Here is a 41,222-nt window from a genome sequence, read left to right as displayed (position 1 = left end):
GATTGCTCCCATCTTTAAAGACCCATAATGGAAAATTACTCAATAATCCCCCATCAACGATCAGACTTTTTCTGTTCGTTTTGCCGGGTATTTTTTTGGGCATAAAAAAATATGGAAAACCCGCACTCATCCTTATCGCTTTTGCAACTGGAAAGTAATTAGGGTTTAAACCATATATCCTGTTCAGATCGTCTGGAATGACGACGAGCTTGCCAAGTGTTATGTCACTGACAACCACTTTCAGATAACCTGGTTTCAGATCATAAAAGGTATATATCATTTTCCGTGCCAATTGTTTGTGGATCCAATTTTCAAGTTGATGGCCTTTATACAGACCGAGCTGAAAATAAAGATTCAGCCATTTGGAAAATGGAATGCGTGTCGTCCACTTGGGAGGGTCCATAAGTTTTTTTGTATCCAGATCCTCCACTAATTCATCTATTTCACCAGTTTGATAGCCGGCTGCCAAAAAAGATGCAATAATAGCTCCTGCAGAGGATCCGGCCACTCGCTCAAACGTATGATTGTGCTTCGAAATCTGCTGTAACGCCCCAAGGAATGCATATGCTTTCACACCGCCGCCTGAAAATACACCATCAATTTTCATCTGTTCTCTCCCCGCTGTGTCTTTTATCCCGCCAGTCAGCCTGATCCTCGGTTAAATATTTGATACCGTCATCTAACAATCCGAGGAACGTTTGCCCCGACGGATTTAGGCCGCTTTATATATATTTAAGACCATACCAGGGAAAATAGAACTTAAAGTATCGGATCACTTTTCATTTGTTTGGATTAAACTTTGCAGATCATCGATGCGTTTATTGTCAGCTTTAAAATATTGTACCAGATCGCCAATTCTGTCGATGGAATTCCAGCTGAGATGGTGCTCGATTCCTTCTACGTCTTCATATATCTTATCATTGTCAACACCAATGACCTCAAGAAACTCTTCCAGCAATTCATGGCGATAGACAAGCCGTTCACCAAGCTTTTCGCCTTTGGACGTCAAAATGAATCCACGATACTTCTCATAATTTAGATAACCGTCTTTGTCCAGTTTCTGAACCATTTTCGTAACAGATGATGGATGCACCAGCAAAGCTTCGGCGATATCGGAAACACGAGCATAGCCCTTTGATTCCATCAGATTATGAATTTGTTCAATATAATCCTCCATACTTGGTGTTGGCATCGTATCACTCATTTCATCGAATAATTTTTTAGTCAGTGCAAAATTGTTTCTTTTTAAATGATACAGGAAATATCATGTCAGGACAAGTTTTACGGCATTTAAAAGAGGAACCGGCCTTGCCATGGTTCCTCTCGAAATGCCACTCTTACTGCCCATAACTGTCCGATTCATTCGGGCCTGCACGATGCAGGTCACAAAGGCGTTGCAACACAATGTTGTTGCTTAGTCTTTATTCCTTTTCATCAATGGGCGTAATAGAATCCCCACTAAGATTTATAATCCGCACTTGAGCTGGGCACCGCAGCTTGTACACGTATTGCAGCCACCGATATCTTCAATGCTGCCTTTCCGGCATACCGGACAGGTGTCGCCTACTTCCGAGCCAATCGTAACATTCGTTTTGTCCAATTCCTGTATCGTATCCATCAGGACGACTTTCGGCTTTTCATCTTCAAAAAGCTCTGTCTGTTCACCAAAGGCGTTTTCTTCTGCTTTCAGGGTTAATACCTGGGTGTCGCGGCTTCCATCAACATAAACCGTTCCACCTTTAGCACCGCCGTTATATAATCTGCGGTAGACACTTTCCACCTGATCAACTGTATAGCCTTTTGGTGCGTTCACCGTTTTTGAGATGGAACTGTCCACCCATCGCTGAATGACACATTGTGTATCTGCGTGTTCTTCCGGTGTTAAATCCATAGCTGATACGAACCACTCCGGAAGATGTTCCGAATCCTTTTCGGGATGGCTATCCAAATATTCTTGTACAATATCGGCATTGACTTCAATAAATTTGCCTAACCGGCCACTTCTGAAATAGGAAAAGGAAAAATATGGTTCCAATCCTGTGCTGACACCAGCCATGGTACCGGTGGATCCAGTCGGCGCTACCGTCAGCAGATGCGAGTTACGGATACCGTATTTACGAATGTTCGCTTTGATATCTTCCGGCATTTTCTTCATATAGCCGGTATTAACGAAAGCTTCACGCAAGCTTCTTGTTTCCTCATCGGTTTCTCCGACAAGAAACGGAAAGCTTCCTTTCTCTTTTGCCAATTCAATTGATTCACGATAGGCAGTCGTTGCAATTGTTTCAAATATCTCACCAACCAGTTTATTGCCTTCAACTGAACCGTATTTTGTTTCGCAATAAATCAGTAAATCATGCAGTCCCATGACCCCAAGGCCGATACGGCGTTCACCAAGTGCCTGTTTCTTGTTTTCTTCCAGGAAATACGGCGTTGCATCAATCACATTATCCTGCATGCGCACCCCTGTTCTGACCGTTTGTTTAAGTTTCTCATAATCAACAGTCTTTGTCTGCTTGTCAGCCATCTGCGCTAAGTTGACAGCTGCAAGGTTGCAGACGGAATAAGGTGCAAGTGGTTGTTCTCCACAAGGATTGGTTGCAACGACTTGGTCGCCATAGGCCTGGGCATTTGTCATTTCATTGGCATTGTCAATAAAGAAAATACCTGGTTCCGCCGAATAAGTCGCGCAGATGTTAATCAAGTTCCATAATTCTTTTGCCTTGATCCGGCGATAAACCCGGACACCATAGCCCATCTCTTCCCATTTCCGGACATCACCGACTTCATGCCACTGCTCATTGTATGCCTTCATTTCTTCTTCCGTATAATTCTCAACGTCAGGAAAGCGCAGTTCGTACATATCGTCATTTTCGACGGCTTCCATGAAGTCCTTTGTGATACAGACCGAAATGTTGGCACCGGTTAAAAATTCCGGATTATGAACATCATATGTTCCGCCGGCAGCCAGTTTTTGTTCTGCTTCTCGAATCGCGGCCTGGGTAAATCCGCCTTGTCCCGGCATTGACCGGTAATTGAGTATGCCCTGATAAAGGTCAACCTCGGTTTCCGTAAGTGGTGTGAATTTTAGCTTTTCTTGTGCCAACTGCTTAATCTGTTCATCTTCTGTGTTTTCAATCAGATATCGCAAAATCCGCGGATTCTGCATTTTTGAGATAATGAACTCAATAATGTCAGGGTGCGAATCGACTAACATAATCATTTGAGCCAATTTGTTACGTTGATTCGTTACATCAACTCTCCAGGTCACCCTGGAGTTCAGACCATATCTTACACATTATAAAATGTGCCCTCGCGCTTCGAAATCACTTGATTTCTACTCTACTCACTTACGTTTTCACGTGCTTTCGATGGTCGTTGAACCTTCTTCTATACGAAGCTTGGCTGCTGGTTGTCTTTCTCCACTTGTTGTTTTTTTGCTTTCACGCTTACCGTTTCCAGTTACGTTGTAGCCAACAAGTCATAAAAGAGTTCCCAGCAATTCACGAGGTTTATTTATAGACGAGGCACTTCTGTTTACCACGTCTTGATCCGCCTTGTTCTACAAGATGGGTCAGTTTGGCGATATCATCGAGCCATGAGACGGATCCGGATGATTTGCCGTTCACACCTCTTGCCAGTGTATTGCGCGGTCTTAGTGTCGAACCGTTTGTCCCGACACCCCCGCCGCGTGACATGATCTCCATCACTTGCTTGCGGTGATCGGATATGCCTTCCCTTGAATCCTTAATATAAGGCATGACGTAGCAGTTAAAATACGTGACATCCGTATCAGCTCCTGCCCCATAAAGAACACGGCCTGCCGGAATGAAGTTCATGCTGCTCAATTCCTGGTTGAATGTCTCATACCATTCATCCCGTTTTTCTTTCGTTGTCTCAACATTTGCCAGACCTGTCGCATTCCGCTTGGCAATTTGCTCATAATAAATTTCCAGCGGCTTATCAATCACATCAAGCGATCGTCTGACAACCCCTGTGGATTCCTCTTCATCATCAAGGACAGTTACAAACTCTGAATCTACCTCTACCACCGCTTCCTTATTATCCCAGTCAATAGATTTGACAAACCCGAGACCACGAGCCGGAAATTTGGGGTCGGCCTTGACGGTTAATACGACAAAATCCCCTGCTTTAAGCGTCACTTTACTGGTATCCTTAAAGGCATACCGGTCAAGCATAACCAGCCGCGACACACCTTTATGGGTTATTTGCATATCATTCGTAATCGGGTGTACTTGCGGGAAGCGTTTAATGTCTTCATTTAATGCCTCCACATTAATGCCAAGCCGGTTTTTAACAGCCGTCGACATATTGGATTCACTCCTTTAGCCATTTATGTATGAAGTTTTTTAATGAATATGCTATTATTAACATACCACATTTCAAACAAATAAAACAATATATAGTATATAAATTTTAAAAACAATACAATATATGGATTTCAGAACAAATAAAATACTGTTTGTCAATCACAGGAAAGCACTAATATATCAAGAAAGAAAAAGCAAATTCAAGCTAACTACTAAAAAGATAGCTTTTTTAACCTTTTTTCAAATTTTGTATTCAGCAGGAAATACCAAAAGTTCGACAAAATACCGGCTGATCAGTGCTGACCCCCTCTTAGACGGTAGTAATTCAATCAAAAATCACTCGCTTTTCCTGCCGGTAAGAAAAATACTTTGAAAAATAATCAAAACCCCCATATAATAGACATTGGAAAGAATCAGATTTGCGGGGGATTCGTAATGGAAATTTTAATCATAGTGGCAGTAGCTCTTTTAACAGTAGGTGTTTTCCGGTATTTCAGACAAAAAAGCTTCCTGAAGACATTAACTGAGGACCAGTTCCGGGAAGGCTACCGAAAAGCACAGCTGATTGACGTACGTGAACCGAATGAATTTGACAAAGGGCATATTCTTGGTGCAAGAAATATTCCGTTGACCCAAATGAAACAACGGCTTGTGGAACTTAGAAAAGATAAACCAGTCTACCTGTACTGCCAGGGTAGTTCAAGATCAGCAAGAGCTGCTCAGCTTCTCCATAAAAAAGGCTATGAAGATATCAGCCAGCTCAAAGGCGGATTTAAAAAATGGACAGGAAAAATTAAATCTAAATAACTTATGTCAGCTGAAACAAAAATATGGACGGGATTCTTACCCGTCCATATTTTTATTTAACAGTTTTATTTAACAGCTCCATCAAGCAAATAGCGTGTCTATTTTTGATAACGTAGGATTGGTTTTCTTGCAGCCGTTGTTTCGTCCATACGTTTGACAACCGTATTATGCGGCGCCTCCTGAACCAATTCGGGCTCATTTTTTACTTCTTCGGAAATTTGCAGCATAGCATCGATGAAACCATCCAATGTTTCTTTTGACTCGGTTTCAGTTGGCTCCGTCATCATCGCTTCTTCCACATTCAGCGGGAAGTAAATGGTCGGTGGATGGTAACCGTAATCCAGCAGCCGCTTGGCAATATCCAGTGTACGGACACCCAACTGTTTTTGTTTTTTCCCTGACAGGACAAATTCATGCTTGCAATGCTGCTGATATGGTAATACATACTCTGTTTCCAGCCTGCGCATCAAATAATTTGCATTCAACACCGCATATTCACTTACCTTCTTAAGTCCTTCAGCCCCCATTGTACGGATGTACGTGTATGCTCGCAGATTAATGCCAAAATTGCCGTAGTAAGGTTTTACACGGCCGATGGATGAAGGACGATCATAATCAAACGTATATTCATCACCTTTTTTAACAAGCAGTGGTTTTGGCAGATAAGGGGCGATTTCACGCGTGACACCGACTGGTCCCGAACCCGGTCCACCACCGCCATGCGGGCCTGTAAACGTTTTGTGCAAATTCAAATGAACAACATCAAAACCCATGTCACCCGGTCTGGCAAAGCCCATGATAGCATTCAGGTTTGCCCCGTCATAGTAAAGCCTGCCGCCCGCATTATGAACAATCTCAGCCATTTCCATAATATCGGTTTCGAACAGTCCTAATGTATTTGGATTTGTGAGCATAAGTGCTGCCGTCTCATTATCCACAACACGTTTTAAATCTTCGAGATCGACCAGCCCGTTTTCATTTGTTTTAACGGTAACCGGGTCAAACCCTGCAACCGTCACAGAGGCCGGATTCGTACCATGGGCAGAATCAGGCACGATCACTTTTGTGCGGCTGTAATCACCGTTTGCCTCATGAAATGCCCGGATCATCATCAGACCGGTCCATTCACCCTGTGCACCGGCAGCCGGCTGCAGCGAAACTTCATGCATACCGGTTAATTCAGCCAGTGATGATTGCAGATCATACATCATTTCCATGGCGCCTTGCACAGTTTTCGGATCCTGATGGGGATGAATATGACTGAATCCATCAAGTCTCGCTGCATCTTCATTGATTTTCGGGTTATATTTCATGGTACAGGAACCGAGCGGATAGAAGCCCGAATCCACGCCATAATTACGCCTCGACAACGCCGTGTAATGACGCATAATATCCAACTCACTGACTTCAGGTAAATCAGGCGCCTCGGTACGAACATAGGAATCGTCAAATTCATTGTCCAAATCGGCTTCCGGAACATCCATTTCCGGCAAACTGTAACTAGTTCTTCCCTCTTTACCACGTTCGAAAATTAACGGAAAGTCTGTCTTAGCCATGAATATCCCCCAATTCTTTTACAAACGTATCAATTTCTTCTTTTGTACGGTTTTCAGTGACAGCCACCAGCATATGTCCTTCCAATTCCGGATATGCCAATCCGAGATCATAGCCGCCAATAATGCCGGCTTCCAAAAGCTTATCATTGATACTTGCAATATCTTCCGACAGTTTAATCACCAGTTCATTGAAAAATGGACCCGTGAAAACGGCCGGCATGCCCGCGGCTTCTAATTGCTGTTTGGCATAACGTGCTTTTTGCATATTCAGGACAGCCATTTTCCGCAGGCCATACTTTCCGATCGAACTCATGGCCACCGAACTGGCCAGCGCGTTCAAAGCCTGGTTGGAACAGATATTGGATGTGGCTTTGTCACGTCTTATATGCTGTTCTCTTGCCTGCAGTGTCAGCACAAACCCACGCTCGCCATTCTCATCTGTTGTTTGTCCGACCAGACGTCCGGGAACTTTGCGTTTTAGCTTATCGGTTGTCGCAAAATAACCGCAATGCGGCCCGCCGAATTGAGCCGGTATACCAAACACTTGGGTGTCGCCGGTAACAATATCGGCACCAAAATCGCCTGGCGGGGTTAAATATCCTAATGCCAAAGGGTTGCTGGAAACAATAAACATTGTTTTTTTCTGCTTCCGGATGATCGCATTTACTTTATCTAACGGTTCAATCTGACCGAAAAAGTTCGGATACTGGACAACAACACTTGCTGTATTTTCATCCATTGCACTTTCCAGCTGGTCCAGATTGGTTATGCCATTGTCAGATTCAATTTCAACGACCTCGAGGTTTTGTGCCCTGGCATACGTTTGAATGACTGCTCTGGATTCCGGATGGACCGTTTTGGATACGATAATTTTATTGCGTTTCGTCTGTCCGGCACTTAATGTGACACCCTCAGCCAATGCCGTTCCGCCGTCATACATCGAAGAATTGGCAACTTCCATTCCCGTCAATTCACAAATCATTGTCTGAAACTCAAATATCGCCTGCAATTCCCCCTGAGAAATTTCCGGCTGATATGGTGTATAAGCCGTGTAAAATTCAGATCGTGAAATGACATGATCGACGACGGATGGAATATAGTGATCATAGACACCTGCACCAAGGAATGAGCTGTATTCCTTCAAATTGGCATTTTTTCCCGCCATCCTTGCCAGTTCTTTCATCAATGCCGCTTCATTCGCCGGCTTTTTCAGGTTTAATTCCCCTTTGAATCTGACATCCTCCGGGATATCCGCAAAAAGAGCTTCCGTCGACTCCACACCAATCGTATCAAGCATTTCCTGTTTATCCGATTCAGTCATCGGCAAATAACGAAATTCCATATGAACCTCCCCCTCATTGTTCACGTTTATAAAATGGTGTTTTAACAACGAGCGCCTTTAGTTTCCGTTTACGCACCTGCACATATAATTCTGTGCCAAGATCAGCATATGCACTGTTCACAAGTGCCAGGCCGACATTTTTTTGCAGTGATGGTGATTGTGTTCCGCTTGTTACAAAGCCAATTTCCTCATCACCGCTCAAAACGGTGTAGCCTGTACGTGGAATCCCCTTATCAATCATTTCAATTCCAATAAGCTTTCGGGATGGTCCATTGTCTATTTGCTGTTTCAACGCTTCTTTTCCGATAAAATCAGCATCTTTATTAACTTTCACGGCAAATTTCATACCTGCTTCAACCGGTGAAATTGATTTCGAAAGCTCCTGACCGTATAAAGCCAGGTTTGCTTCAAACCGCAATGTATCGCGAGCTCCAAGCCCTATTGGTTCAAGTCCGTCCGCTTCCCCTGTTTCCAGGATACGGTTCCAGAGATCCCTTCCTTTCGCTGCATCAATGTATATCTCAAAACCATCTTCACCTGTATAGCCTGTACGGGATACAATTGCCCCTGCGTCAATACCGGAAAAATACACGGGATTTTCAAACCGGAAAAATCCAATTTGGCTTAAATCTATGTCCGTCATCCGCTGCAGAATTTTTTCTGCTTCGGGGCCCTGCAGTGCAAGCTGAACATAGTCCGGGGTCACATTTTCAATGGACACATCCCCGTCTTTATGCTCTATCAGCCATTCAAGATCTTTTTCGGTGTTGGCGGCATTGACAACGAGTAAATACTTTTCAGTCTCCAGCATATAGACGATGAAGTCATCGACAGTACCACCGTCCTCATAACACATGAACGTGTATTGGGCGCGCTTGGGCGTTAGTTTGGAAATGTCATTTGTGACAACCTTCTGTAAAAAATCCTGACTGTCTGGACCTTTAACCATTATTTCGCCCATGTGGGAAACATCAAATAGCCCCGCTTTCGTTCTGGTTGTTTCATGTTCGTGCTTAATGCCGCTGAATTGAACAGGCAGTTCCCAGCCGCCAAAATCAACCGTCTTGCCACCCAACTTTTCATATTCAGGAAATAGCGGGGTTCGTTTCAACTCACTCATCCCATCAACTCCTTCTGATATCATTTTTCCATGAAACTTCTGCAGGTGCATACAAAAATAGAGATTCCCCTGCCTTCAGAGAAATCTCTGTCCTTCAACCAGAAAGTTGCACACCTTTGGAAGGGCATCCCTCATCAAAAGTGCTTGCTTCGTGGGTGGTTTACCATCGTAAACACTCTCCAGAGCTGCGTCCTACAAGAGTCTTTTTGCCTGAGAGATTCACAAAAATGTTTGCTCCTTCGGCGTTACTGCGCATGCTTGCAGTAAGCTCTCCCCTTGTATTCATTCGCATTATGATATTCACTGTTTTGGTTATACTATGTATGAATCTGATTGAGTTATCAATGCTACTTGCATTATAGCACATGAACCGTACAAAAAGTAGAGATAATCATAACTTTGTGAAAAGGGGGATAAGATGAATCAGATTGATATTCAGCAAGATTCCAATTTTATCGACGGATTTCAGGAAAGACTGAAAACAGAAGGTCCCTTTTCTTCATGGGAGCTTTTTCAAATGAATTACCAGGCAGCTCTGACAACGATGGTACCATCCTTTGAAGGGTTAAAAGCACTTGATTATCTGCCGCAAATGGATTTTCTGGACCATCAATCATCATGTGCCCGACAAGTCATTGAGGAAATGAATGGTCGTGCTATTTTAGCCGATGAAGTGGGGCTCGGAAAAACAATCGAAGCCGGTCTGATTTTAAAGGAATATATGCTTCGGGGGTTGGTCAAAAAAGCGCTGATCATCGTCCCGGCATCATTGGTCAACCAGTGGGCAAAGGAACTAAACGAAAAATTTTATATACCTGCTGTCACATTCCAAAAAAGTTATCCATGGGACCAATATGACGTGATTATCACATCGATTGATACTGCAAAACGCTCCCCGCATCGTGAACAAATTCTCAAACAGGATTATGATTTCCTCCTGGTTGATGAGGCGCATAAATTAAAAAATCACAAAACGAAAAATTATGCGTTTGTGAAATCTATCAAGAAAACGTATTGTCTCTTGCTGACAGCAACACCGGTACAAAATCGTCTGGTTGAAATCTTTAACCTTGTGTCTATCCTGAAGCCGGGACATTTGGGTGATTATGATACGTTCCTGGAACAATACGGCAAAGATCGTAAAAAACTGAAACAGGATGGCTATTTGAAACAATTAATCCAAAAAGTGATGATCCGCAATACGCGGCAAAACACGAGATTTGATGCAATAAAACGGAACATTGAGACTGTCTGGATTGACTTCACCAATGAAGAACAGGCCGTATATTCACAGCTGGAAAATACCGTTGACGTGTTTCCTGCTTTTTCGAAAATTACGCTGCTTCGGGAACTCTGTTCATCACGGGAGGCATGTTATCTCTCATTGCAAAAAATGATGACGGATGAACCCAGGGAGACGTTAATCAAGCCGATAACCGAAGAAATCGAACAGCTTCCCCAGCATGCCAAAGCCGCCAAGACAGTGGATCTGATTAAGCAGGCCGGAGACGAAAAAGTGATTATCTTTACTGAATACCGGGCAACACAATTCTATCTGCAGTGGTATTTAAAAGAAAACGGCATTACATCGGTTCCGTATCGGGGCGGCTTTAAAAAAGGTAAAAAGGATTGGATGAAACAACTGTTTGAGCACCATGCCCAGGTCCTCATTGCAACTGAAGCCGGCGGGGAAGGTATTAACCTGCAATTTTGCAACCATTTAATCAATTATGACCTCCCCTGGAATCCTATGCGGCTTGAACAGCGTATCGGCAGAATTCACAGGTATGGCCAGGAAAATGATGTCCATATTTACAACATAGCCATTCGCGGAACAATCGAAGAGCACATCATGACGCTGTTGTATGAAAAAATCAACTTATTCGAACAGGTTATTGGCCATTTGGACAGTATTCTCGCCGAACTGAACATAAACGATATAGAGTCCGAGATCCAGACCATTTTTTCGGAATCTGCATCAACCGGTGAAGCCAAAATTAAATTGGATAACCTGTCCTCAGTTATCCAAATGACACATGAAGAAGAAATACAGGAGGAAGAACGGTATGGCAATTAGCAATTTGCATGACTTTTTACAATCCTATTTTGCGGCACATCATTGTGAGCTGCTACACAATGAGAACGGGTTTTTGACTGTACAGTTAACGGAAAAGATGGATCGTGCATTGATGAACCGACCCTTTTACTGGCATTACATCAAGAAGATGGGACATCCTGGTGAACCTAAACAGCTTACATTGATTACAGTTCCAGAAAAAAAGGACGGCAAACACGAATGGATTCATTATGGCAGTCCGCGCATGCACCAGATCATCAATCATCTGCATGAGCATGAAAAATACACAAAACTGTTTGAACAAATCAATACGAATGAGAAGACTGCTTTATATCCCTGGCTTATCACAAATATAAAAATCAGCTATCGGGGGAAACAAAAAAAGGATGAAATGATTTCAATCGGGCTTCATTTGGTGAACGGTGTCATGAAACTGGAAATGATGGATGAACTGCAGCGTAAAAATTTGCAGAATACGATTCCCGACTATTGTTACACGATTTCACCAATGATCAAATTGCAGAGCGGTTTTAAACGAATTGAAAAAGTACTTGAAAGCTATGTTCAGGATCAGGACCACCATTGGGCAGAAGCGTCACGGAAAAAGATGGCGGAAGAAATCGATCTGCTTCGTCATTTCTATAAAGACGAGTCAGAAGAAAGTGACATAAAAAAGGAAATTGATGAAATTAAAGCACGCTACTCCCCTTACATCACGTTTGAAGTTATTAATGGAGGGTTGTTTTATTTGAAGAACTAACCAAACAAAAACAGGCTCAACCTTCAGCGAGCCTGTCAGTTGGTTTTCTTTCTGGCCACTTTAAAAGCAAAAGGTAAAACCCCCAGCCACCGGTTCGAATAGACTGATGGTTTCTCTTTATTTTTCACCTTCTGCTCTTTTTTATCTTCTGCCGGCGTGTCAATATAGGACGTGATCTGCTGGGTCAAATATTTAACATAATCATTAAAAGGCATGAAATCCACCTCACTTATCCAAGTTTGTTGATAGTATTTACCAGTTCAATGAAAATTAATACGCATTCATTTCATGAGGTCAAGTATTTCAGTGACAATGTGTTTTGGTGATTTTTGATCTGTCATAATCGTAACATCAGCTAACGCTGTATAGAGGTTTTTCCGGAACTTATATAATTGACGTTTGCTTGATTTATCTTGGTCCCACAACGGTCTTGACGGATCATTGCCTAATCGCCGCTCAATTTCCGCCAGCGATGTATCCAGGTAGACAACCAGCCCATTATGTTTCATAAACACGCTGTTTTCCTGCCGTTCCACAATCCCGCCACCAGTCGACACTACATAATTTTCCCCGGGTGTCTGCTTCAGCATCTCGCTTTCATAAAGACGAAATTGTTTTTCACCTTCCTGTTGAAAGATGGATGCTATGTCACCATACTTATCAACAATCATTTGATCTGTATCAAGGTATGGAACCTCTAAGGCTTCATGCAGCAGTTTTCCTGCCGTACTTTTTCCGCTTCCCATGAACCCGATTAAATAAATTGTTTTCATGCTTTTCAACCTGCCTTAAAAAATTTTAAAATAATTTCCGAAAAAAAGAAGGAGTTTTATGAAACATGTCGAATATAGTCACATAAAGGAGGTGGGAAATGATTGGACACAGCTTCCAGACTCTCAGAAAAACTACTGCAATCAGCTGTTGACGCAAATGCCTCGGATATCCACTTCTATCCTTTATCTGATCAGGTCAGCATTTACTTCCGCGTATTTGGTAAACGAATGCTTCATAAAACAATTCCTGCCAACCAATACCAGTTACTGCTCACTTACTACAAGTTTACATCAGGAATGGATATTGGGGAAGTCCGTAAACCGCAAGATGGCACCATTATCCATGAACAGCTGAACCAGCGTTATGCACTGCGATTATCCACGCTTCCGGTCAACCATGAAGAAAGCCTGGCCATCCGCATTCTCCCGCAGGAAACCAATCTTACCCTTGATAAGCTTTTTCTTTTTCCGAATCAATTGAAAAAACTGAAGGCATGGATTACCAGCCGCAGTGGCATCATCCTGCTCACAGGACCGACCGGCAGCGGCAAGACGACAACTTTGTACGCATTACTGCAAACCATTCTAACAGAAAAATCCTACCAGACGATCACACTTGAAGACCCGATTGAAAAAGAAATGAGCAATATATTACAGGTACAGGTAAATGAAAAAGCGGGGATTACGTATCAGACCGGCCTGAAAGCTGCCCTAAGGCATGACCCTGATATCATTATGATCGGTGAAATAAGGGACCGGTTTACCGCACAGTTTGCATTTGATGCTTCATTGACCGGCCATCTGGTTTTAAGTACCCTGCATGCCAAAAACGCCGCGGGCACGGTCCATCGATTGGTTGAAATGGGCATAAAATATCAGACCTGAAACAGTCATTGATCGCAGTCGCTGCTTTGGAATTGGTACCGATTGAGATCAATCGTTATATTAAAAGACGTGCTGCCATTATGGAGCTCTTGGATGGCAAACTACTCGAAAATACAATCAATGGCGGGAATTTATTATCCATGGATCAATTCCACACATTTCATCATTTACGAAAGAAGGCATATGCATATGGATTTATCGGAGAAGATTCGATTTTGGAAGCCGGTAAATAATCCTCCTAAAAAAGAGCTGCAATTACGGTTTTTACACCGTCTCTCTCGATTATTGAACAAAGGATACCCCATTATTGAGGCACTTGATATCATACAATGGGACAGGCAGTTGAAACCGATTGCCTCCTCCGTTATCACTTTACTCAAATCCGGCCATCACCTTGACGAGGCACTGGAACACAAGCATTTCAATCAGGTCATTACCACTTATTTGTATTTTGTACGCAACAATGGTGATATCCGGACCAGTCTGGAGAAATGTATTACGATGTTCGAACAGCGTTTGGTTTACATGAAAAAATTTCAGGAAACAGCACGGTATCCAGCTATATTGCTTGTTGTCTTCGCAGTTCTTTTATACTTTGTCAAACAAACGGTCCTCCCCTCGTTTATTGATTTGTTCCAAAACAGTCCTGAGTCAGCTCCAACCCTTATGCTGACAATGGGTTTCATCGATTTCATGATACAATTCGTCATGATTCTGGCACTCATTCTTGGTATCGGGTTTTTGGTATGGCGATTGAATGAGAAAAAATTAAGCATTGACAGGCGGATCAGGTTTTATAATCTGCTTCCGGTTTACCGGCAGTATAAAAAGATGGAAGTCTCATTTTTATTTGCTGCACACATGAGTTCACTATTAACAACAGGGCTGTCCATAAAAAAAATATTGGTGAATATGTCCCAACAGAAAAAACAGCCGATTCTTGCCTACTATGCTTCTTTGCTCACCGCCGAATTATCCAGAGGAATTTATATTACAAATTTACTGGCCAATCTGCCGCTTATCGATAAACAAATTTCTGCCATTTTTCAAAAGAACGCTGATACCGATGCATTGGAAAAAGACTTATCAATTTACGCAGAAATTCAGACCGAGGAAATACACCGGAAAATCATGAAAGCCATCACATATATTCAGCCGATTTTCTTTTCGATATTGGCAAGTCTGATTGTATTTATCTATGTGGCTTTAATGTGGCCGATGTTCCAGTTAATCGAAACAATCTGAAAGGGAGATGAGTCTCATGTTCAAAAACCAGCGGGGCTTCACATTAATCGAAATGCTGATTGTCCTGATGATCATTTCCGTATTGATCATTTTAATCGTTCCCAACCTGAGTGATAAAAGTGAGAATGTATATGACAAAGGGTGCAGTGCTTTAGTGAGTGTTGTACAGGCACAAGTTGATGCCTACCATATTGAAGAACAGGATTACCCTGCCGGACTGGGTGAACTGGAACGTGAGGGTTATATAACGGAGGAGCAAAGAACATGTCCTGATGGCACCGATCTCGATTATGACCCTAGCACTGGCGAGGTTTCATAGCCAAATGACTCATACTAACGGTTTCACCCTGATTGAGGTGCTTTTCGTTCTGGGTGTTTTGTCCGTTCTGGTTTTCCTTAGTGCACCGCTTCAAGTTTCAGTACTGGATAAAAAGACTGAAGAAAGCTTTCTCGAAACACTGGAGATGGATCTATTGTATATGCAAAGCCTATCATATAATTCCAGAACGCACTACCGGCTGACATTCCCTGATCAAGGGCGTTATGTTATTAAAAAAAATCAGGCCACCATCCTGGAACGGAAAGTGCCTGAAGGGTGGAAGATTGATGCCCGAACATTACCGACCGTTTCATTCAATAAAAATGGCACGATCCGGGCACCGGGCACATTAGCCATTAAAACATTATCCGAGCAATATAATCTAATCTGTCCACTAGGGAAAGGACGGTGCTACTTTGAGCAATAGTAAAGGTTTCTCGATGATTGAAGCGCTTGTAGCGGCCAGCCTCCTCATGATGATTATCACAACCTTGATTCCACTCACAAACCTTTTACTTAAAGAGCGGGAAGCACTGCAGCAAAAACGCGCCATCATCAATGAATTGCACCATGACATGCAGCCTTTTTTATGGGATAAACAATTGGATCTCCCCCATCGTCTGCTTAAAACAGTCTATGGATCTGAAGCAAAATTCCGGTTTACCGCTGAAGGCAATTTACTGAAAGGATGTGCAACCTGGGACAATGCCAATGATCGACCGAATCGATTCTGTTTATACGGCTATACGGAAAAATGAAAAAGGGTTTACATTCATTTCAATTTTTTTGACAGTCAGTATTATATTTATGACAATCCCCTTCACCACATATTTAACGAAAACAGTGGATGTCTCCTCCAACTATGATCAGCTGTCGGTGCAGCAATTTTTCTATTTTTTGCGGGATGAAGTGATCAAGGCTTCCGAAATAACGGTTGAGCCATCTAAAATAACGCTTTTACAACCAGATGAGTCACGCGTTTCACTGGAACAATATGAAGATCTGATCGTAAGACAGCTTGATGGTGAAGGTTTTGAAGTATACTTGCGGAATGTCCAGGACGTTCATTTTACACCTTCTGAATTTGGTCTTCTCGCTTCCATAACAACTATAAACGGTGATCAATTTGAAAAACACATTGTCTTTTACAACTGACCAGCAAGGGTTCGTACTTCCATATGTCCTGTTTTTCATTGCTTTGGCGCTCATCATCATGACAGCCAATATCGGTTTATATCAGAACGAAATCCGCATTACAGAAAACCAGACGGAACAATTAAAGATCGAGACATTATTGCAAATGGCCCGGACACAATTTAAGGAAGATGTAGTCGATCAGCCCAATTCAAATCATGCACTGACATATGCGTTCCCTTACGGAGATGTAATTGTTGAGTATACACAACTCAGCGAAAAGAAGTATCATCTGTATTTCACAATCCGGACGGACACTGGCGCTACGCACAATATCATGGACAGGATCACACCTGATTATGAATAAAAATAGCCAATCTGTCTCACCCTATACTTAAACAACAAATTATGTACATTTTTCAACAAATCCATCATTTGAACCATTTTACGGCCATTTTCGATTATAATGACAGTAAATGGCCGTGAGGTGATTCCATTGGAACAAACATTAAGAATAACCAGTGTGCTGAGTGACCCAACCCGATTCAATATTTATCAATACTTGATTAAAGAGCATAAAGAAGTCAACGTTAATACAATAGCAAATGAATTTGATATTCATCCAAATGTGGCACGACTGCATCTGTCAAAGCTGGAAGATATTCATTTGGTGGAGTCCTACTCAGAGAAAACAGGCAGAGGCGGTCGTCCCAGCAGGCTCTATCGGCTGTCAGATGAAGTGGTTGACATGCATTTTCCGCATCGGGACTACAAGTTGTTTTCCTCGATAGCTTTAGAATCGTTTGTTGAATTGGGTGAACCGGGTAGACAGGCATTGTACCAGACAGGGTATAAATATGGTGTTGAAATAGTGGAGCATTATAAGCATATCCCAGCATCCGCGGAACTCAGCATCGAACAAAAGCTTACGATACTCCAAGATGCAAGTACAATGCTTGGTATGTATCCTGAATTTCACTACAATGAAAAAGCAGGCAGTGTTTCTTTCGAGATCAATAACTGCCCTTTCAAGGAGATTGTCAATAAAAATCAAACGATGGTATGCCGCATGCACCATGCATTTTTAAAAGGGATGTTTGAGGCGTTGTTCGATGAGATTGAGTTAATCGAAACGGAAAATATGTTCAGCGGCTGTGAAAATTGCACTTACCTGGCAAAACTTTCAATCGTTTAAGTGCGTGTTCAATATGGATAGTAAAAAAGACCGTCATCGGCTAAGTTCGCGACGTCCTGTCGTAACGCCGATATTAGCTCGTCAATCGCGTCAACGTTCAAGGCGGCGCAGTTTCGAGCACAAGAAAAGCTTCATCGAATTCACTTCGCACGCAGGAAAAGCGTTCTTCTTTTCCAAGGAGCGGGCTTCTCCTGTTTGTGGTGACTTCTGCGCCCGCCACAGGACTTGGGTGGTTTTAGCAGAAGATCCTCTGTTCGATGTGGCAACCCCGTTAGCATGATTCATTTACATTATGCATCGGGTCGTTTATAATAACATTGTAAAGGATACTTAAAGGAGGGGAAAACATGGATCGTATGTTTCGGGTCCTTGCCTTTTGGACAGGTATTTTCACCGTAATGTTTTACGTGGGCGACATGATCAACGTTGCTTTGCTGTTTCTTGTTCAAACGGCTTTTTTCCTGGCAGTAGGCTATCTGAAATTATCTGAACGTATGTATATGTATTTATTCGGGGCTTATTGCACTATATTTTTTATCGGATTCACCTGGTATTCCGAATTTATTTTAGTACCGGGATTTGGGCATTAATCAACAACATAATATTTGATGAAAAACCCTGCCTACATAAAAATTTGCGGGGTTTTTTCATTTATTTGGTTTTTACTATTGACATGTTGTTAACCTGAGGTATATACTAAATTCAGTAGCTTAACTTTTATCCCTAACCAACAAAAGAGCAGAGCACATCCCCCCTAAATGTCAGCCATGATTCATGGCTGACATTTTTATTTATTCTACTGTACATAACACTCTTAAACCGGAAAGAAAGGATTATGCTGCTTTTCATCACCAATGGTTGTCTCCGGTCCATGACCCGGATAAACCGTGTAAGAATCAGGCAACTTATAGAGGGATTGACGTATACTCCGCTCAAGCAGATTGATATCACCGCCTGGCAGATCTGTACGTCCGACACCTTGATAAAACAAGACATCACCACTGATAACAAACTTATCGTCATGGAATATAAAACTGACGCTTCCGGGTGAATGTCCTGGCGTATGAATCACTTCAAAAGATAGTGTGCCAATTTGCATGCTTCCTTGATTCAGTTGGTGTTCTGCAGGTTTTGTAACAATTTCGCTCCCCAAAAGCAATGATGAGCCATTATCTTTCGGATTTTCCAGCCATGATGCCTCATTTTCATGCAGGTAAACACTTACATCATAATACGATCTTAATCGATCAACACCGCCGATGTGATCAAAATGGGCATGTGTTAGCAAGATAGCTCTCGGATTCAGCTTTTCTTCCGTCAAATACTTAATCATAACGTCAGAATCCCCGCCTGGATCAACTATCAGGGCATCCGTTCCGTTATGTACAATATAGCAATTCGTCCCCAGCGGACCTGCAGCCATACCGTTTATCTTCATAAAATCGCCTCCATTTATAAATTGTTGCTGCATTTATATGGATATACCTCGACAAAAATCATTTTATACTATAAAATAAGTATAGAAAACAGTTGATTACATAATAATACAGATAAGTTTCATGGTTATATTCACAAGGAGGATGTGTTTCGAATGGTTTTAGCAATTATATTTTTGTTAGTCGCCTTATTAGCAGTCGTATCAGTTGTACGGCAAATTAAATTTAAAAACTTATTTGCACTTGGCTTTTCAGCAATAGCCGTATTGGTTTTCGGATTCTTTTCGATTGCTACAATCGTTACAGAAATAGGCAATATGTAACCCATGATGCTTTTTTAAATTTACATTTTAGCGTTATCTTTAAAAGTGCAAAAAGCTGATCCGGTCATGACCGGGTCAGCTTTTTTTATTTAATTTACTCATTAGTTGTCGTATCAGTTGTTTCGGAAAAATCCACAAACCGGAACAAATCACCGTAAATAATATTATCAGACAGCTGCAGTTCTTTCTCCACCTTTTGCTTTATTGGCGCGCATGGATCACTTGCCTGGTTTTCAGCCGCGTTATCCGTGTTTTCCTGCCCGGTTTCTTCAGTTTCGACAGGTTCACCGGTCTCCCGGTTATAACAAACACCACTAGTGGAAATATAGTCATTACTGATAAAATCGCCGTTTCTTAATGCGATATAGCCTTTACGGTCTTCACTAAACATGTCATTACCGAAATGGATATCATCTTCATACGATATGCCAAGCAAATTCAGTAATGTCGGCTTCACATCAATCTGACCGGTTACTTCTGACATCACTTTGCCGTCTTCGTGTCCCGGGATATGAATGAACATTGGCACGCGCTGCAATTGAACATGATCATATGGCGTAATTTCGTCTTTATCTAAATACTGACTCATGGCTTTATCATGGTTCTCACTGATGCCATAGTGATCACCCATCATAACAATGATGGAATCTTCATAAAGACCGGATTCTTTTAACTGGTTAAAGAATTGTTCGACTGCCTCATCCATATATCGGACGGTCGGGAAAAAGTTATTCAGGGTAGCTGAATTTGAGTCATATTTATCGATTGAACTGTCTTCTTCACTCAATTCAAACGGAAAATGGTTTGTCAGTGTTATGAACTTAGAATAAAATGGCGCTTCCATTGATTGCAGATACTTAATGGACTGCTCAAAGAATGGTTTATCCTTCAATCCCCATCCGACAGAGTTTTCGTTATTGACTTCATAAGCTTCTTCCCCATAGAAATGATCAACACCTAAACTTTCATACATCTGATCACGGTTCCAGAAGCTCTTATTGTTGGCATGAAAGACAGCTGAATAATAGCCCTCTTCATCCAGAATTTCCGGCATCCCATGATATTCATTGCCGCCATGTGTAAAGAACACGGCTCCCCTCGAAAGTGGATAAAGGGAATTTTCAACAAGGAATTCAGAATCCGAAGTTTTCCCCTGTTGTGTCTGGTGATAGAAATTTTCAAAGTAGTACGTGCTTTCATCATCGACCAGACTGTTCAAAAATGGCGTTATCTCCTCACCGTTAACCTCATTATTAATCACAAAGCTTTGGATGGATTCCAATGAAATGAAGATAACATTTTTGTCCTCGGCTATTCCATACAATGGTGATTGTTCATCACTTTTGACTTCCTCATCAACATATTCAGTTATCTCCGGCAGTTCATTGCCATCAGCAAACACGCGCTGCGTTTTCACCTTGGAGTGAACCGCGGCATCATAAATATGGTAATTGAACAAACCGATGTTTTTAACCAGGTATTCCCGGTCAAATGCACGGGTGAATAACTGCGGACGTTCCATTTCGGCAAGGAAAAAGTTGCCCGCCAGAAGCAGGAATGACATAGCCAGTGCAAATACTTTCCCGCTCTTTTGGTAGCTGACCGACATGACGTCGGATTTCTTTCTGCTCAAGTACCAGATAATGGCAACATCCAGAAAAAGCAGCACGTCGTAAACCTCAATCAGTGTCAGAATACTTGATCCCAAGTCACCCATATTGCTTGCCTGGAACAACTGTGGCACTGTTATAAAATCGTCAAATGAGCGGTAAAAAACAAGGTTAAAATACAGTATCAGTGTTCCGATCAATGCCGTATAACGCAGAAATTTCATCTGCCGTGACTGATTTTTAAACCAGACACTTATGGCGAAAAACAAAAAAGCAGATACAAACGGGTTGATCAACAGGATAAACTCCTGCATATTGTTTTCCAATTCCAGGTTGAACGCAAAGCGGTACAGTATATACGTTTTCATACCGAATAGCAATGATGCAATAATATATAACGGCATTTTGAACTGTTTAAAGTCCATCTTTCGTTCCTCCCAATTTTTTACATTTTTGGGTATGATTATGAATTTATATTATTTCCTTAAATTCCCTGCTTGCTATTTAAAGCATAACTACTCTATATATGACGTTTTTATTCGATAAAAAGTTTCATAGAACTTTAAATAAGATTAGCGAAATGTTATTTTAATAGATTCAGCTCAAAAAGTAAAGCCTAGAATGTCAGGTTTTCCATCTTCTGCTTGACAAGGAATGCTGCACCGATGATGCCTGCATCATTACCTAATTTAGCACTTTTCAATTCACAAACGTTACTGACCCTTGGTAATGCGTACCGATGAAATGCATCTTCAATAAGCTCAATGAATTGTACACCAGCTCTGGACACCCCGCCGCCAATAAGAACTTTGGAGGGGTTAATGATTGTCGCGGCATTTGCTACTGCCAAACCGAGAACATCAGCAGTATATGCAATGATCTCCTTACACGACACGTCACCTTCATCACCAAGCTCGAAAATATCCTTTGCGGTGATACGTCCGGATGCGTTATATCGTGATACAAGCCGGCTTTCAGGATTCTGTTCCATCTTCGCCTTGGCTTGACGGACCATTCCGGTTGCTGAGGCAATGGTTTCAAGGCATCCTCTCCGGCCGCAATTGCACAAAATACCATCCGGATCAACTGTGGTATGGCCTATCTCGCCGGCCATGCCGCTTTCCCCGTTCATGATATCGCCATTGACAATGATACCGCCACCAACCCCTGTGCCAAGCGTAAGGGCAACAAGGTTTTTCGCATTCCCGCCGGCGCCTTTCCAGTTTTCACCTAATACTGCAGCATTCGCGTCATTAGTCACAAATACCGGCAGTTCTGAAACAGTCCGGAGCTCTTCAGACAACGGCGTATTTTTCCAGCCAATATTAACTGCTTCAAAAACATGGCCAGAATCCATGTCAATAAAGCCAGGTGCACCGATGCCAATACCCTCGATGGCCTCTTTGGTCATGTTATTTTGATCAAGACTTGCACTCACGGATTTCCAAATGTCTGAGATGATGGATGTACCGGCATTGGTGCTATTGGTGGGTACTTCCCATTTATCCAGTATATTTCCAATGTTGTCAATTATGCCGATTTTAATCGTTGTACCACCAATGTCAACACCAATAATCATTTTTCCCATCAGGAATTCGCTCCTTTTTCATCACGCAGACGGGCAGCCTCGTCCCTCAACAGCAGCAAAGCCTTCTGATAGTCTTTTGTGTCAATGAATTTGAATTCATACAATTCCTTCACTTCAGTCTCCATTAATTCGAGGTCAGCCACTCTGTCACCGACATATATAATCGTTCCAAATCGTTTCAATAGTTGCCGTATATCATATATCGATTCCATTTTAACCACCATATTTAATTATATCAAAACGGCTCATAATAGTGAATAAGAAAACACGATGTCCGAAGCCAGTCAGAGAATTTTGCTTGGAAAAACACGGATTCGCTTCCTGTGATCAAAGGCCGTAGATAAGACTATCGACGAACCAGCCGATTTCAATCTTGAAATGATACACTGATCACTATACTTTTCCGAACTTATTAATTAAGATCCGGACGCTCAGCGTTTAGCGGTCCGGATCTTTCGGATTTAAAAATACCGGTCTGCGATTTTTCAGTGGAATCGGTGACCTGATGAACACATCCCTGAACGCTCTGTAGGAAAATGGCAGCATCGGCCAAAAATAGGCAATCCGGAAAGACGACATCCGGGTTAAATAAAGGAGCCAGAGCGTAATACCAACCAAATAGCCGATTGCACCAAACATCCCAGTGACGATGAGCAGGAACATCCTGACGAGTCTATTTGCCAGGCTTAGTTCATAACTTGGTGTAGCATATGTTCCAATTGCGGCAATCGAAAGGTAAAGAACGACCTCATACGAAAATAAACCGACTTCCACTGCCACCTGACCAATTAAAATAGCCGCTACCAGGCCGAGTGCTGTGGCCAGGGCAGACGGAATATGAACAGCAGCCAGCCTGAGTATGTCAATACCCAATTCAGCCAGCAGAAATTGCAAAATAAGCGGAACCGTTCCTTCCTCACTCAGACCGATGAACGAAAGATTTGCCGGCAAAAACTCCGGATTGATGGCCAACAAATAGTACAGTGGCAATATAAAAATCGATGCAAATACTGCTACATAACGTACAAACCGCAAATATGCACCGACAAGCGGTTTTTGCCGGTATTCCTCGGCGTGCTGCAAATGGTGCCAAAACGTTGCCGGCGTTATCATCACGCTTGGTGATCCATCGATAATGATCAACACGTGCCCCTCAAATAAATGCGCTGCAGCCGTATCAGGCCTCTCTGTATAGCGGACAGTTGGATATGGATTCCAATGCCGCCCCCCGATATATTCCTCGATTGTTTTTTCCGCCATCGCCAGACCATCCGTATCAATCTTCTGTAATACGGCTTTGGTGTCATCCACACGTTCCTGGTCTGCTATATCCTCCAGATAACAAACCGTGATATCAGTCATGGACCGTCTGCCTATTTGCATATACTCCATCCGCAATGAACGATCCCTGACTCTTCTTCGTATGAGGGCCGTATTAAATACAATCGTTTCCACAAAACCATCCCTGGATCCTCGGACAACTCGCTCAAGATCCGGTTCGTTAGGGGATCTAACCGGATATGTCCGGGCATCGATCATGATCACTTCATCAACGCCCTCAACAACAAGTGCAGCCGGCCCGCCGAGTACAAGGTCTGATGCCTTATTTAAATCCTTTACGTGATCAATTTCAATATAAGGAATATACGTTTTAAAAAGTTTTTCCAGCGGGTCAGGTTCGAGCTGTTCCGGTTCCAGTTTTGCCAGAATCCGCATGATATAATGCATAATCTCGTCTTTGGCAAAACCGTCCACCAGAAATAATGCCATATTCCGGCCTGCATATTCCAGATCAAGATGGATGAGATCAAAACTTTTATCAACTGCCAGCCGTTCCTTAATGTATGACACATTTTTGGAATAGGCGGAAAATAAGGGTTGTTTTTCTTTTTCCATACGCTCACCTTTTTATGGATGTTCACTGATAAGTTCCATCATAGTTTGTGTGAAACAACCCCAACTATACACAAACAGACATAAAGGATTATGACGAATCATACATTCTTTTTGAAAAGACTATTTTTTTCTTATAACACCGCCAATATGAATAACCCCCTAACTAAAGGATGGTCGGGATGAACAAAAGATTGTTACTGCTGATCACTATTCCAATAATCAGTACAGGCCTCTTAATATTCCTGTGGCAAATGGAATCCGCCCCGGTCATCACCTATTTTCCGGAAGATGATCAAACCGGATTTACTGAAACAAGCACCACGCTGGAAATGGTTTCGCAAAAATCAAGGGATTCTTATGAAATGATCTGGACAAGCAAATCTGTCAGTGAACATGAACTGTATTTGCGCCAGGATGCCTCTCTCTTATTTAAAAATGGACAGCTGCTCGGGATCCGGAGTAAATGGAAAGAAAATACAGATACCATTCTAATGAAAGATACATTCAATGGAGAAGACAGCAAATATTTCCAGGTTCTATCATTTCATCATGGGGAGGTTCACTATCCGGATGATGAGATTAAAAGTGTCCATCACATGACATATGATCAGCTGTATGTCATTGATTCTCCTAACACGCCACTCGAATCATTCAAAACACCTGAAACAGATTATGAACATGAATGGTTCGACCTGCTGGATCACACGACACAGCAGCAGCTTGTCTATAACTGGAAACGTTTGTTGGCATATTTCGATATTGACAAAGATGCTTATGATAAAGTACCGTTCACGGATTTGAACAAATTCAACACCGAACCACTGCCCTCTTTTACCCAGAAACAGACAAATCAGATTATGGGCCAACTATGGGAAGGGATTTATAAAAATTACATATTGAGAGCCAAAAATGTCACAGGCAAATCAGTGAGTAGCTATATACCGCTTATATTATTTGATAAGCAACATGACCATTTGATCGTTTTATTTGAATGGAACGGTCAAAAAGAAAAACTCATCCAGCAATACCCGGACGACTTTTAGACAACCTCGAAATTCGCATCGTCTGTTTTTTGCTGACGATATCGTTAAAGCCCCGTCCTGTCATTCAAAACAGAACGGGGCTTATAGCATCTTTTCAGTTTCAGTCTGACCGGCTCCCGGTTATTTGCTCATACAATTGCTTGATATCCTCATCGTCGGAATCCAGCTTATAAGCTTTTTCAATATGCTCGACAGCTTTATCTGCTTCACCATTATTACCATATAAAACGGCTAAATTATAATGTGCTCTTGGAAATGCATTATTCAATTCAACTGCTTTTTCCAAATCCGATATTGCTTTTCCGATACTGTTCAGCTGGATATTAGCGTATGACCGCTGAAACAATAAGTGACTTTCCAATTCATCTTCAATTTGGTCCGCAGTCTCCAGTCCTTTGGTTGCCGTGTCTACAGCTTGTTCGTATTGTTCCTCTGTTATGAGTTGCTCAGCCTTCATTAACTGATAGGAAGGGCTGTTTTTGTTAAAATCCACACCATAGACAACAAGTCCGAAAACAATCAGCAAATATAACACAGAGGCAGAAAATTGGATAATCCATTTCTTTTTCTTCGGCAAATACATGATGGCTGATGCAATAAATCCAGTCATCAAACCGCCCATATGTGCCCCGTTATCAACCTGGGGAACACTCAGTCCAAACACAATATTGATTCCAATGATGATCAGTAAATTCATGCCCATCGTCTGGAAAAAAATTCGTTTATGAATACATCCGAAAAACAACAGGGCACCAAATAAACCGAACAAGGCACCTGAAGCGCCTGCTGACACGTTGGTCGTAAAAGCGAAACTTGCCAACCCTCCTCCAATGCCAGCCAAAAAGTAAATGATCAGAAACCTGAATGAAGCATAGATCCGTTCTACGATCGTACCCAGGTAGTAAATGGCCAGCATATTCATGAATAGATGAACGACGCCAATATGCAGAAACATGGAAGTGATAATCCGCCACCATTCACCATTTTCGATAATAGCCGGGTTATATTTTGCACCAAATTCGATTAATGTTGCCGTCGAGGTGCTGTTGCCGTTCATTTCCAGCAGGAAAAATATCAGGATATTGATAGCCAGCAAAATGTACGTCAGAAAAGGCTTACCATATGAGAAAATCTCATGGAATTCTTTCTCCTTCCGTTTCAACTGTCCGGCTAATTTTCTTCGACAGTTATGTACCGCCGCTTCTTTATCAGCTTCAGAAAGATTTTCATCCGACAGCTGAAATGTGCTTCCAACACCATTCTGTAATCTTGCCAGTTCTTCTTCTTTTTCGTTTTCAGATAAATAATACACCTTCATGTTGATTGGATTTTTTTCCTTTAATTGCATCGGCTTTTTCAGGATGTCCCAATCGTCAACAGGGGCATATTCAGCAAAGTAGACATTATGTATTTCGATATGCTTTCCCCGTAAATGCCGCTTGATGGCTTTTACTTTCTGAAAAACCTGTCCGATATCCTGTTTTAAATGATTTTTCCAGTCAAAACCGCCATGAAACAAACGGACAACGCTTGATGTTTTGCCTTGCTTTTTTTCCAGCCAAATTTCTTCATCTTTATTGATATGTATTAGTTCGAACCCATCTGTTTCGGTCAAATGACAGGCTAATGTATACATCGTGTAGCTTTCATCCAGGTACATTCATTTTCCCCCTTAGAGCCATGGTACCAAAATTTCTTACATTATCCTATTTTTCTTTTAGTGTGTATCCAAAAAAATACGGTCGGCTAACTTTCTTCCTGTGCGTTAAAATTTGAGCCACTGCTGTTTCAAATAAAAGGAAAGCTCCCGTGAATCAACCTCGCTTATCCAGGAAGCGGGCTTCTCGTGTTTTGTGGTGTCTTTCTGCATTGGCGATTGTCATGGGCGGTTTTAGAAGAAGAACCTCTGTACAACAGGTCATTTATACAGTACCTTTAGAACAACCTCTTTCAATTTAGCAACACGATCCTATTTTATTTTGCGGAAAAGGAGCTTTAAAAATGTTGAAATCCTGATGAACCGAAGCGTATTCCGTTTCGTTTAGCCCAATCAGCTGTATTATAATATTATGAGAAGTATAAATTTGAACAACCTCATTTATGCAAAGAAAAGAAGCTGTTGGTTTAACAGCTTCCTGGAATGATTATTTGACTGTCTGACGTTGAAATAAAGTCGGCATGATTTTCTCGCGGATGGCCGGCATATTCATTGAAATCATGACTGCTGCGCGCCGTAGAAAACTGATTGCCAATAAGGTATTCATAATCCGGTACCGCCACCTGAAAATCACGGCAGCAATTGTCATTATCACTGTAAGAACAGTAAAGACTCTCATTCCTGACACCCTTTTCTCATAATGTGGTATTCATAGTTATCTTCCATTCATAAGAGATTATGCATCAGGAACCGATATATCGATCATACAAGGTTCGTGCCTCAACAGGATCTTCAGTTCCCTGGACGAGAACACGCCCATCCTTAAACATCACAAAATGCGTCCCCTCCCGAATCGACGCTTTTAATAAAAAAGGTGTTCGTTTGATGTTGGCAATTTTTGCTAATTTATTTTCCCATTCCTCAAGGTTAATGTCCGATTTGCGGTGAATCTGGACTGTATCCCGTCCACATAGTACGGTTTCTTCATTTTCCGCTGATTTTTGCAAGGCAGGGAATGAATTTTGCCGGCATACTGGACAGTTTGGATCAGACTCGGCCAGTTTCATATCATAATGACGGTTATGCCATACATCAAATGTTTTTAATGTATGACGCAATGCATGTTGATTCCCGGTCAAATATTTTAATGTTTCCGTCACCTGAAAGGAAGAAACCATATCGACTGCAGGTGAAATAACACCCACCGTATCACACGTCTGGCCACTGCCTTCTCCTTCTTTTGTTATACACCGCAAACAGGGCGTTTTTCCCGGGATAAAAAAAGCAGTCATGCCGCGGGAGCTGACAACGCCGCCATACGAATACGGAATCTGATATTTAAAGCAGGCATCGTTTAAGAGATATCGTGTCGAAAAATTATCAGTGCCATCAAGAACAACGTCTGTATCTTTTATCAGATGATCGATATTTTCAACGGAAACGTTTCCAACAATCGCCTCGATTGTGACCTGACTGTTCATTTTTTCCAATTTGTTTTTCGCCGCAATCGCTTTTGGTAAAAAATGTTTGACGTCTTCTTCATCAAACAGCATCTGTCGCTGTAAATTGCTCATTTCCACATAGTCACGATCAATCAGCCGCAGTTTACCGATTCCTGCACGCACCAGCTGATTGCAGATAACTGTACCCAATGCACCTGCCCCCACCACAAGCGCAGTAGTGTGTGATAATTGTCGCTGTCCGTCATCTCCGATCGGTTCAAATAACATCTGTCTTGAATAACGGGACAGATCCATTTAGAATGCCACCTGCCTTAGAAAGCCTTTTTCTGTTATGATATCATCTACCGGAATGTCATATGGGTCAGCCGGTATTTCCTCAATGATTTGCATAGTCGCCGCCAATGACAGTTTTGTATTCCGGAAATCAGTTAAAAAGCGATCATAATAGCCACCGCCAAAACCGATCCGATAACCTTTCCTGTCAAACAGCAAACCAGGAACAATGAGCAAATCAATTTTATGTTTGGTTAATTTTTCGGTTTTGTGTGGTATTGGTTCTTGCAGATTATAATAGACGACTTCCAACTGGTCATAACTGGTGATGATATAAAAATCAAGTTGGCGTTCTTTTGGGCGGCATTTGGGGACACACACTTTTTTGCCGTACCGCCAAGCTGTTTCAATAATTGGATTTGTATTCCATTCAAACCCATGTGAAATGGTTATGCCAATTATATCAGCCTGTCGCCAGACGTTAGATGTCGTTAGATGCTCTGTGAGTTTCGTTTCAATCTTTTTCTTTTCCGAAGCCGATAAAGCTTTTAATTTCTGAATGATGTCAGTCCGCAGTTTCGTTTTCCCCATTTCATCACCCCAGCCCCATTATAAACATTTACGACAATAATAGAAAGCTCCTGCCACAGAAATGGCAGGAGCGGCGTTATTCGTTCATTACTTCGTCTCACGATGCAATGTGTGTTTTTTCAGTCGTGGACAATATTTCATAAGCTCCAAACGTTCCGGGTTTGTGCGCTTATTTTTTGTCGTAATATAATTGCGGTCACCTGTTTCTGTACAGGCCAATGTAATATTTACGCGCATACCTTTCCCTCCAAACAATAAATAGCAGTTTCACAAAACCTTTTTCATCACTTTTCAGACCCTAATTATAATAGCAGAAGTTCGAAAAATATTCAAGCTGGTGATTTGTTAAATTTTGATTATTTCTCTTTTCGACAATGTATGTTATAACTGTATTGATACACATGAATGGAGGGAAGGAATATGTTTTATACGATAATCGCCGTTATCGTCCTTGCAGTTGTGCTGCTGATTCTGTCGTTTTTTATGAACGATAAATTTGACGATCTGGAAAGTGAATTAGAACAACTTTCGATTTCAACCATGCAGGAAAATTATCAAATGAAGAAAAAAATTAAGGTTCTGGAAGAAGAACTGCTTACAGATGATTTTTCCGATGATACGATACATAAAACCGATAACTATGTTGAAGAGAGATAGGAGTGCGGAGCATTATGAAACAAACTATCCGTTCGTTTGCAATTGGTCTGCTGGCAGCCGGTATCATTATGCTCGGTGCATTTTACTTCGCCGGTGATTCGCAAACTGACGTTGAGGATATAGCGACAGAGGATATGATCGAGGTGATAGAGTCAGAAGGTTACCATGTGTTAACAGATTCTGAGTATATTTCTGTTTCTGTGGATTCAGATAATAATGCTGACGAAAATAATGACAGTGACAATGAAAGTAGTGAAGAACAGGACCAAACTGCGTCGGGTGAAACTGAGACAGATGAAGGCAGCGATAACAACAATGATGAGGAAAACAATTCAGATGAAACGGATGAAAACAAGCCGACAACCTACACGCTGACAGTCGAGTCGGGTATGGCACCATCCAAGATTAGTCAAACACTGGAAGAAAATGATATTATCGATGATTCTGATGCGTTTACAGAATATCTTGAAGATGAAGGTTACGTTGAATTGGTTCAGCTGGGTGAATTTGAACTGTCAAGTGACATGGATCATTACGAAATTGCCGAAACCATTACAAATTAAGCTGTATTGCAAGAAGCAATACAGCTTTTTTTTATATCAATTTAATTTATACGATTGACCTTTAACAAGATATATAATGCTTTCTCCGATATTTGTAATATGATCGGCAAATCGCTCAATGTAGCGGGCGCTGAATGCCATTTGCATAACGTACTGGATTTTTTCCGGATTAGTGGCCGTTTCGTTTAAAATATCATGGATGATCATTTCATATAACTGATCGACCTCGTCGTCCATTTCCGATAATTTGCGGGCTATTGAGATATCATCATATTGGAACGCCCGCATGGCGGTTTGATTCATATCAATTGCCATATCCCGCATGTCTTTAATCCTTGGATGGACTGTCAAACGATGATCCTCCCCAAGATGAAGCGTTGACTTAGCAATATTTTTGGCATTATCAGCCATTCGTTCGATATCAGCCGTTATCTGCAGTGCTATCACCAGCCGCCGCAGATCCGTTGCGACCGGCTGCTGTTTGGCAATGAGTAAAATCGTCTGATCATTGATCGTGTGTTCCTGCTTGTCGACAGCCCTGTCTTTATCGATCACTTCCCTTGCCAGGGTTATATCCTGGTTATACAATGCATCAACTGCTTCACGTAAGGCATTCACCGCCATATTCGATAAGGCCATAATGTCTTCTTTAATATGTTTCAAATCCGTTTCAAACTGCTCTCTGGCAACCATCATAATCCTCTCCTTATTAGCCGAAGCGGCCGGTAATGTAATCCTCTGTACGCTTATCGTCCGGATTGGAGAAAAGTTTATCGGTGTTGCTGTATTCAATGACTTCCCCATTCAGGAAAAATGCTGTTTTATCCGATATTCTGGCTGCTTGCTGCATGTTGTGTGTCACAATGGCAATACTATAATCTTTCTTAAGGGATTGGACAAGTTCCTCAATCTTAGTAGTGGATATCGGGTCCAATGCTGAAGTGGGCTCATCCATCAAGATCACTTCCGGTTCAATAGCCAGACATCTGGCAATGCATAGCCGCTGCTGCTGTCCGCCGGAAAGTCCAAATGCATTTTCATTCAGCCGATCCTTCACTTCATCCCAAAGGGCGGCTTCTTTTAGGCTTTTTTCAACTATCTCATCAAGTACCTTCTTTTTCTTAATACCGTGTATTTTCGGACCGTAGACAACATTTTCATAAATAGATTTTGGAAAAGGGTTCGGATTTTGAAATACCATCCCAACGCTTGTTCTTAAATCTTCTACTTTAAACTTCGGACTGAATATTTCTTTATCATTATATTTAATGCTTCCGCTCATCTTAACGGACGGCACCAACTCAACCATCCGATTCAGCGCCTTAATAAACGTTGATTTGCCGCAGCCGGATGGTCCAATAATCGCTGTCACTTTATTCATGGGGATTTCCAGCTGCACATCGTAAAGTGCCTGGTTATCACCATACCATAAATTAAAATTATCAATTGAATAAATGGATTTCTTCTCTTCCTTATCCGGTTCATTTGTATTGGCGATCGATATCTGTTTGTTCTCAGTTGCATCAGTCATGACAAAACCTCCCGATTAATTACTAATAACGTTTAGAAAATTTGTTCCGTATGAAAATAGCGATAGAATTCATCAGTATTAGGGCTACAAGCAGCACAATAATACCTGCTGAAGCGATAATATGAAACTCTTCCTGCGGCCTGCCGGTCCAATTGTATATTTGGATCGGTAGCACCGTGAAACTGTCCCAGATACTTCCCGGCGTATAGGCGACAAATGACATTGCGCCGATCGTCAATAAGGGTGCCGTCTCACCAATAGCCCGTGATAAAGCCAATATACTGCCGGTCAACATGCCGGGAATTGCTGCTGGTAGTATCACTCGCCGGACTGTCTGCCATTTTGTAGCCCCCATCGCGTAAGACGCCTCATACTGGTTTTGCGGAATGGATCTGATGGCTTCCTATGCTGCCACAACAATAATCGGCATGATTAACAGGCTCATGGTCAGTCCACCGGCAATAACACTCCGGCCCATTTCCAGCAGGCGAACAAAAACTGTCAGACCCAAGAGTCCAAAGACAACAGATGGGACCCCTGCCAAATTTGATATATTCATGCGTATAAAACGCGTAAATTTGTTTTCTTTTGCATATTCCTCAAGATAGATAGCCGTCCCAACACCCAATATTATCGAAACCGGAGCGGTGACAGCCATCACCCAGAGCGTACCGAAAATCGCAGCTTTTATACCGGCTTCTTCGGGGAAACGGGATGCAAAGCTGGTCAAAAATTGCCAATCCAAATAAGGAAGACCTTCTGAAAATACTCGATAAAGCAAGACTGCCAGAACAGCGATTCCAAATGCTGTAGCCAGGAAAAACACCGCCCGCATGATCCGGCCCTTGATGATCCGATTATTCATTTTATTTTGAACCAACTGTTTGTCGACCAAGTTCATATCAGTAATCCTCCTTGAAGCGGCGGGAAATATATTGTGATAGGAGATTCATTATTAGCGTAAATAGGAATAAAGTCATTCCGACTGCATAAATACTGTAATAAGTGGTTGTGCCATAGGAAGCATCACCAAGTACCACCTGCACGATATACCCGGTCATTGTCTGTATCGATTCCGTAACATCCAGCGTAAGTGTTGGTGTTGAGCCGGCAGCAACAGACACAATCATCGTTTCTCCGATAGCCCGTGAAATACCCAACACGAATGATGCAATAATTCCTGATAGTGCTGCGGGAACAACAACCTTCAAAGCCACTTCAAGTCTGGTGGATCCCATGGCCAGCGCACCTTCCCTCATAGAATTGGGCACAGAACTCATGGCATCTTCAGAAAGTGAAGCAATCATCGGAATGATCATGACACCCACAATAATCCCCGGGCTCAGCGCATTAAAAATTGGAAGATCGGGAATGAACACCTGCAGCAGCGGTGTTACAAATGTCAGTGCAAAGAACCCATATACAATTGTCGGAATACCCGCTAATACTTCAAGAATAGGTTTGACAACTTTACGCACTTTTTCAGATGCAAACTCACTCAGATAGATGGCTGACGCCAGTCCGAACGGGATAGCCACGATCATAGCAATCACTGTAATCAGCAGTGTTCCGGAGATTAACGGCAGAATGCCATAGCTCGCATTTTCGCCAAAAGGCCACCATTTTGTCCCCGTTATAAATTCCATGAAAGGGACACGTGTGAAAAACGTAATGGTTTCTATCAGCAATGTGAGAACAATACCGATTGTTGCGAGTATCGATACAATGGAACAAACCAGAAAAAAAGCTGGTGCCGCTTTTTCTGTAAATGTTTGTAAAGAACCCTTGGATTTTTTTTCTTTCATCAATTCTTTAACGTCAACGGCCATAAATATATCCCTCTTTTACATAAAGTGAAACTTCATTCAGCGGGCGTATTTTTCCGCTGAATGGTAGTGAAACTTATCGGGCATGTACGGACTGTGTTACCCGCCGTTTTTTGGCGGTTTACTGTCCGTTCATGCGGGGAAAAATAAGCAAAATAATATAAATATTATGATACAAAAGGCAAGTGAGGAAAGGTATCATGATACACCTCCCCTCACCATTCTTTATGATTTTCTTTTATAGCTCAGGATTATTTTCCGGCAACCTCATCCAGCGTTGACAGCATGTCTTCATATTCACTTTCAGGCTGCGCAACATAGCCTACTGATTCTGCCATTTCACCTGCATTTTCAAGTGCATATTTAGCGAAATTGTAGACTGATTCGTCCTGCAGTGCTTCATGTTTCACATAGATGAATAACGGTCTTGAGAAAGGATTATACTCACCTGATTGAACAGTTTCCGAATCTGGTGCCACCGCTTCACCACTATCGTTAACAATCGGTACTGCTTTCAGTTGATCCGTGTTTTCAGCATAGTAAGCATATCCAAAGTATCCGATAGCATTTGGCGAGCCTGTTACACCTTGTACAAGGACATTGTCATCCTCAGATAATGTGGCATCCTGGCGAAATGATCCTTCTTCTCCCAGTACTACTTCACTAAAGTAATCGGCTGTACCGGAATCCGCGCCCGGGCTGTAAAATTCGATTTCTTCATCCGGCCACTCTTCATTTACATCAGACCATGTTGTGACGTCGCCATCTGCTGACCACATTTGCTTCAATTGGTCAATTGTCAGCTGATCAACCCAGTCATTTTCCTTGTTCACTACAATTGACAGACCGTCAAGTGCTATTTGGAATTCAGTGTATTCAATTCCTGCGTCTTCAAGTGCTTGTATTTCTTCTTCTTTAATCGGACGGGAAGCATTTGAAATGTGCGTTTCACCAGCAGCAAACTTTTCAAAGCCGCCGCCGCTTCCGGAGCTACCAATGCTCACACGAGCATCCGGGTTTTCCGTTTGATATTCTTCAGCTACAGCTTCCATAACTGGGAAGACGGTGGATGATCCATCGACTATAACTTCTGTTTGTTCGCTGGATTCAGCATTTTCTTCACTGCTTCCTCCTTCAGCATTTCCACTCTCTTCTCCATTCTCACTGCCTTCTGTATTGCCGCAAGCTGCCAGCAATACGAGTAAAAATGCCAATGCAAGTGCTGTGAATAATGATCTTGACTTCATTTAAGAGCCCCCTGTTAAGGTGATTTTTTGTCAGGAACAGAATCACGTTTCCCCTCCTGCAATTCTTATCATAACGAATGAGTATTAAGTCCCTATTAATCTAATGTAAAAAGAATGTAAAGTTGATAGATTTATTGAAAAGTCCCCTTCTACCCCTATAATCGTATGAAATACCAAAAAAGGGGCATGATTTTTTTAAAAAGTCATGCCCCTTTTTGCAGTTTGTTTCGATTATAGGGGTGAAGGGGTGTACAACAAAAAAATGCCTGAACACTTTATTAAGCGTTCAGGCAGCTGAATCGTCAGGCTTTATTCTTCTTCATCGTCTTCATTTTCTAATTCAAAATAAGCGTCCAAAATGCCTTTGCCGATTTCATGGTTTATATTATTCCCTTCTCCTACACGCGGTACAATAAGGGCAAAAGCGACTTCCGGATCATCATAGGGTGCGTATCCGACAAGGGACAGATTTTCCGTTGAAGCCTGTAATTCGCCATTTTCATAGATATCATATTCAGCCGTCCCCGTTTTTCCGGCAGCATCATATGGTTTATCGGCAAAATGAGCCGAAGCTGTTCCGTTCGGTTCCTGGAATACACGGCGGAAACCTTCCTGAACACGCTCAATTTCACTGTCGCTCATTTGGACCCGGTTCATAACCTCTGTATTATTGCTTTTATAAACCGGACCAAGACCTTCTTCATGTGGAACGGGATTATGGATACTTTTCATGAAATGCGGCTGTACGCGGTACCCGTCATTGGCAATCGTTGAGACATACTGTGCCAGTTGCATCGTTGTGTAAGTGTCATATTGCCCGATCGCCAGGTCAAGCAGGTTACCTGCCATCGGATTTGTCCCCTGATAGCCGGTTGATTCATACGGAAAGTCCACGCCGGTTGAAACACCCAGGCCGAACTGCCCAAAATAATTGCGCATTTCATCAAAGGCAGCATAATCAATATTAATCGATTTATTGGGCTCATAATTATACTCGCCGGCCATTCGCATGGCAATATAAAACATGTAAACGTTGGATGATTGTTCTAATGCTTCAAGATCATTAACCCACTGAAGGTTTTTCCAAGAGCTTTTTTCCGGCGTACCCTTAATTTTAATAGGTGTATCATAAAACTGCTGTCCAAATTCAATTACCCCTGATTGATAACCTGCCAGCATCGTCGCCCCTTTAATGGATGACCCGGGCGCAGTGGCATTATAGATGGTTGATGTTCCCATATTGGTGAATTCGCCTTCTTCGTGATCATAATGCTGCCCGCTGGCTGCAAGAATTTCACCTGTGTTCGGGTCCATCACCACTGCCATCGCATTTTGCAAATACTTGTTTTCACTTGGACTTTTCTGGATGGCCGTCTCCATTTCTTCACGGATAACCTCATCGACTTTCTGCTGCAGTTCCATATCGACCGTCAGGACCAGGTCTTTTCCGCGCTGCCCTTCAACAACGACCTCCGAATCCACGATCGTTCCGTTTGAATCCGTCGTATATTGAATTTTTTCCTTGCGTCCGCGCAGGACACCTTCGTATTGTTCTTCCAGCCCGCTGTTGCCGACACGGTCATTACGGCTGTACCCTCTCGTCAGGTAATAATCTTCCTGTGCCTGTGGGATTCCCTGTGACTCGGATGTAATGGATCCGGCAAAATCCCTGAATGTTTCGTCATACGGATATTCCCTGTCCCAGTCAGTTGTCGCATTGACACCGGGCAGCTCTTCCAGATGTGCAGAAACACGGGCAAATTCTTTAGGTGTTACATCTTCATTTTTGATCACTTGCGGTGTCAATGCCATAGCTTTATCCATTTCTTTTTTAATAGCAATAACCTCAAGCTGCTGTTTGGAATAATCATCCACCTGGTCTTCATCGATACGGTCAATAATCTCATTATATTGTTCACCATTATCCATTTCCTTGGCTTCAGCTTCTTCCTGTGACAGCAGGCTTTCGGCTTCATCAGTATTTTTCAGGTACCAATATTCTTTTTTATTCCGCAGTGTAATACCTTCCAAATGTTCCTCTGAATCCATTGAAATATATTCCGCTAATTTTTCAGCCACATCCAGCCTGTCTTCCGCTTGTACCCCTTTTTCCGGTGTATATGTTATCGAATACTGGGCATCGTTTCCGACAATCAGATTTCCGTTGCGGTCGTACATTTTGCCGCGGGGAACAGGTATTTCGGTGTAGTCGTTTGTCGTCCGGTCAATTTCAGCCTGAAATGCTTCCCCATTCAAAATCTGAACAACACCTAATTGCAATACCAATATCGAAAACAGTAAAAATACGATGAAAAAGAGTATATTTAAACGCAAAGGCAGTTGGGATTTTTTCTGTTTCTTCTTCTTTTTTAAAACCATACTCCTCACCCTAAACATAAAGTGAAACTCATTCAGTGGGATGTCCTTCCCCCACTGAATGTTAGTTGAACAGAATCGGGCATTTAGGGGCTGTTATGCCCCGTTTTTTTGGGGGATTACAGCCCATTACATGCGGGATAAAGTGAAACTCATTCAGACGGTGTCCTTCCCCCACTGAATCAGGGGAACAAAGGCTAAGTACTCGCGCGTCCTCGAAAAAAGAATGCACTTTTTCTTCGTGCGATGCTTCGTGTCGCAGCTTTCCTTGTCCTGTTGCAACGCCTTTGAGACCTGCATCGTGCAGGCCCGAACAGAATCAGACATTTAGGACAGCTATCCCGCTTTTTTTGGGTTTTCTGTCCGTTACATGCAAAATAATGCTATCCTCTGTATTATACCATTTCCTGACTTGAAATCTAAGAGGTTTCACCGATTTTTTTCATCAGTTACCGGCTCTTTTGTTATGACATCTTTTTTGCCGGAACTCCCCAGATAAATATCCTTAACAAAAAGATAAATAAACACATGTCCAAGGCCAAAAATGGCAAGCAAATATGGAATGATTTTTTCTGCCGGAAATAATGAGATAGCGACTAAAAAAGTGACGATGGACAATACCCGTCCGATATTGACAAATAATTCCCTTACCACAATATATTCAACACGCAGTTCTTTCGCTTTCCACCCTTTTCCGATCACATCATACGTCAGGGAAGCATATGGAACGTTTACAATCGGATAGGCAATACCGATGAGAGCGGCGTAAATCATCAGCTGTATATAACTGATATCAAACAGAATGATGTAAATCGATAAATATAAGATTAACGCACCTGTCAGGATTGCCTTTTTCCGCAGTGACGGTTTTACCCATTTTGTCACGATAAAATAAAAAATAAATGACAATCCTGACAGGAACAAATTAAATATCCCCAAAGCAAATTCACTCTGAGTGGTAATGAAGACCCAAATGGAAATAACGAATAAAAATATTCCTTCCCGGAGCCCCTGTGATATATGAGCATTTAAAACCCTTTTCCAATTTTTGTTATGATTTCTTTCAATTAAAATGCGTTTAAAATGGAACAGCCCCTCTGCCTGGCGTTGCTTCAGAAAAAAACTGCAGACCACTGCACCGATGAAAAGTATGAAGGAGATTGTAAATATAACGCTGTAACCAATGTTCTCCTCCATTGCTGCAATGATGGTACCAGCAAGTAATGGTCCGATCATACCTGCAAAAGATTGCAGCACCCCAAGAAAACCGTTAAAAAAATCCCGTGATTCGGGTTCTGTAATCTCAAATGTGAGCACATTGAAAGCGAGCCAGTAAAACCCATAACCAACACCTAATACACTGCCAAGCATAAAATTGTACGTGGAAGCATCTTCGGCAATAAGTAATACACTCAAAAAAAATAGAGATAAGAAGATTACCCCTAAACGCAGTACAATAACGCGATCAATTTTCTTGGCTATTTTACCTGCCAAAATAAATGAAATCGGCTGGAATAAATAAATTCCCAAATTATAAAAGGCGATCGTTGTATAATCACCAGCCTGTTTCCATAAGTAAATATTCACGAATGTATTGGAAAGGAAAATACTGAGGGAATATAACCCGCCAATCACCAGCAGGAAAATAAGATCCCGGCTTATTTCAATTTTTCCGGCTATATGTTCCAAGGCTTTATGCATATCCATTACTCCTTTTTGTTCATTTATAGTTTGAACAAATTAAGGTCAGATATGCAGTCAAAAGTATATACGGATGCCCTCATCATAATGGGAAAAAGCCGATTCAGCAATGTGTTGAGCATTCAAGCCGGCAATGAAAAAGACACGGGAAAAACCCGTGTCTTCATGAATCAATGTTTAAGTTTCACATTATTTTGCTTCGTTATAATTTTTTGCCACTTGGTCCCAATTGACGACATTCCAGAATGCGGCAACATATTCAGGGCGTTTATTTTGATATTTCAAATAGTAAGCATGCTCCCACACGTCTAGACCTAATATAGGTGTTTTACCTTCCATTAAAGGTGTGTCCTGGTTTGGTGTATCCGTAATTTCCAGTTCACCATTGTTAACAACCAACCATGCCCAGCCGGAGCCAAAACGTCCTTTTGCAGCAGTTTCAAATTCTTCTTTGAATTTTTCAAAGCTTCCAAACGTGCTATTGATTTTATCTGCTAATTCACCTGATGGCTCGCCGCCGCCATTTGGTGACATGACTTTCCAGAAAAGACTATGGTTTGCATGTCCACCGCCATTATTACGGACAGCTGTACGAATCTCTTCAGGCACAGCGTCAAGATTGCCAACCAAGTCCTCAAGTGACTTGTTCTGAAGGTCTGCCTTTCCTTCAAGTGCAGCATTCAGTTTTGTTACGTAAGTATTGTGATGCTTTGTGTGGTGAATATTCATGGTTTCTTTGTCGATGGTAGGTTCTAAAGCATCATATGCATATGGTAGTTCTGGTAGTTCAAATTTTGCCATTTCTAATGTCCTCCTTAATATATCTTATTAAAAGGATTGAAAATTCACCCTTTACATTAAAGGTATCAGAGCCATGATATACATGCAAATTAAATGCATTTTTTCATAATGTAAACAGTAAAATCCCCGTCACCATTAAATATTCCCGTGTTTAATATAAGCCAAACGATCGAAAATGAAAGATTAAAACATTCCTTTTGAAGCGCAAACATCTCGATGGGTATTAAGCCTTGAAATTCGGGATATTAACACTAGTAGCATTGCAAACAAATGTCGCTGCTGGTTGAATGAATCAAGAACTAATCATAAGTGGATTGCAAGGGACGAGATCTCACAAAGGTTATGCAGGTTGTCGCTGAATTACAATTACAAGTGCAACCATACAAAAAAACAAGCTTCAGCGCTTGTTTTGAAAAGTGGCTCGGGACGGAATCGAACCGCCGACACACGGATTTTCAGTCCGTTGCTCTACCGACTGAGCTACCGAGCCGTATGAAGTTTTTCTCTTAATCCGTTCTCGTCTCATGATGTTAGAACTTTACGCAATATGATTTATTGAATTCGTAATATTCGATGACGTATATGCTTCTCACAAGCCCCGTATATGGGATTTTTCTATCGGTTTCTGACATCTGACTTCTAACATCAGATACCTGTTCGTTATGTATGGAGGAGGTAGAGGGATTCGAACCCCCGCGCGGTTTGACCCGCCTGTCGGTTTTCAAGACCGATCCCTTCAGCCAGACTTGGGTATACCTCCAAATATGAGTGGTGGACCCTGCAGGATTCGAACCTGCGACCGATCGGTTATGAGCCGATAGCTCTGACCAGCTGAGCTAAGGGTCCGTATAACAAGCTATAATATGGACTATGGGGCGACCGGTGGGGATCGAACCCACGAATGCCGGAGCCACAATCCGGTGCGTTAACCACTTCGCCACGGCCGCCATATAATTGGTAGCGGCGGAGGGGATCGAACCCACGACCTCACGGGTATGAACCGTACGCTCTCGCCAGCTGAGCTACGCCGCCACGTGGCTCCACAGGCAGGATTCGAACCTGCGACCGATCGGTTAACAGCCGATTGCTCTACCAC

General features: G+C 42.1%; 41 protein-coding genes, 5 tRNA genes, 3 pseudogenes and 1 riboswitch. Of the genes and pseudogenes, 17 read left to right on the top strand and 32 right to left on the bottom strand.

Annotated elements, in window-relative coordinates; all coding sequences use genetic code 11:
• The 4 genes and pseudogenes from VK080_RS03280 to VK080_RS03265 form a co-directional block, all read right to left on the bottom strand.
• Positions 1–607 (bottom strand): patatin-like phospholipase family protein (locus VK080_RS03280; protein WP_324223362.1); only part of this gene is annotated, 607 nt, incomplete at its 3' end.
• A 165-nt stretch (positions 608–772) separates the two neighbouring features.
• Positions 773–1,192 carry a transcriptional regulator MntR gene (gene mntR / locus VK080_RS03275; RefSeq protein WP_324223361.1) on the bottom strand — a complete coding sequence of 140 codons (420 nt, stop codon included), beginning with the start codon at positions 1,190–1,192 and terminating at the stop codon, positions 773–775.
• A gap of 273 nt (positions 1,193–1,465) precedes the next feature.
• Positions 1,466–3,229, bottom strand: a pseudogene (locus tag VK080_RS03270) (vitamin B12-dependent ribonucleotide reductase); the annotation flags it as partial.
• Between the two features lie 310 nt (positions 3,230–3,539).
• Positions 3,540–4,331 (bottom strand): annotated as a pseudogene (locus VK080_RS03265) (ribonucleotide reductase N-terminal alpha domain-containing protein); the annotation flags it as partial.
• Positions 4,332–4,766: 435 nt separating this feature from the next.
• On the opposite strand from VK080_RS03265, the gene VK080_RS03260 reads away from it, so the two are divergent.
• Complete coding sequence (locus VK080_RS03260) at positions 4,767–5,138, top strand: rhodanese-like domain-containing protein (protein ID WP_324223360.1); 372 nt, start codon at positions 4,767–4,769, stop codon at positions 5,136–5,138.
• A gap of 98 nt (positions 5,139–5,236) precedes the next feature.
• Here the strand turns inward: VK080_RS03260 and gcvPB are convergent, their stop codons facing one another.
• From gcvPB to gcvT, 3 genes are read right to left on the bottom strand one after another with little or no spacing between them, the layout of a single operon-like run.
• Entirely contained in the window at positions 5,237–6,694 is a 1,458-nt protein-coding gene (gcvPB, locus tag VK080_RS03255; RefSeq protein ID WP_324223359.1) for an aminomethyl-transferring glycine dehydrogenase subunit GcvPB, read from the bottom strand.
• Positions 6,687–8,036 carry an aminomethyl-transferring glycine dehydrogenase subunit GcvPA gene (gene gcvPA / locus VK080_RS03250; protein WP_324223358.1) on the bottom strand — a complete coding sequence of 450 codons (1,350 nt, stop codon included), beginning with the start codon at positions 8,034–8,036 and terminating at the stop codon, positions 6,687–6,689. Before gcvPA ends, gcvPB begins: the two co-directional genes overlap by 8 nt.
• 13 nt (positions 8,037–8,049) lie before the next feature.
• Positions 8,050–9,156 carry a glycine cleavage system aminomethyltransferase GcvT gene (gcvT, locus tag VK080_RS03245; RefSeq protein ID WP_324223357.1) on the bottom strand — a complete coding sequence of 369 codons (1,107 nt, stop codon included), beginning with the start codon at positions 9,154–9,156 and terminating at the stop codon, positions 8,050–8,052.
• 188 nt (positions 9,157–9,344) lie between these two features.
• Positions 9,345–9,442: riboswitch (glycine riboswitch) on the bottom strand.
• A 132-nt stretch (positions 9,443–9,574) separates the two neighbouring features.
• On the opposite strand from gcvT, the gene VK080_RS03240 reads away from it, so the two are divergent.
• Together VK080_RS03240 and VK080_RS03235 are read left to right on the top strand one after the other, a co-directional pair.
• A complete protein-coding gene (locus VK080_RS03240; protein ID WP_324223356.1) occupies positions 9,575–11,233 on the top strand; it encodes a DEAD/DEAH box helicase in 1,659 nt (552 codons plus the stop codon).
• Positions 11,223–11,993: a YqhG family protein gene (locus tag VK080_RS03235; protein ID WP_324223355.1), complete on the top strand. Its 771-nt coding sequence runs from the start codon at positions 11,223–11,225 to the stop codon at positions 11,991–11,993. The genes VK080_RS03240 and VK080_RS03235 overlap by 11 nt, the downstream gene beginning before the upstream one ends.
• A 35-nt stretch (positions 11,994–12,028) precedes the next feature.
• Here the strand turns inward: VK080_RS03235 and VK080_RS03230 are convergent, their stop codons facing one another.
• Positions 12,029–12,208 carry a YqzE family protein gene (locus tag VK080_RS03230; RefSeq protein WP_324223354.1) on the bottom strand — a complete coding sequence of 60 codons (180 nt, stop codon included), beginning with the start codon at positions 12,206–12,208 and terminating at the stop codon, positions 12,029–12,031.
• Between the two features lie 66 nt (positions 12,209–12,274).
• Positions 12,275–12,766 carry a shikimate kinase gene (locus VK080_RS03225; protein WP_324223353.1) on the bottom strand — a complete coding sequence of 164 codons (492 nt, stop codon included), beginning with the start codon at positions 12,764–12,766 and terminating at the stop codon, positions 12,275–12,277.
• Positions 12,767–12,868: 102 nt separating this feature from the next.
• Here VK080_RS03225 and comGA point away from each other — a divergent pair, with 102 nt between their 5' ends.
• The 10 genes from comGA (at position 12,869) to VK080_RS03175 (ending at position 18,134) form a co-directional block, all read left to right on the top strand.
• Positions 12,869–13,651: a competence type IV pilus ATPase ComGA gene (comGA, locus tag VK080_RS03220; RefSeq protein ID WP_324223352.1), complete on the top strand. Its 783-nt coding sequence runs from the start codon at positions 12,869–12,871 to the stop codon at positions 13,649–13,651.
• Positions 13,652–13,677: 26 nt separating this feature from the next.
• Positions 13,678–13,884, top strand: coding sequence for a hypothetical protein (locus VK080_RS03215; RefSeq protein ID WP_324223351.1), 207 nt, complete (start codon positions 13,678–13,680; stop codon positions 13,882–13,884).
• Positions 13,841–14,896 (top strand): competence type IV pilus assembly protein ComGB, encoded by a 1,056-nt coding sequence (comGB, locus tag VK080_RS03210; protein WP_324223350.1) that lies wholly within the window; start codon positions 13,841–13,843, stop codon positions 14,894–14,896. Before VK080_RS03215 ends, comGB begins: the two co-directional genes overlap by 44 nt.
• A 16-nt stretch (positions 14,897–14,912) precedes the next feature.
• Positions 14,913–15,215, top strand: a complete 303-nt coding sequence (gene comGC / locus VK080_RS03205; RefSeq protein WP_324223349.1) for a competence type IV pilus major pilin ComGC — start codon at positions 14,913–14,915, stop codon at positions 15,213–15,215.
• Between the two features lie 4 nt (positions 15,216–15,219).
• Positions 15,220–15,642: a competence type IV pilus minor pilin ComGD gene (gene comGD, locus VK080_RS03200; protein WP_324223348.1), complete on the top strand. Its 423-nt coding sequence runs from the start codon at positions 15,220–15,222 to the stop codon at positions 15,640–15,642.
• Complete coding sequence (locus VK080_RS03195; RefSeq protein ID WP_324223347.1) at positions 15,632–15,973, top strand: prepilin-type N-terminal cleavage/methylation domain-containing protein; 342 nt, start codon at positions 15,632–15,634, stop codon at positions 15,971–15,973. The genes comGD and VK080_RS03195 overlap by 11 nt, the downstream gene beginning before the upstream one ends.
• Entirely contained in the window at positions 15,927–16,370 is a 444-nt protein-coding gene (locus VK080_RS03190) for a ComGF family competence protein (protein ID WP_324223346.1), read from the top strand. The genes VK080_RS03195 and VK080_RS03190 overlap by 47 nt, the downstream gene beginning before the upstream one ends.
• A complete protein-coding gene (comGG, locus tag VK080_RS03185; RefSeq protein ID WP_324223345.1) occupies positions 16,342–16,716 on the top strand; it encodes a competence type IV pilus minor pilin ComGG in 375 nt (124 codons plus the stop codon). Before VK080_RS03190 ends, comGG begins: the two co-directional genes overlap by 29 nt.
• 129 nt (positions 16,717–16,845) lie before the next feature.
• Positions 16,846–17,544, top strand: coding sequence for a helix-turn-helix transcriptional regulator (locus tag VK080_RS03180; protein WP_324223344.1), 699 nt, complete (start codon positions 16,846–16,848; stop codon positions 17,542–17,544).
• 347 nt (positions 17,545–17,891) lie between these two features.
• On the top strand, positions 17,892–18,134 hold the full coding sequence (locus tag VK080_RS03175; RefSeq protein WP_324223343.1) for a DUF2626 domain-containing protein: 243 nt from the start codon (positions 17,892–17,894) through the stop codon (positions 18,132–18,134).
• A gap of 224 nt (positions 18,135–18,358) precedes the next feature.
• On the opposite strand, the gene VK080_RS03170 is transcribed toward VK080_RS03175, so the two are convergent.
• Positions 18,359–18,982, bottom strand: a complete 624-nt coding sequence (locus VK080_RS03170) for an MBL fold metallo-hydrolase (protein WP_324223342.1) — start codon at positions 18,980–18,982, stop codon at positions 18,359–18,361.
• Between the two features lie 153 nt (positions 18,983–19,135).
• Here VK080_RS03170 and VK080_RS03165 point away from each other — a divergent pair, with 153 nt between their 5' ends.
• On the top strand, positions 19,136–19,303 hold the full coding sequence (locus VK080_RS03165; protein ID WP_324223341.1) for a DUF2759 family protein: 168 nt from the start codon (positions 19,136–19,138) through the stop codon (positions 19,301–19,303).
• A 94-nt stretch (positions 19,304–19,397) separates the two neighbouring features.
• Here the strand turns inward: VK080_RS03165 and VK080_RS03160 are convergent, their stop codons facing one another.
• The 4 genes from VK080_RS03160 to VK080_RS03145 all read right to left on the bottom strand — a co-directional run bounded on the left by VK080_RS03160 (position 19,398) and on the right by VK080_RS03145 (position 24,397).
• Positions 19,398–21,338 (bottom strand): LTA synthase family protein, encoded by a 1,941-nt coding sequence (locus VK080_RS03160; RefSeq protein ID WP_324223340.1) that lies wholly within the window; start codon positions 21,336–21,338, stop codon positions 19,398–19,400.
• Between the two features lie 191 nt (positions 21,339–21,529).
• Positions 21,530–22,501 (bottom strand): ROK family glucokinase, encoded by a 972-nt coding sequence (locus VK080_RS03155; RefSeq protein WP_324223339.1) that lies wholly within the window; start codon positions 22,499–22,501, stop codon positions 21,530–21,532.
• Entirely contained in the window at positions 22,501–22,713 is a 213-nt protein-coding gene (locus VK080_RS03150; protein WP_324223338.1) for a YqgQ family protein, read from the bottom strand. Before VK080_RS03150 ends, VK080_RS03155 begins: the two co-directional genes overlap by 1 nt.
• Positions 22,714–22,939: 226 nt before the next feature.
• Positions 22,940–24,397 carry a spore germination protein gene (locus VK080_RS03145; protein ID WP_324223337.1) on the bottom strand — a complete coding sequence of 486 codons (1,458 nt, stop codon included), beginning with the start codon at positions 24,395–24,397 and terminating at the stop codon, positions 22,940–22,942.
• A 179-nt stretch (positions 24,398–24,576) separates the two neighbouring features.
• Between VK080_RS03145 and VK080_RS03140 the strand changes: the two genes are divergently transcribed.
• Positions 24,577–25,440, top strand: coding sequence for a hypothetical protein (locus VK080_RS03140; protein WP_324223336.1), 864 nt, complete (start codon positions 24,577–24,579; stop codon positions 25,438–25,440).
• A gap of 100 nt (positions 25,441–25,540) precedes the next feature.
• On the opposite strand, the gene VK080_RS03135 is transcribed toward VK080_RS03140, so the two are convergent.
• The 5 genes from VK080_RS03135 to rpmG all read right to left on the bottom strand — a co-directional run bounded on the left by VK080_RS03135 (position 25,541) and on the right by rpmG (position 29,661).
• Complete coding sequence (locus VK080_RS03135) at positions 25,541–27,100, bottom strand: rhomboid family intramembrane serine protease (RefSeq protein WP_324223335.1); 1,560 nt, start codon at positions 27,098–27,100, stop codon at positions 25,541–25,543.
• A 484-nt stretch (positions 27,101–27,584) separates the two neighbouring features.
• Complete coding sequence (locus VK080_RS03130) at positions 27,585–27,776, bottom strand: hypothetical protein (protein WP_324223334.1); 192 nt, start codon at positions 27,774–27,776, stop codon at positions 27,585–27,587.
• 64 nt (positions 27,777–27,840) lie between these two features.
• Complete coding sequence (locus VK080_RS03125) at positions 27,841–28,854, bottom strand: ThiF family adenylyltransferase (RefSeq protein WP_324223333.1); 1,014 nt, start codon at positions 28,852–28,854, stop codon at positions 27,841–27,843.
• Positions 28,855–29,424 carry a 5-formyltetrahydrofolate cyclo-ligase gene (locus VK080_RS03120; protein WP_324223332.1) on the bottom strand — a complete coding sequence of 190 codons (570 nt, stop codon included), beginning with the start codon at positions 29,422–29,424 and terminating at the stop codon, positions 28,855–28,857.
• Positions 29,425–29,511: 87 nt separating this feature from the next.
• Positions 29,512–29,661 (bottom strand): 50S ribosomal protein L33, encoded by a 150-nt coding sequence (gene rpmG / locus VK080_RS03115; protein WP_090232185.1) that lies wholly within the window; start codon positions 29,659–29,661, stop codon positions 29,512–29,514.
• Between the two features lie 183 nt (positions 29,662–29,844).
• On the opposite strand from rpmG, the gene VK080_RS03110 reads away from it, so the two are divergent.
• Together VK080_RS03110 and VK080_RS03105 are read left to right on the top strand one after the other, a co-directional pair.
• A complete protein-coding gene (locus tag VK080_RS03110) occupies positions 29,845–30,081 on the top strand; it encodes a hypothetical protein (RefSeq protein ID WP_324223331.1) in 237 nt (78 codons plus the stop codon).
• Positions 30,082–30,095: 14 nt separating this feature from the next.
• Positions 30,096–30,644: a hypothetical protein gene (locus tag VK080_RS03105; RefSeq protein ID WP_324223330.1), complete on the top strand. Its 549-nt coding sequence runs from the start codon at positions 30,096–30,098 to the stop codon at positions 30,642–30,644.
• Positions 30,645–30,680: 36 nt separating this feature from the next.
• Here VK080_RS03105 and phoU read toward each other — a convergent pair whose 3' ends face one another.
• From phoU to VK080_RS03040, 13 genes and pseudogenes are all read right to left on the bottom strand, one after another.
• On the bottom strand, positions 30,681–31,340 hold the full coding sequence (gene phoU, locus VK080_RS03100; protein ID WP_324223329.1) for a phosphate signaling complex protein PhoU: 660 nt from the start codon (positions 31,338–31,340) through the stop codon (positions 30,681–30,683).
• 13 nt (positions 31,341–31,353) lie between these two features.
• Complete coding sequence (pstB, locus tag VK080_RS03095) at positions 31,354–32,175, bottom strand: phosphate ABC transporter ATP-binding protein PstB (protein WP_324223328.1); 822 nt, start codon at positions 32,173–32,175, stop codon at positions 31,354–31,356.
• Positions 32,176–32,197: 22 nt separating this feature from the next.
• Positions 32,198–33,076: pseudogene (pstA, locus tag VK080_RS03090) on the bottom strand (phosphate ABC transporter permease PstA).
• Position 33,077: 1 nt separating this feature from the next.
• On the bottom strand, positions 33,078–34,004 hold the full coding sequence (gene pstC / locus VK080_RS03085; RefSeq protein ID WP_324223327.1) for a phosphate ABC transporter permease subunit PstC: 927 nt from the start codon (positions 34,002–34,004) through the stop codon (positions 33,078–33,080).
• 248 nt (positions 34,005–34,252) lie between these two features.
• Positions 34,253–35,248 (bottom strand): PstS family phosphate ABC transporter substrate-binding protein, encoded by a 996-nt coding sequence (locus tag VK080_RS03080; protein ID WP_324223326.1) that lies wholly within the window; start codon positions 35,246–35,248, stop codon positions 34,253–34,255.
• A 309-nt stretch (positions 35,249–35,557) separates the two neighbouring features.
• The gene (locus VK080_RS03075; RefSeq protein WP_324223325.1) at positions 35,558–37,627 is read right to left on the bottom strand and encodes a penicillin-binding protein 2; all 2,070 of its coding nucleotides are present in this window, start codon (positions 37,625–37,627) and stop codon (positions 35,558–35,560) included.
• Positions 37,628–38,053: 426 nt separating this feature from the next.
• Positions 38,054–39,325, bottom strand: a complete 1,272-nt coding sequence (locus tag VK080_RS03070) for an MFS transporter (protein WP_324223324.1) — start codon at positions 39,323–39,325, stop codon at positions 38,054–38,056.
• Positions 39,326–39,514: 189 nt separating this feature from the next.
• Positions 39,515–40,126: a superoxide dismutase gene (locus VK080_RS03065; RefSeq protein WP_324223323.1), complete on the bottom strand. Its 612-nt coding sequence runs from the start codon at positions 40,124–40,126 to the stop codon at positions 39,515–39,517.
• Positions 40,127–40,543: 417 nt separating this feature from the next.
• Positions 40,544–40,616 (bottom strand) — tRNA-Phe (locus tag VK080_RS03060).
• 177 nt (positions 40,617–40,793) lie between these two features.
• Positions 40,794–40,886, bottom strand: a tRNA-Ser gene (locus VK080_RS03055).
• A 9-nt stretch (positions 40,887–40,895) separates the two neighbouring features.
• Positions 40,896–40,972: transfer RNA gene (locus VK080_RS03050), tRNA-Ile, on the bottom strand.
• Positions 40,973–40,997: 25 nt separating this feature from the next.
• A tRNA-His gene (locus VK080_RS03045) sits at positions 40,998–41,073 on the bottom strand.
• Positions 41,074–41,081: 8 nt separating this feature from the next.
• Positions 41,082–41,158, bottom strand: a tRNA-Met gene (locus VK080_RS03040).
• Positions 41,159–41,222 lie beyond the last annotated feature (64 nt).

The sequence above is a fragment of the Lentibacillus sp. genome, from assembly GCF_035301925.1.
Taxonomy (GTDB): Bacteria; Bacillota; Bacilli; order Bacillales; family Amphibacillaceae; genus Lentibacillus.
The sequence above is the reverse complement of the archived record's forward strand: the minus strand, read 5'-3'. Positions and strand labels throughout refer to the sequence as shown.

What these genes read in the sequence shown, in the direction of transcription:
- VK080_RS03145 (WP_324223337.1), bottom strand. Translation starts at nt 24,397, where the DNA reads ATGGAAAAAGAAAAACAACCCTTATTTTCCGCCTATTCCAAAAATGTG.
- VK080_RS03105 (WP_324223330.1), top strand. Translation starts at nt 30,096, where the DNA reads ATGAAACAAACTATCCGTTCGTTTGCAATTGGTCTGCTGGCAGCCGGT.
- comGD (WP_324223348.1), top strand. Translation starts at nt 15,220, where the DNA reads ATGACTCATACTAACGGTTTCACCCTGATTGAGGTGCTTTTCGTTCTG.
- VK080_RS03080 (WP_324223326.1), bottom strand. Translation starts at nt 35,248, where the DNA reads ATGAAGTCAAGATCATTATTCACAGCACTTGCATTGGCATTTTTACTC.
- VK080_RS03130 (WP_324223334.1), bottom strand. Translation starts at nt 27,776, where the DNA reads ATGAGAGTCTTTACTGTTCTTACAGTGATAATGACAATTGCTGCCGTG.
- VK080_RS03160 (WP_324223340.1), bottom strand. Translation starts at nt 21,338, where the DNA reads ATGGACTTTAAACAGTTCAAAATGCCGTTATATATTATTGCATCATTG.
- rpmG (WP_090232185.1), bottom strand. Translation starts at nt 29,661, where the DNA reads ATGCGCGTAAATATTACATTGGCCTGTACAGAAACAGGTGACCGCAAT.
- mntR (WP_324223361.1), bottom strand. Translation starts at nt 1,192, where the DNA reads ATGCCAACACCAAGTATGGAGGATTATATTGAACAAATTCATAATCTG.
- VK080_RS03075 (WP_324223325.1), bottom strand. Translation starts at nt 37,627, where the DNA reads ATGGTTTTAAAAAAGAAGAAGAAACAGAAAAAATCCCAACTGCCTTTG.
- gcvT (WP_324223357.1), bottom strand. Translation starts at nt 9,156, where the DNA reads ATGAGTGAGTTGAAACGAACCCCGCTATTTCCTGAATATGAAAAGTTG.
- VK080_RS03120 (WP_324223332.1), bottom strand. Translation starts at nt 29,424, where the DNA reads ATGGGGAAAACGAAACTGCGGACTGACATCATTCAGAAATTAAAAGCT.
- VK080_RS03165 (WP_324223341.1), top strand. Translation starts at nt 19,136, where the DNA reads ATGGTTTTAGCAATTATATTTTTGTTAGTCGCCTTATTAGCAGTCGTA.
- comGB (WP_324223350.1), top strand. Translation starts at nt 13,841, where the DNA reads ATGGATTTATCGGAGAAGATTCGATTTTGGAAGCCGGTAAATAATCCT.
- VK080_RS03225 (WP_324223353.1), bottom strand. Translation starts at nt 12,766, where the DNA reads ATGAAAACAATTTATTTAATCGGGTTCATGGGAAGCGGAAAAAGTACG.
- gcvPB (WP_324223359.1), bottom strand. Translation starts at nt 6,694, where the DNA reads ATGGCTAAGACAGACTTTCCGTTAATTTTCGAACGTGGTAAAGAGGGA.
- pstC (WP_324223327.1), bottom strand. Translation starts at nt 34,004, where the DNA reads ATGGCCGTTGACGTTAAAGAATTGATGAAAGAAAAAAAATCCAAGGGT.
- VK080_RS03140 (WP_324223336.1), top strand. Translation starts at nt 24,577, where the DNA reads ATGAACAAAAGATTGTTACTGCTGATCACTATTCCAATAATCAGTACA.
- VK080_RS03260 (WP_324223360.1), top strand. Translation starts at nt 4,767, where the DNA reads ATGGAAATTTTAATCATAGTGGCAGTAGCTCTTTTAACAGTAGGTGTT.
- phoU (WP_324223329.1), bottom strand. Translation starts at nt 31,340, where the DNA reads ATGATGGTTGCCAGAGAGCAGTTTGAAACGGATTTGAAACATATTAAA.
- VK080_RS03155 (WP_324223339.1), bottom strand. Translation starts at nt 22,501, where the DNA reads ATGGGAAAAATGATTATTGGTGTTGACATTGGTGGTACAACGATTAAA.
- VK080_RS03235 (WP_324223355.1), top strand. Translation starts at nt 11,223, where the DNA reads ATGGCAATTAGCAATTTGCATGACTTTTTACAATCCTATTTTGCGGCA.
- VK080_RS03065 (WP_324223323.1), bottom strand. Translation starts at nt 40,126, where the DNA reads ATGGCAAAATTTGAACTACCAGAACTACCATATGCATATGATGCTTTA.
- gcvPA (WP_324223358.1), bottom strand. Translation starts at nt 8,036, where the DNA reads ATGGAATTTCGTTATTTGCCGATGACTGAATCGGATAAACAGGAAATG.
- VK080_RS03110 (WP_324223331.1), top strand. Translation starts at nt 29,845, where the DNA reads ATGTTTTATACGATAATCGCCGTTATCGTCCTTGCAGTTGTGCTGCTG.
- VK080_RS03190 (WP_324223346.1), top strand. Translation starts at nt 15,927, where the DNA reads ATGATCGACCGAATCGATTCTGTTTATACGGCTATACGGAAAAATGAA.
- VK080_RS03135 (WP_324223335.1), bottom strand. Translation starts at nt 27,100, where the DNA reads ATGTACCTGGATGAAAGCTACACGATGTATACATTAGCCTGTCATTTG.
- VK080_RS03230 (WP_324223354.1), bottom strand. Translation starts at nt 12,208, where the DNA reads ATGCCTTTTAATGATTATGTTAAATATTTGACCCAGCAGATCACGTCC.
- VK080_RS03240 (WP_324223356.1), top strand. Translation starts at nt 9,575, where the DNA reads ATGAATCAGATTGATATTCAGCAAGATTCCAATTTTATCGACGGATTT.
- VK080_RS03150 (WP_324223338.1), bottom strand. Translation starts at nt 22,713, where the DNA reads ATGGAATCGATATATGATATACGGCAACTATTGAAACGATTTGGAACG.
- VK080_RS03125 (WP_324223333.1), bottom strand. Translation starts at nt 28,854, where the DNA reads ATGGATCTGTCCCGTTATTCAAGACAGATGTTATTTGAACCGATCGGA.
- VK080_RS03070 (WP_324223324.1), bottom strand. Translation starts at nt 39,325, where the DNA reads ATGCATAAAGCCTTGGAACATATAGCCGGAAAAATTGAAATAAGCCGG.
- comGC (WP_324223349.1), top strand. Translation starts at nt 14,913, where the DNA reads ATGTTCAAAAACCAGCGGGGCTTCACATTAATCGAAATGCTGATTGTC.
- pstB (WP_324223328.1), bottom strand. Translation starts at nt 32,175, where the DNA reads ATGACTGATGCAACTGAGAACAAACAGATATCGATCGCCAATACAAAT.
- VK080_RS03175 (WP_324223343.1), top strand. Translation starts at nt 17,892, where the DNA reads ATGGATCGTATGTTTCGGGTCCTTGCCTTTTGGACAGGTATTTTCACC.
- VK080_RS03170 (WP_324223342.1), bottom strand. Translation starts at nt 18,982, where the DNA reads ATGAAGATAAACGGTATGGCTGCAGGTCCGCTGGGGACGAATTGCTAT.